The organism is Microbacterium sp. NPDC055665 (genome assembly GCF_053618035.1).
The window spans coordinates 1-56,643 of sequence record NZ_JBSHGY010000014.1; the positions used below are offsets into that span (position 1 = coordinate 1).

Genomic DNA, 56,643 nt, shown 5'->3' on the forward strand with positions numbered 1-56,643 from the left:
GATCCTCACGGATCCGGCCGGCTTTTTCTGTACCCGCAGCTTTCGAATCGCGCGAATGGTCCGATTCGGCGGCGATCTGCGACCATTCGCGCGATTCGAAACGAGGTCTGTGGCGAGGACTCGAAGTGAGGCGGACCTAACCTCCGTGTTAGATTAGGCCAGGCTTACCAAAGGCTGGGCGCACCTCTCGCGCCGCCCCCTCACCCCGAACCCCGAAGGGAACGCCTGTGCGCACCTCTCGAATCCTCGCCATCGGCGCGGCCGCTGCACTCGCCGTCGGCCTGTCCGCCTGCGCGGCCTCCGCCCCGGAATCGACCGAGACCGCCGGCGGCAACCCGGCCTCGGCGGATGCCTTCCCCGTGACGGTGGAGCACGTCTACGGCGAGACCACCATCTCCGAGAAGCCCGAGCGCATCGCGACGGTCGCCTGGGCGAACCACGAGGTGCCGCTGGCCCTCGGCATCGTCCCGGTCGGTATGAGCAAGGTGAGCTGGGGCGACGACGACGGCAACGGCGTGCTGCCCTGGGTCGAGGAGAAGCTCGACGAGCTGGACGCCGAGACGCCGGTGCTCATCGACGAGACCGACGGCATCGACTACGAGGCCGTCGCCGACACCGAACCCGATGTGATCCTCGCCTCGTACTCGGGTCTCACGCAGGAGGAGTACGACACCCTCTCCAAGATCGCACCGGTCATCGCCTACCCCGAGGTCGCCTGGGGCACCTCGGTCGACGACATGGTCGAGATGAACTCGAAGGCACTGGGTCTCGAGGACGAGGGTGAAGCACTGATCGAGGAGCTGCACGCCGACGCGGAGGCCGCTCTCGAGGAGAACAGCATCCTGAAGGACAAGAAGGTCCTGTTCGCCTACCTCGACCCGACCGATCTGAGCCAGATCGGCTACTACACGGCGACGGACACCCGCCCCGGATACCTGCACGACAACCTCGGGCTGCCCTACCCGTCGCTCGTGGAGGACACGGCGGACACCGACAAGTTCGACCTGACGATCAGCGCCGAGGAAGTGGCGAAGTTCGCCGACGTCGACGTGTTCGTCACGTACGGCGACGACTCGCTGATCCCGCAGCTGCAGGCGGACCCGCTGCTGTCGAAGATCCCGGCGATCGCCGAGGGGCGCATCGCGATCCTCCCCAACGCGACGCCGATCGCGGCATCCGCGAACCCGTCGCCGCTGTCGATCCCGTGGGGACTCACCGACTACCTCGCGATGCTGGCCGCGCCGCTGTCGAAGTAATCGTTCGATCCGCATCGGCGGAGTGAATCCCCCGTGACCTCAGCAACCGTCATCGCACCCGCACCGGGCGCCGCAGACCTGCGACGCCCGGTGCTGGTGCGCACCCTCTGGCTGCTCATCGGGGTCGCGGTGCTCGTCATCCTCAGCATCCTGTCGATCTCGTTCGGCGTGCGCGCCGTCTCGTTCGATGACATCGTCGCGGCCCTCGGCGGCCACACCGACACGATCGCCCAGGCCGCGATCGTCAAGCGCATCCCGCGCACCGTGCTCGCCCTCCTCATCGGCGCCGCCCTCGCGCTCTCCGGCGCGACCATGCAGGCCGTGACCCGCAACCCCATCGCCGACCCCGGCATCCTCGGCGTCTCGAACGGGGCTTCGCTCGCCGTCGTGTGCGGCATCGCGTTCTTCGGGCTCAGCAACCCGTATGGACAGATGGGGTTTGCCATCGCCGGAGCCGGGATCGCCGCCGTCTTCGTCTACACGGTCGGCTCGCTCGGACGCGGGGGCGCGACGCCGCTCAAGCTCGCGCTCGCCGGTGCCGCCACGTCGGCCGCCTTCGCGTCGCTCATCAGCGCGGTCATGCTGCCCCGCGTCGACCTGCTCCAGACGTTCCAGTCGTGGCAGATCGGCGGCGTCGGCGGGGCGGAGTGGCCGCGCATCGCCCTCACCGCCCCCGTGCTGGCCATCGGTGCCCTGATCTGCTTCCTCAGCGCGCGCGGCATGAACTCCCTCGCCCTCGGCGACGACATGGCCAAGGGCCTCGGTGAGCACGTGTTCCGCACGCGCATGATCTCGGCGCTCGGCGCGGTGATCCTCGCCGGCGCCGCGACAGCGATCGCCGGACCCATCGGCTTCGTCGGCCTCATCGTCCCGCACATGTGCCGGATGCTGGTGGGCACCGACCACCGCTGGCTGCTGCCGTTCTCGGCCATCGCGGGCGCCGCGCTGCTGACCGCGAGCGACATCATCGGCCGCGTGATCTCGCCGTCGGCGGAGGAGATCCAGGTCGGGATCATCACCGCGATCATCGGCGCCCCCTTCTTCATCTGGATCGTCCGTCGGCAGAAGGTGCGTGAGCTGTGAGCACGACCGAGCACACCGAGCACACCCTCGATCGCGTCGACGAGCCGGCATCCGCCCGCATCGCCCGGATCGTCGCCGGCCGTCGCTCGCGCCACCGCCGACACGCGATCGCGACGATCGTGCTCGGCGTCCTGCTGCTCGTGCTCTTCGCGGTCGCCCTCATGGTGGGCAACACCTTCTACTCGTTGGATGAGGTCATCCGCGTGCTCCTCGGCGAGACCGTCCCCGGAGCCTCCTTCACCGTCGGCGACCTCCGACTGCCGCGCGCGGTGCTCGCGGTCCTCACCGGCATCGGCTTCGGCATGGCGGGCGTGTGCTTCCAGACGATGCTGCGCAACCCGCTCGCCTCGCCCGACATCATCGGCATCTCGAACGGCGCCGGGGCTGCCGCGGTGTTCGGCATCGTCGTGCTGTCGGTGAACGGACCGGTCGTATCGGTGCTCGCCTTCGGCGGTGCCATCGTCACCGCTCTCGCGATCTACCTGCTCTCGATCAAGGGCGGCTTCGCGGGCACGCGCCTGATCCTGATCGGCATCGGCGTCGCCGCGATGCTGCAGAGCGTCATCTCGTACATGCTGTCGCGGGCGGCGAACTGGGACATCCAGACCGCGATGCAGTGGCTGACCGGAAGCCTCAACAACGCGTCGTGGGAGCGGGTGCTGCCGATGGCGATCGCCGCGGCGATCATCGTCCCGCTGATGCTGTCGCAGGGCCGTGCGCTCGGCGCCCTCCAGCTCGGTGACGACTCCGCGGCCGGCCTCGGGATCCGGGTCGATGCCACACGCCTGCTCCTCATCCTCGGCGCCGTCGCGCTGCTCGCGTTCGCCACCGCGGCGACCGGCCCCATCGCGTTCGTCGCGTTCATGGCCGGGCCCATCGCCGCCCGCATCACCGGGCCAGGAGCGAACCTGCTCCTGCCGTCGGCGTTCGTCGGGGCCGTGCTCGTGCTCGGCGGCGACCTGATCGGCCAGTTCGCCTTCGGCACCCGCTATCCGGTCGGCGTCATCACCGGCGTGGTCGGCGCTCCGTACCTGATCTACCTGCTCATCCGCACCAACCGCTCCGGGGGTTCGCTATGACCGTCTCGCACAGCCTGTCCGCCGAAGGCGTGAGCCTGGCGTACGGCGACCGCACCGTCATCGACGGCCTCGACCTGCAGATCGCGCCCGGACGCATCACGACCATCGTGGGCGCGAACGGATGCGGCAAGTCGACGCTGCTGCGCTCGCTCGCCCGCCTGCTCTCGCCGGCCGAGGGGCAGATCGTGCTCGACGGCAAGTCCGTGCACGCCCGCCCCACCAAAGAGGTCGCCCGCATCCTGGGCCTGCTGCCGCAGTCTCCGGTCGCGCCCGAGGGCATCGCGGTGGCGGATCTGGTGGGCCGCGGCCGGCACCCGCACCAGAAGATGCTCGCGCGCTGGAGCACCCACGACTACGAGGTGGTGGCCGACGCCCTCGACGCGACCGGCATCACCGACCTCGCCGACCGCAGCGTCGACGAGCTCTCCGGCGGGCAGCGGCAGCGCGTCTGGATCGCGATGGCCCTCGCGCAGGAGACCGACATCCTGCTGCTCGACGAGCCGACCACGTTCCTCGACGTCGCACACCAGGTCGAGGTGCTCGACCTGCTCACCGACCTGAGCGTCTCGCGCGGCACCACCATCGTCATGGTGCTGCACGACCTCAACCTCGCCGCCCGCTACGCCGACGAGCTGGTGGCCATGAAGGACGGGCGTGTGCACGCGACCGGCGCCCCGCAGGACGTCGTGACCGCCGAGCTCGTCGAAGAGGTCTTCGGCCTCGCCAATCAGATCACCATCGACCCGGTCTCCGGCAAGCCGATGGTCACACCCATCGGGAGGCATCATGTCCGCTGAGACGACCACGACCGAGCGTCCGACCTACATCCTCACCCGCGCCGAGGTGCGGGCCGTCGCTCGGGTCTCGCCCTCGTTCGTGCGGGTGACGTTCGGCGGCGACGATCTGTTCGAGTTCGGCACCCCCGGCGAGGTGTTCGACAGCCGCATCAAGCTGGTCTTCCCGCCGGCATCCGGGGTGCTGCCGGAACTCGACCGGGCCTCGGACAACTGGTGGCAGTCGTTCCTCGCGGTGCCGGAGGAGGAGCGCGGCTCGATGCGCACCTACTCCGTGCGCGAGCTGCGGGTCGACCCCGCCGCGGGCACCGAGGTCGACGTCGACTTCGTGCTGCACCTCGAGCCGGGACTCACCGGGCCGGCGTCGCTGTGGGCGAGCCAGGCCGCGGTCGGGCAGGAGCTGTACCTGGTCGGGCCGCGTCGCGGCGTGGACGTGGATGCGCACGGCGGGGCCGAGTTCGCGCCGGGCACTGCGGCCTCGGTCGTGCTCGCCGGCGACGAGACGGCTGCTCCCGCCATCGCCCGCATCCTGGAGGACGCGCCTCGCGACCTGCGCGGAGTGGCCTTCATCGAGGTGCCGTCGCCCGCCGACATCCTGCGCATCGACGTGCCGGCCGGCGTCGAGGTGCACTGGCTGCCGCGCGACGCGGGCGACCCGCACGGCCTGCGCCTGATCCCCGCGGTGCTCGGCTACCTCGGCGACGCCGACGCGGCGGACGAGATCCGCGTGAAGGACATCGACGGCGAGGATCTGCTCTGGGAGACGCCGGATTACTCCGGTCTCGGCGAGGAGATCGACAGGGCGGATGCGCCGGCCGAGCGCTACTTCTGGATCGCGGGGGAGAGCGGCGTGGTCACCACCCTGCGCCGCCACCTCGTCAAGGACCTCGGCATCGACCGCGGGCAGGTGGCGTTCATGGGCTACTGGCGCCGCGGCGTCGCGATGCGGGGCTGACATGACGACGACAGCGCCCCACGCCCTGCAGGGCGAATCCCTCGTGCTCGGATACGGCCGTGCCCGGGTGGTGCACGACGTCTCGCTCCGCCTCGCGCCCGGACGGGTGACGGCCCTCATCGGCCCCAACGGCAGCGGCAAGTCGACCGTGCTTCGCGCCCTCGCCCGCCTGCACCGCATCGAGGCGGGGAGTGTGCGCATCGGCGGAGACGAGACGCGCGACGCCACCGCCCTCTCGGCGAAGGAGTTCGCCAAGGCCGTCGCGATGCTCTCGCAGTCGCGGCCGCATCCCTCCGGGATCGAGGTGTCCGACGTCGTGGCGTACGGCCGCCACCCGCACCGGGGCCGCTTCTCCGGTGTCAGCGACGCCGACCGCACCGCCGTCGCGCGGGCGCTCGAGCTGACCGGGCTCGCAGCCATGGCCTCCCGCCCCGTCGACCAGCTCTCGGGCGGCGAACTGCAGCGCGTGTGGCTGGCGACCGCGCTGGCGCAGGAGACCAGCGTGCTGCTGCTCGACGAGCCGACGAACCACCTCGACCTGCGGTACCAGGTGGAGACGCTCGACCTGGTGCGCGAGCTCGCCGACGACCACGGCACCGCCCTCGGCGTCGTGCTGCACGACCTCGACCACGCGGCATCCGTCGCCGACGACGTGGTGCTGTTGCACGCCGGTCGGGTGCACGCGGCCGGCACCCCCGCCGAGGTGCTGACGGGCGAGAACCTCTCGCACGTCTACGGCCTGCGCATCGACACCGAGATCGACGACGAGACCGGCCTCGTGCGGGTGCTCCCGCGCGGTCGGCACCACGGTCGGCATCGCACCGCTGCAGCATCCTGAACCCCCTCACCCCTCCCGGAGGAAGAACCGAATGAAGAAGAAGCCCCTCGCCCTGGTCGCCCTCGGCGGCGCACTCGTGATGGCCCTCGCGGGCTGCGGCACCACCCAGGCCCCCGCCGCCTCCGACTCCGATGCCTCGGCCTCGACGAGTGCGGGCTGCGGTGACGACACCACCGCGACCTCGACGGGCGCCGTCTCCGTCACGGACGACCTCGGCCGCACGGTCGAGCTCGACAAGCCCGCCGAGCGGATCGCGGTGCTGGAGTGGCAGCAGATCGAGGATGCGCTGTCGCTGTGCGTCACACCGGTCGCAGTCGCCGACGCCGAGGGCTACAGCACGTGGGTCACCGCGGAAGAGCTCCCCGAGGGCGTGACCGATGTGGGCACCCGCCAGGAGCCGAACCTCGAGACGCTGTTCGGCACCGAGCCCGACCTGGTGATCGTCGAGGTCAGCGCCGCGGACGACCCCATCGTCGCCCAGCTCGAGGCCTACGACGTGCCGGTGCTCGCGACCGTCGGTGCGGATGCCGCCGACCCCATCGCGAAGATGCTCGGCACGCTCGACCTCATCGCCCAGGTGACCGGCCGCGAGGAGCGCGCCGAGGTCGTCGCCGACGAGTTCCAGGCGCACCTCGACTCGGCCTCGGCCGAACTCGCCGATCTCGACCTGCCCACGAAGGAGTTCGTGTTCTTCGACGGCTGGGTCGACGGCGGCAACGTCGCGCTGCGTCCGTTCGGTCAGGGCTCGCTGGTCGGTGAGATCGGCGAGAAGCTCGGTCTCGAGAACGCCTGGACCGGCGAGGTCGACCCCACCTACGGCCTCGGCCAGACCGACGTCGAGGGCATGACGACGGTCGGCGACGCCAGCCTGTTCTACACGGGCACCGAGGACCCCGAGTCGGAGAGCTTCATCGACGCCCTGCAGGACAACCCGGCCTGGACCTCGCTGCCCGCCGTGGCCGATGACCGCCTGACGGCCTTCCCCGCCGGGATCTGGACGTTCGGCGGACCGCGCTCGACCCAGCAGATCATCGACGGCTACGTCGAGGTGCTCTCGAAGTGACGGGTGCCCTTCGCCTCGACGACGCGGCGGCCACGACGGAGTCGGTACGCCCGGCTCCCGCCGTCGCGCCCGGCGAGGCGGAGGGGCGCCGGCCGGGCGCCCTGCTGACGGGCATCGGGGTGCTCGTGGCTCTGGCCGTGGTGCTCTTCGCCGTCGCCTGCTGGCATCTCACGCAGGGCACAAGCGGTGCCGTGTTCGCCGACACCGAGGTGCTGTGGGGGTCGCGGGTTCCGCGCCTCGCGGCAGGCATCGCCGTGGGCGTGGCGCTGGGCGTGGCCGGCATCCTGCTCCAATCGCTCGCCCGCAACGCCCTGGCATCGCCCGACACGCTGGGCGTGACCGCCGGTTCCTACCTCGCGGTCACGGCGCTCGCGGCGTTCGGCATCGCGGTGCCGGTGTGGGCGTCGGGCGCTGTCGCGTTCGCCGGCGGCCTCATCGCCGCGGGGATCGTGCTCGGGCTCGCGGGCGGCGCGGGTTCGTCCACCACGCGGCTGATCCTCGCGGGCACGGCACTGGCCCTCGCGTTCCAGGCCGGCACATCGACCCTGCTGATCCTGTTCGACGAGGAGACGAAGGGCCTGCTCGCCTGGGGAAGCGGCAGCCTGTCGCAGCTCGGCCTGACCGCGTTCCTGCAGGCGGCCCCGGTCGTGGTCGTGGTGACCGCGGCGGCGCTGCTGCTCGCGCGACGGTTCGACATCCTGGCGCTCGGCGACGACACGGCATCGTCCCTGGGCGTGCCGATCCGCTCGACGCGGGCCATCGGCATCCTGCTCGCCGTCACGCTGACCGCGGTATCGGTGACGCTCGCGGGGCCGATGGGCTTCGTCGGACTGTGCGCACCCGTGCTCGCCCGCCTGCTGACGCGGGTGGTGCCGAGCCTGAACCGCCATCTGCTCCTGATCCCGGCCGCCGGGCTGCTCGGCGCGATCGTCGTGATCCTCTCGGATGCTCTGCTGCGGGCGATCATCGGGGCCGAGGCGGCGATCCTCATCCCGACCGGCGTCGCGACGACGCTGCTCGGAGCGATCGTGCTCGTGCTCATGGCGCGGCGCCTGCGTGACGCCGGTCCGACGCGAGAGCCTCCGCGGGTGCGCTTCGGCGTGCGCAGCCGCCTGCGGTTCCGCATCACCATGGTGGTCGTCGTGCTCGGCGTGATCGGGGTGCTGGTCCTCGGCCTGCTCGCCGGGCACACGTGGCTGCTCACCGGCGACATCGCGCTGTGGCTGCAGGGCGAGGCGCCGGCGGCGATCGCCTTCGCGCTGGACGAGCGCGCGCCGCGCATCGTGGCCGCCGTCGTCGCCGGTGGGGCGCTCGCGCTGTCGGGCGCCATCATCCAGGGGGTGAGCCGGAACCCGTTGGCCGACCCGAGCATCCTCGGCGTCACGGGCGGTGGCGGACTCGGTGCGGTGCTCGTGATCACGAGCGCCGTCTCGTCCACCGCGGGCATGATCGCGGGCGCCATCGCCGGGGCGCTGCTGGCCTTCGCGCTCGTGTACCTGCTGTCGTGGCGCGGCGGGTTGAACGCCGACCGGTTCCTGCTGATCGGCATCGGCGTCTCCTACTTCACGGTGTCGCTCACGACGTTCTTCCTGCTGAGGTCGAACCCCTGGGACACCCCGAAGATCTACACCTGGCTGTCGGGCACCACCTACGGCCGCGTGTGGGAGCAGGTGCTGCCGCTGGCGATCGTGCTGGCCATCGCGCTGCCGTTCGTGGTGATGAGCCGTCGCGAGCTCGATGTGCTGTCCCTCGATGAGGACACCCCGCGGCTGGTCGGCATCCGGCTCGAGCCCGTGCGGCTGACGCTGCTGGTTGTGGCGGCGGTGCTCGCGGCGCTCAGCGTGACGGCGATCGGCGTGATCGGCTTCGTGGGGCTCGTCGCTCCGCACGCGGCACGGGCGCTCGTCGGGGCCAGGCACGCCAGGGTGATCCCGGTCGCGGTGCTGCTGGGCGGTCTGCTCGTCGGGGTCGCCGACACGATCGGGCGCACCGTCATCGCCCCGGCGCAGCTTCCGGCCGGACTCGTGGTGGCGCTGATCGGAGCCCCGTACTTCGTCTGGCTGCTCTGGCGCTCGCGCGACGCGTAGCTCGGGCCAGGACGCAGGGACGAGGCCCGGCATCCGTGGGGATGCCGGGCCTCGTCGTCACCGAGGGGTTACTTCGCGAGGAAGTCCTTCAGTGCGGCGTTGACCTCGTCGGCGTGCGTCCAGAGCAGGCCGTGCGGGGCGCCCTCGACCTCGACGTAGTCGGCATCCGGCACTGCCTGGTGGAAGCGGCGGGCGGTCGCGTCGATCGGGAGGATGTTGTCCTTCGTGCCGTGCAGGATCAGGGTGGGCTTCGCCGCGGCACGGACGGCCTCGACGTCGCCACGGAAGTCCTCGATCCAGGCCGAGACGACCGCGTAGGCGGCCACGGGCGCGCTGCCGATCGCGACGTTCCAGCTGCCGGTGACGGCCTGCTCGCTGATGCGCGAGCCGAGGTTCTCGTCGAGGTTGTAGAAGTTCTTGTAGAAGTCGGTGAACCACGCGAAGCGGTCGCCCTTGGCGGCAGCCTCGATGCCGTCGAAGACCTCCTGCGGCACACCCTCCGGGTTGTCGTCGCGCTGCACCAGGAAGGGCTCGAGCGAGGCGAGGAAGGCGAGCTTCGCGACGCGGTCGTGGCCGTACTTGGCGACGTAACGGGCGAGTTCTCCGGTGCCCATCGAGAAGCCGACGAGCACGACGTCGCGCAGGTCGAGGGTCTCGAGCACCGTGTTCAGGTCGGCGGCGAACGTGTCGTAGTCGTAGCCGGCGTTGACCTTGGAGGACCCGCCGAAGCCGCGGCGGTCGTAGGTGATGACGCGGTAGCCCTGGGCGAGGAGTTCGCGGGTCTGACGCTCCCAGCTGTGTCCGTCGAGCGGGTAGCCGTGGATCAGGACGACGGGCTGACCGGAACCCTGGTCTTCGTAGTAAAGCTCGATCGGGGTGCTGTTCTCGTTTCCGACGGTGATGTAGCCCATGATCCTGATCCTTTCGGTTGCGGTGAGAACGACCGTTCTCGCTCGATATGAACAATCTAGAGAACGTTCGTTCTCATGTCAAGTAAACTTCTGGGTATGACCGAAGACGAGGGTCGCGAGCGCATCCTGTCCGCCGCCGAAGAGCTCTACTACCGCAAGGGATACGCGGCCGTGGGCATGGACGAGCTGCGCGCCGCGGCCGGCGTGTCGCTGCGACGCCTCTACGCGCTGTTCCCCGCGAAGACCGACATCGTCACCGCCGTCCTCGCCCGCAAGCACGCCCAGTGGGAGTCCGGACTGTCGGGAGCCGTGACGGATGCCGGCGACGACCCGCGCACACGTCTCCTCACGGTCTACGGGTACCTCGAGAACTGGTTCTGCGCCGACGACTTCCGCGGGTGTGCATTCATCAATGCGTTCGGCGAGCTCGGGGGCACGAACCCCGAGGTCGCGGAGATCGTGCGCACGCACAAGGCGTCGTTCCAGGAGTACATGGCGGGGCTCGTCGCCGACACCGGTGCGCCCGCGGCACTCGCCGCACAGCTGTCGATCCTCGCCGAGGGGGCGCAGAGCACGGCCGCGATCTCGAAGGACCCGTCCGTGGCGGTGCAGGCGCGCGGTGCGGCAGAGGTCTTGATCGACGCGGCCTTCGCCCGGGCCTGAGTCTCGCCCGTCGCTCGGAGCCCGTGCATCCGTCGGGAGAATTCACGGGTGTCGGGGGATCTGACGGGGTTTCTCCCGACAGGTGTGCTTTCTCCCGACGGATGCATGCGTGCGGACGGCGGTCGGGACGTTTTCCTAACTTAGTTAGCGAACCCCTCGGCCGGTGTCAACCCCGATGCGCGGCGGCTCAGCGCGCCGTAGCGTCGCGACCATGGACTCACGTACGAAGGGCATCGGCCGGCAGAGCCTGATCATCGCGGCGGCATCGTTCATGCTGATCGTGGCCGCCGTGGGCGCCGGCGCCTTCGGCGGAGCATCCGTCGACGACCTGCAGGACGGCGCGCTCTCGGCGCAGGGCTCCTACCTCGCGCCCGCCGGCCCCGCATTCTCGATCTGGTCGCTGATCTACCTCGGACTCATCGCCTACACGGTGTGGCAGGCGCTTCCGGCGCAGCGGCAGGATGCTCGGCAGCAGGCAGTGGGCGGATGGATCGCCGCGTCGATGGTGCTGAACGGGCTCTGGCTCGTGACCGCGCGCTATCTGATGCTGTGGCTCACAGTCGTCGTGATCGCCCTGCTGCTGGCCGTGCTCGCACGGGTGATCGTCGTGCTCGGGCGCTTCCCGGCGCGCAACCTCGCCGACCGCATCCTCACAGACGGGGCGAACGGTCTGCACTTCGGCTGGGTGACGATCGCGACGGTCGCGAACACCGCCGCCTGGCTGACGCAGATCGCGCCCGAGAGCTGGGCGCAGGCGGCGGATGCCTGGGCGATCGCCGTGCTGGTGGTCGTGCTCGTGATCGGAGCCGCTGCCGCGTGGGCGACCGGCCGCATCGCCCCCGCACTCGCGACGGCCTGGGGTCTGGCCTGGCTCGCGGTCGGCCGACTCACCGGGGAGCCCGAGAGCACCCCGACGGCGATCACCGCGATCATCGTGGCCGTGCTGCTCGTCGTCGTCGGTGTCGTGGCGGTGCTGCGTCGCGGTGCGCGCACGGCTCAGAGCACGAGCCGGTAGCCCATCCCCGCCTCGGTGAGCAGATGCACCGGAGCCCCCGGCTCCCGCTCGAGCTTCTTGCGCAGCTGCGACATGTACAGCCGCAGGTAGCCCGAGTCGGACACCTGCTCGCTGCCCCAGATCTCCTTCAGCAGATCCTGTCGGGTGACCAGGGCTCCCGGATGCCGTGACAGGTGCTCCAGCATCCGCCACTCGGTCGGCGTCAGGTGCACGCGCGTCCCGGCGCGGGTGACGGTCTTCGTCGCGAGGTCGACCACGACATCGCCGAACGCCACGGTCGACTCCCCGTTCGCCGGCATCGAGCGGCGGGAGAGCGCCCGCAGCCGCGCGAGCAGTTCGTCGACCTGGAAGGGCTTCGTCACGAAGTCGTCCGCTCCGGCATCCAGAGCTTCGACCTTGTCGGCCGACCCGGTGCGGCCGGAGACCACGATGATCGGCACGTTCGTCCACCCGCGCAGGGCCTGGATGACCTCGATGCCGTCGAGACGCGGCATCCCCAGGTCGAGCATGATGAGGTCGGGATGGGTCTGCGCGGCGGCGGCGATCGCGGCGGCGCCGTCTGCCGCCACGACGACCTCGTATCCATGGGCGGCGAGCGTGATCCGCAGCGCCCGCACCATCTGCGGGTCGTCGTCGGCGATGAGGAGCTTCACTCCGTGCCCTCCGTGTCGGGAAGCCCTGCGCCGAGCGGCAGGGAGATGACCATGGTGAGGCCTCCGCCCGGGGTGTCCTCGGGTGTCAGGGTACCGCCCATGCCCTCGGTGAACCCGCGCGACAGGGCGAGTCCGAGACCGAGGCCCGTGGTGTTGTCGGTGTCGCCGAAGCGCTGGAACGGCTGGAAGATACGGTCCCGTCGCTCGGGGGAGATACCGTCGCCGCGGTCGATCACCCGGATCTCGGCGCGATCGCCGAGGGTGCTGGTCGACACGATCACCCGGCTGCCCTCGGGCGCGTGGCGGTGCGCGTTGGCGAGCACGTTCACCAGCACCCGCTGCAGCAGCACCGGGTCGGCGAACACCGGCGGCAGCTCGGGGTCGAGGGCGAGTTCGACGTCGGCCGGGCCCAGCCCGAGCTCGTCGATGGCCGCGAGCACCGTGCCGGCGGCATCCATCCGCGACGAGGAGACCGCGAGCACGCCGGCCTGCACGCGGCTGACGTCGAGCAGGTCGGTGACCAGCGTCGACAGGGTGGCGAGGCTCTCGTCGGCGGTCGCGAGCAGCTCCTGACGATCGGATGCCGACAGCTCGTGCGCACCGCGGAGTCCGCCGATCGCGGCGACCGCCGAGGCCAGCGGGCGCCGCAGATCATGACTCACCGCCGACAGCAGCGCGCTGCGCACCTGGTCGGTCTCGGCCAGCGCTTCCGCTTCGCTCGCGGTCGCCCGCAGGTCGGTGTGCTCGATCGCGGCCGACAGCTGCGCCACGATCGCGTCGAGGAGCCGACGTTCCGGCCCCGCCAGCGGCTCGCCGTTCAGCTCGAGCACCGCGCGCGGGCCGCCCCCGGGGCGGACGCCGACCGGGATGTTCGTGGCGCGGCCGTCGGCGACCGGCTCCCCGTCGCTCGCGAGCACCTCGCCGTCGGGGGAGAGCACGCGCACGCCGCTGAGCCCGAACGCCTCCCTGGTGCGGCTGACCAGGGCCAGCACGGCGTTGTCCCCCCGCAGCACGTTGCCGGCGACCGCGGCGAGCAGCTCGGCCTCGGCGGTGGCGCGCTGCGCGGTGCGGGCGCGTCGGGCGGCCTGGTCGACGATGATGCTCACCAGGATCGCGATGAGCACGTACAGCGCGAGGGCCAGCACATGCAGCGGATGCGCGATCGTGATGGTGAACAGCGGCGCGACGAAGAGGAAGTCGAGCGTGACCCCCGACAGCACCGCCGCGAACACCGCAGGGCGGATGCCGCCGATGAGCGCGACCACGACAACGAGCAGCTGGTACGCGAGCACTTCGGCGGTGATCGACTCGGGGCTGCGGAAGGTGAACATCAGCCACGACAGCAGCGGTCCGAACACGAGGGCGACCGCGAATCCGAGCAGCTGCCGCCGCCACCCCAGTGCCCCGCCGGTCATCCGCGGCAGGGCGAGCCGCCCTCCCGCCGCGGCGTGCGTGACGATGTGCACGTCGATGTCACCCGAGCGGCGGATCACCTCCGACCCGATGCCCGGACCGGTGAGAGCGGCGGCGAGTCGACTGCGACGGCTGACACCGATGACGAGCTGCGTGGCATCCACCCCCTGCGCGAACTCGACCAGGGTGGCAGGGATGTCGTCGCCGACGACCTGGTGGTAGCTGCCGCCGAGCGATTCCACGAGGGTGCGCTGCGCGGCGAGCGCCCCCGGAGTCTCGTTGCGGAGTCCGTCCTGGGCCGAGATGTGCACCGCCAGCAGTTCTCCGCCGGCCGAGCGGGCCGCGATCCGCGCACCGCGACGCAGCAGGGTCTCGCCTTCGGGACCGCCGGTGAGGGCGACGACGACCCGTTCCCTGGCCTGCCAGTTCCCTTCGATCCCCTGCTCGGCTCGGTAGCTGCGCAGGGCGCTGTCGACCTCATCGGCCAGCCAGAGCAGGGCGAGTTCGCGTAGGGCGGTGAGGTTGCCGAGGCGGAAGTAGTTCGACAGTGCGGCGTCGATCCGCTCGGCGGGGTACACCAGCCCCGCGGAGAGCCGGTCCCGCAGCGACTGGGGCGCGAGGTCGACGACCTCGATCTCGTCGGCGGCCCGCACGACGGCATCCGGAATGGTCTCCTGCTGCGCGATGCCGGTGATCTTCTCGACCACGGCGTTGAGCGACTCGATGTGCTGCACGTTGACGGTGGTGACGACGTCGATGCCGGCGGCCAGCAGGTCGTCCACGTCCTGCCAGCGCTTCGGATGCCGCGAGCCCGGGGTGTTCGTGTGTGCGAGTTCGTCGACGAGGGCGATCTCGGGGGCGCGGGCGAGCACCGCGTCGAGGTCGAGTTCGGTCAGGGTGACGCCGCGGTGATCCTCGACGCGGCGGGGCACCTCCGGCAGTCCGACGGTCTGCGCCAGGGTGGCCGCGCGCTCGTGGGTTTCGACGATGGCGATGACGACGTCGTGTCCCTCTTCGCGCAGGCGTCGCCCCTCGGCGAGCATCTCGAACGTCTTGCCGACACCGGGAGCGGCGCCCAGCAGCACGCGCAGGCGGCCGCGTCGGGGGTGTTCCGGTGCCGGGCGCTGCGTCCGATCTGCGCTCATTCGCCCTCCTGGCCGTCCAGCGCGAGGTTGAGTTCGGCGACGTTGATGCGCTCCTCGCCGAGGAATCCCAGATCCCGCCCTTGAATCCTAGACTCCACCAGGTCGCGCACCTCTTGTTCGGGCATGCCGCGTTCCTCGGCCACTCTCGGCACCTGGAGCAGCGCGTAGGCGACGCTGATGTGCGGGTCGAGTCCGGAGCCCGAGGCGGTGACCGCGTCGGCCGGCACCTCGGAGGCATCCACACCCTCGCGCTCCGCGATCGCGGCCTTGCGCTCGGCGATGGACGCGACCAGGTCGGGGTTCTCCGGGCCGAGGTTGCTGCCGCTGGAGCCCGCCCCGTCGTAGCCGTCGCCGGCCGCGGAGGGGCGGGACTGGAAATACTCCGGCAGGGCCTCGCCGTCGGCATCCGTGAAGGACTGACCGATCAGTGCGCTGCCCCTGTCGTCGGGAAGGGGGGAGCCGTTCGCCTGCCCGGCGAGTGCGAGCTGCCCGATGCCCGTGACGAGGAGCGTGTACCCGACGCCGAGGATCAGCGTGAGGACGAGCATCGCGCGGACGGCGACCCCGGTGGTGCGGAGGGCGGTGCGAGTGGAGGACATGAGTGGGTTCCTTTTCCGATCCGGGTCAGAAGCCCGGGATGAGGCTGACGACGAGGTCGATGAGCTTGATGCCGATGAACGGGGCGATCACACCGCCGAGGCCGTAGACCAGCAGGTTGCGCTGCAGGATCTGCGAGGCGCTCGCCGGGCGGTACTTCACTCCGCGCAGGGCCAGCGGGATCAGGAACACGATCACGATCGCGTTGAAGATGATCGCGCTGGTCACGGCGGATGCCGGCGAGTGCAGCTGCATGATGTTGAGCGCGGCGAGCCCGGGGAAGACCCCCATGAACATCGCCGGGATGATGGCGAAGTACTTGGCGACGTCGTTCGCGAGCGAGAACGTGGTGAGCGCGCCACGGGTGATCAGCAGCTGCTTGCCGATGCGCACGATGTCGATCAGCTTGGTCGGGTCGGAGTCGAGGTCGACCATGTTGCCGGCCTCCTTCGCGGCCGAGGTGCCCGTGTTCATCGCGACTCCGACGTCGGCCTGTGCGAGGGCGGGGGCGTCGTTCGTGCCGTCGCCGGTCATCGCGACCAGACGCCCACCCTCCTGCTCGCGCCGGATCAGGGCCAGTTTGTCCTCGGGCGTCGCCTCGGCGAGGAAGTCGTCGACCCCGGCCTCCGCGGCGATGGCCTGGGCGGTCAGCGGGTTGTCGCCCGTGATCATCACCGTGCGGATGCCCATGCTGCGCAGCTCGTCGAACCGCTCGCGCAGCCCGTCCTTGACGATGTCCTTGAGGTGCACGACGCCGAGGATGCGGCCTTCCGTGGCGGGTTCGCCGGACACCTGTCGGGAGTTCGCACGGATGTCGGTCCGTTCCGCGGCGTGTCCGCCGACATCCGTCCGTTCTCCCGACAGGTGGACGGATGCGGCGGGGGCGGATGCGGATGCGGGGGCGGACGCGGCGGGTGTCCGCACGGCTACCACGAGCGGGGTGCCGCCGCTTTCGGCGACGGAGTCCGTGCGGGCGGTGAGCTCCGCATCCTCGGCGTCGAGCCCGAGCCAGGCCCGCACCGCGGAGCCGGCGCCCTTGCGGATCTGCGTGCCGTCGGCGAGGTCGAGCCCCGACATGCGCGTCTGCGCGGTGAAGGGCACGACCACGGCATCCTCCGGAGCGGTCACCCGGATGCCGCGGTCGGCGGCGAGCTCGACGATCGAGGCACCCTCGGGGGTGGGGTCGGCGAGCGAGGACAGCGCCGCGACCCGCAGCAGCTCGTCGGCGTCGACGCCCGGGAGCGGCAGGACCTCGTGTGCGCGGCGGTTGCCGTACGTGATGGTTCCGGTCTTGTCGAGCAACAGGGTCGTGACGTCGCCCGCGGCCTCGACCGCACGCCCCGACATGGCGAGCACGTTGCGCTGCACGAGACGGTCCATGCCGGCGATGCCGATGGCCGAGAGCAGCGCGCCGATGGTGGTCGGGATCAGGCAGACGAGCAGGGCGATGAGCACGGGGATGCTGACGGGCGACGCGGCGTAGGACGCGATCGGGTTGAGGGCCAGCACCACGACCACGAAGATGATCGACAGGCTCGCGAGCAGGATGTTCAGGGCGATCTCGTTCGGGGTGCGCTGGCGGCTGGCACCTTCGACCAGGGCGATCATCCGGTCGACGAAAGTCTCGCCCGGCTTCGAGGTGATGCGCACCACGATCCGGTCCGACAGCACCCGGGTACCGCCGGTGACGGCGCTGCGGTCGCCGCCCGACTCGCGGATCACCGGGGCGCTCTCGCCCGTGATGGCCGACTCGTCGACGGTCGCGATGCCCGCGATGATGTCGCCGTCACCGGGGATCAGCTCACCGGCGGTCACGACCACGACGTCGTCGCGCTGCAGCTCGGCGGAGGAGACCTCGAGCGTCTCGGCGCGCTCGGCGGCGGCATCCGAAGCATGGTCGTACCCGACCACTCGACGGGCCATCGTGCTGGTGCGGGTCTTGCGCAGGCTCGCCGCCTGGGCCTTGCCGCGGCCCTCGGCGACCGACTCGGCGACGTTCGCGAACAGCACGGTGAGCCAGAGCCACACCGCGATGCCCCAGGTGAACGGCGCGGGCACAGGGGTGCCGCCCGAGTCGGCGGGGCCGCCGAGGAACGGTTCGGCGATCGCGAGCACGGTCGCGAACGCGGCGCCGACCCACACCAAGAGCATCACGGGGTTGCGGACGAGGGCTGCGGGGTTCAGCTTGCGCAGGGCGCCGGGCAGGGCCGCCACGAGCTGCGACCAGCCGAAGGAGCGCGACGGCTGCGCGGGGGTGGATGCCCCGGCATCCTGCTGTTCCGACGGTGATTCGGAAGGGGTGGTGATGAGGGTCATGGTCAGACGAGTCCTTCGGCGAGGGGTCCCAGCGCGAGCACGGGGAAGTAGGTGAGGGCGGTCACGACGACCGTCACGGTGAGGAGGAGGCCGACGAACTGCGGCCGGTGGGTGGGCAGGGTGCCCGAGGTGGCGGGGACCCGTTCCTGCGCCGCGAACGATCCGGCGAGGGCCAGGACGAGCACGATGGGCAGGAATCGCCCGAGCAGCATCGCGATGCCGAGCGCGGTGTTGAACCACGGGGTGTTCGCGGTGAGTCCGGCGAAGGCAGAGCCGTTGTTGTTCGCGGCCGAGGTGAACGCGTAGAGCACCTCGCTCATGCCGTGCACGCCCGGGTTCAGGATGCTGGTGGACTCCACGTCCTCCCGGATGCCGGGGATCGCGAAGCTCAGGGCCGTGCCGCCGAGGACGAGCGCCGGGACGACGAGGATGTACAGGCTGGCGAGCTTGATCTCCCGCGGACCGATCCGCTTGCCGAGGTACTCGGGGGTGCGGCCGACCAGGAGTCCGCCGACGAACACGGCGATGATCGCGAGCACGAGCATGCCGTAGAGGCCCGAGCCGACGCCGCCGGGGGCGACCTCGCCGAGCATCATGTTCAGCATCGGCATCATGCCGCCGAGTGCGGTGTACGAGTCGTGCATCGAGTTGACGGCGCCGGTCGAGGTGAGGGTGCTGGCGCTGCCGAACAGCGTGGATCCGAGGATGCCGAACCGCACCTCCTTGCCCTCCATCGCGGCTCCGGCGAGTTCGGGCGCGCTGCCGCGTCCGGCGAGTTCGAGTGCCGAGAGCGCGAACGTCGAGATCAGGAAGATCGTGGCCATGACAGCGGCGATCGCGTAGCCCTGACGGTGGTCGCCGACCATGCGTCCGAAAGTGCGGGGGAGGGAGAACGGGATCACGAGGATCAGCAGCACCTGCAGCAGGTTCGTGAAGCCGGTCGGGTTCTCGAACGGGTGCGCGGAGTTGGCGTTGAAGAAGCCGCCGCCGTTCGTGCCGAGGAGCTTGATCGCCTCCTGTGAAGCGACGGGGCCGCCCGGGATGGTCTGGGTTCCGCCCGACACCGTGGTGACGTCGGTGAAGCCCGCGAAGTTCTGGATCACGCCGCCCGCGAGCAGCGCCACCGCGCCGATCACGGCGATCGGGAGGAGGATGCGGCCGAGGCCGCGGATGAGGTCGACCCAGAAGTTCCCGATGGTCGCCGAGCCCCGGCGCGCGAGGCCGCGGATCAGGGCGATCGCGATGGCGAGGCCGACCGCGGCCGACACGAAGTTCTGCACCGTGAGGCCCGCGAGCTGCACGGTGTAGCCCATGGTCTGCTCGGGCGAGTACGACTGCCAGTTGGTGTTCGCGACGAAGGATGCCGCCGTGTTGAAGGCCAGTCCCTCGGGCACGGCCGGGAGACCGAGCGACTGCGGCAGGAACGCCTGCAGACGCTGCAGCCCGTAGACGAGCAGCAGCCCGACGACGGAGAACGCGAGGACGCTGCGGGCATAGGCGCGCCAGGTCTGCTCGGAGGAGGAGTCGACGCCGATCAGCCGGTAGACGCCGCGCTCGACGCGCAGGTCCTTCGCCGAGGTGTACACCCGGGCGATGTAGTCGCCGAGGGGGCGGTAGAGGAGGACGAGCACGACCACGACGGCCGTGAGCTGCAGGATGCCGAACCAGAGGGCCGCGTCCATCAGAACCGCTCCGGAGCGACGAGGGCGACCACGAGGTAGACGACGGCGGCGACGGCGAGGACGGCCGCGATGATCTCGAAGACGATCATGCGCGGTCCACCGCCTTGGCGACCAGGGAGACGAGGGCGAACAGCGCGAGAGTCAGCGCGATGTAGATGATGTCGAGCACGGATCCGATCCAACCCCCGCGCGCGGGTGGATCCGTCGATCCTCACGCTTCCCCTACGCCCCCGGTGCGGATGCATGCGGGTTGCTCACGGCATCCGGGTCCCTGTTTCCTTCTCGTCGCACTTTCTGTCGCTTTCCCGCGGCGGGCGCGACAGAAAGTGCGACGGGAAGGTGTCGGCAGGGGTCAGACCCGACGCATCTCCGCCGCGAGCGCGCTGTTCGTCTCGGCGAACCGCGCGGTGATGTTCTCGCGCACCTCCGGCGGCTTGTTCTGGCTGAGCTTGGCGCGCGCGTCGAACCGGGTGACGCGCATCCGCAGGCCGACCGTCCCCTTCGCCGCTCGGCGGGTGCCCGGCTCGTCCTCCGACAGATGCCGGCCGTGCTCGCGCCCGTCCTCGAAGTGGTCGGTCAACCGCGTGAGCATGGCGTAGTTCTCCTCCTCGCCGAGGATCTCGGGGGTGCCGTAGAGGTGCGCGGTCACGTGGTTCCACGTCGGCACCAGATCGCCCGGCGCATACAGGCTCGGGGAGACGTAGTCGTGCGGCCCCTGGATGATCACGAGCACTTCGTGCCGACCGAGTTCGTGGAGCTGATCGTCGGGCCGACCGAAGTGGCTGGCGATCACGATGTCGTCCTCGTCCTCGATCAGCAGGGCGGGGTAGTGCGAAGCGACGAGTCCGGTGCTCGCCGGAGAGACGAAGGTCGCCCAGGGGTTGCCGCGGATGAGGCGCTTGACCTCGGCGGGGTCGGTCATCAGGTAGCGGGGGGTGTGGCGCATCAGGACTCCTCTTCTCGGGGCGGTCGGTCGGCTCGGGGGCGGTCTTTCAGGCGGGTGCGCACGGCGAGTGCGGCGCAGAGGATCACGGCGAATCCGCCGACGGCGGTGGCCCAGCCGATCGGCTCGCGGAGCAGGAGGGCGGCCCACGCGATGCTCATCACGGGCTGGACGAGCTGGATCTGGCTCACCTGCGCCATCGGTCCGATCGCGAGCCCGCGGTACCAGGCGAAGAATCCCAGGAACATGCTCACCGCGGCGAGGTAGGCGAAGGCGAGCCACTGCGCGGGGTTCGCCGCTGGTGGCTGCTGGATCGCCGACACCACGGTGAGCACGGCCATGAGGGGAGCGGCGACGACGAGCGCCCACGACACGGTCTGCCAGGAGCCGAGTTCGCGGGCGAGCAGACCCCCCTCCGCGTAGCCGATCGCCGCGGCGAGGACGGCCCCGAACAGCAGCAGGTCGGCAGTGGTGAGGGAGCCGAGTCCGCCGTTCTGCAGAGCCGCGAACACGACGGCGGCGACCGCGCCGAGGATCGCGAAGACCCAGAAGGAGCGGTTCGGGCGCTCGCCGGTTCGGAGCACCACGGCGACGGCGGTCGCGGCGGGGAGCAGTCCGACCACGACGGCGCCGTGACTGGCCGGGGTCGTGGTCATCGCGAACGAGGTGAGCAGCGGGAATCCGGCCACGACACCGCCGGCGACGACGGCCAGTCGCCCCCACTGCGCCCTGGTCGGGATGCGCTGCCGTGTCGCGGTCAGGGCGATGCCCGCGAGGAGGGCCGCGACGACCGCGCGCCCCGCGCCGATGAACAACGGCGAGAGGCCGTCGATGGCGATCCGCGTGAACGGGAGGGTGAACGAGAAGGCGACGACGCCGAGAAGCCCCCACCAGAGGCCGGCGCGCGTCGATAGCACTGTCGATCGCGGAGCGATAACGCTACTCTCTACTTTCATGAGTCAGGATAGCAGTGACCGGATCGTCGCCGGTGTCCGTGCATGGATCACCTCCGCCTCCCCGGGCGCGCGGGTGCCGTCGAACCGTGCGCTGATGGCCGAGTACGGGGCGAGCCCGGTGACCGTGCAGAAGGCGATGCAGCAGCTCGTCCGGCTCGGGCTGGTGGAGTCGCGTCCGGGGGCCGGAACCTTCGTCCGCGCACTCCGCACCGCGCGACCGGCCGACTACGGCTGGCAGACCGCCGCGCTCGGCACGGCCCCGGCGGGACTCGTGGGCCTGTCGTCCACGCAGCGCACGGTCTCCCCCGATGCGATCGGACTCCACTCCGGCTACCCCGCGGTCGAACTGCTGCCGGAGCGGCTGGTGCGACAGTCGCTCGTGCGGGCCGCGCGCACCGATGCGGCGCTGACCCGCTCGCCCGCGGCCGGTCTTCCCGAGCTGCAGGCGTGGTTCGCCGGAGAGCTGGCCTCCACCGCGCCCGCCGGGGTCACGCCCGCGTCGGCGCGCGACGCCCTCATCATCTCGGGCAGTCAGAGCGGGCTGAGCTCGATCTTCCGTGCGGTCGTGGGCCCGGGGCAGCCGCTGCTCGTCGAGTCACCCACCTACTGGGGTGCGCTGCTCGCCGCCGCGCAGGCGGGTGTCGTGCTGGTGCCGATCCCCTCCGGGCCGCAAGGACCCGATCCGGATGACGTGGAGCGGGCGTTCGCGCAGACCGGCGCTCGCGCCTTCTACGCGCAGCCGACGTTCGCCAACCCGACCGGCGCGCAGTGGCCGATCGCGACCGGGGAGGCCGTGCTCGACACCGTCCGCCGACATGGCGCGTTCCTGATCGAGGACGACTGGGCGCACGACCTGGGGATCGATGCCGAGCCGCGCCCGGTCGCCGCATCCGACGACGACGGTCATGTCGTGTACCTGCGCTCACTCACCAAGAGCGCCTCCCCCGCACTGCGCGTCGCGGCCGTGATCGCGCGGGGGCCGGCGCGGGAGCGGATCCTGGCCGACCGCGCGGCCGAGTCCATGTACGTGAGCGGGCTGCTGCAGGCCGCCGTGCTCGACGTGGTCACGCAGCCGGGCTGGCGCACGCACCTGCGCGGGTTCCGCGAGCACCTGCGCGCGCGCCGCGACCTGCTGGTCTCGAGCCTGGCCGAGCACGCTCCGTCTGCGCAGGTCGAGAGCGTTCCGGCGGGTGGCCTGAACCTGTGGGTGCGGCTGCCCGAGGGGACGGATGTCATGCAGGTCGTCCGCGACTGCGAGGTGCGGGGCGTGATCATCTCCCCGGGATCCGAGTGGTTCCCCGCCGAACCCTCCGGCGCGTATGTGCGGCTCAACTACGCGAACGCCGACCCCGCGCGCTTCGCCGAGGCCGCCGGCATCCTCGGTTCGGTGCTCGACGGCTGACGGCTGACGGCTGACGGCTGACGGCTGACTCCGGTCGCACTTTATGTCGGAATTGCGGCGTCAATGCGACATAAAGTGCGACCGGAACGAAGGAGGCGCCGGAACGGAGGAGGCCCGGAACGGAGGAGGACCGGAACGGAGGAGGACCGGAACGGAGGAGGCCCGGAACGGAGGAGGCCCGGAACGGAAGAGGCGGCCGGGTCACTCCTGCGGCGGACCCGCGGGACGATGCGCGCGGCGTCCGCTCACGACCACCGGACGACCTGCACGTTCCTGACCGGGCAGCGGACGGGAGCGGCGACCATAGATGAGCTCAGACGAGTCGAGCAGCCAGGGCACGAGGGTGATCGAGACTCCGTGCACGAGCATCAGCTGATTCGCGAGGCGGCGGGCGCGACGGTTGTGCAGGAACGACTCCCACCAGTGCCCCACGATGTACTGCGGCAGGTACACGGTGACGACGGACGAGCCGTGCTTCTCGCGGTACTGCTTGATGAACTGCGTGACCGGCTGCGCGAACGAGCGGTACGGCGACTCGACGATCACGAGCGGGATGGGCACGAGGTGGTCGGCCCACTCCTGCTGCAACGTCGCGGCATCGTCCGACGCCACGGCCACGTGCACCGCCAGCGTCTTGCCGTGCTTGGCCGCGATCGCATAGTCGATGGCCTTCACGACGGGTTTCTGCAGTCGGTTCACGAGCACGATCGCGAGGTCTCCGGTGGCGCCGAACTTCGTCGTGTCGTCGATCGCGATCTCGTGTTCGACGTCGCGGTAGTACCGCTTCACGCCCAGCATGAGGAACGCGAGGATCGGGATCGCGAAGAACACCAGGTAGGCGCCGTGCGTGAACTTGGTGACGGTCACGATCAGGAGCACGGCCACCGTCATCACCGCGCCGGCGGAGTTGATGATGAGCCCGACTTTCGCCGAGCGGCGGTCGGATGCCGATGCCCCGTCGATGCCGGAGCCGGCTCTGTCCTCGACCGGTCCTCGGAGCACGCGTCGCCAGTGCCGCACCATGCCGATCTGCCCGAGCGAGAACGACACGAACACGCCGATGATGTACAGCTGGATCAGGGTCGTCAGCTTCGCCTGGAACACGACGAGCACCGCGATCGCCGCGATGCCGAGCAGGATCATGCCGTTCGAGAACACGAGGCGGTCGCCGCGGGTGTTGAGCGATTTCGGGGCGTAGCCGTCGCGGGCGAGCACCGCCCCCAGCAGTGGGAAGCCGTTGAAGGCGGTGTTCGCGGCGAGCAGCAGCACGCACGCGGTCGCGGCCTGCACGATGAAGAAGGCGATGCTCCCGCCGCCGAACGTCGCTGAGGCGATCTGCGCCATCAGGCTGGGCTGCGGGTTCGTGCAGTCGAAGCCGATCAGGTCGCACGGGTTCTCGGCGTAGTGCACGCCGGTGATGAGGGCGAGCGCGGTGAGCCCGGCGAACAGACAGGCCGCGATCGACCCCATCAGCACGAGCGTCGACTGGGCGTTGCGCACCTTGGGTGCCCGGAACGCCGGCACCCCGTTCGACACCGCCTCGACGCCGGTGAGGGCGGAGCATCCGCTCGAGAACGCGCGCAGGATCAGCAGGATCACGGCCGCCTGGCTGAGGCTTTCCGCCTGCACGGAGAAGTCGTGGCTCGAGGCGACGGGCGCATCGCCCAGGAACGTGCGGATCAGGCCGGTGACGATCATGATGCCGACCGAGCCGATGAAGACGTACGTCGGAATCGCGAAGACGAGCGAGGCCTCGCGCACCCCGCGCAGGTTCACGACGATGATGAGGATCACGAAGCCGACGGCGAGCTCGACGCGGAACGGGTCGAGGCCGGGCACCGCCGAGATGATGTTGTCGACACCGGATGCGACCGACACGGCCACGGTCAGCACGTAGTCGACCAGGAGCGCTGCGGCGACGATCACCCCGGGGATCTCGCCGAGGTTCTTCGATGCGACCTCGTAGTCGCCACCGCCCGAGGGGTAGGCCTTGATGAGCTGCCGGTAACTGAGCACGACCACGATCAGCAGCACCACGACCGAGATCGCGACGAGCGGGGTGAACGAGAGGAAGGTGAGCCCGCCGATGAGCAGGATCATCACGAGCTCCTGCGGCGCGTAGGCCACCGAGCTCAGCGCATCCGACGCGAAGATCGGCAGCGCCATGCGCTTGGGGAGCAGCTGGTCGTCGACCTGCTGACTCGTCAGGGGTTCCCCGATGATGATGCGCTTCGCGCGCGGCGGCGCGTCCGCGCCTTCCCTGTTTTCGACTGACACGTCCGGCGACACTACGCCCGGCGACGGCATCCTCACGCGATCCTCACGGAATCCCTACGGCCGGATGCGCGACCCTCACGGAATCCTTACGCCCGCGGGAGGAGGACGGTGAGGGGGAGTGGATCACCGTCCCCCGGTCCGAGGGGCACCGCCGCTGCCGAACGGAAGAGCGGTGCACCTCCACACTCTCGGTCCCGGTGTCCCGGGCGCGAGGGGCCGTCGTCCCGAGCACGGGGGAGACCACGCCCGGGCGCCCGACGGCGCCGCCCGTCGAGTCGTGACGCCCGCCCCTGACGCCCGGGATGGCCGGACGCCGAGAGTGGCGGCGTGCCCGCTCGGGGCGCACCGACAGAACAGGAGAGACGGATGTCTCAGACCACCGCCGCGCGAACCCGCGGCTCACGCCCACCGGCCGCACCCCGTGCAGGCCGCCTCTGGCTGCTGTGGGGTGTCGCCGCCGGCCTTCTCGGCTTCGCGGCCACCATCCTCTTCGACGTGCGGCCGTGGACCGAGGCCGACTACGAGCGCGGCGGTGTGCTCATCGCCGCCGCCGAGGACATGCCCAACCTCGATCCGATGGGCAACCAGCTCGGCTTCCTCTTCGGGTTCGCCGCCGTCGCCTGCCTTCTCGTGCTGCACGGCGCCTGGCGTGTCCGCACGGAACGGGTCCGGAATTCGGTGGCCTCCCGCGTCTTCTCCGCGGGACTCGTCACCTCGGCGGCGGGGCTCACGTTCGGGTACGGGTGGAAGGGCTCCCTCGCCCTCTACGGTCACGGCGGCCCTGAGTTTGGGAGCTTCGGCGACGAGGGCCTGCTCGTGTTCTACGCGCTGACCGACTTCGGCGCCTTCATCCCGTGGTTCGGGGTGCTCGTGTCGCTGGGAGCGCTCGCCGCCATGGCCTGGGTCGAGCGCTCGGTGTCGCGCATCCTCGGCACTCTGCTCGCGGGGTTGGTGCTGCTGGTGGTGGCGGGGTACATCGTCACCGGCGTCCCCGGGCTCGCGGGACCCGTGGGCGGTCTCGGCCTCGCTTTCGCGTCGCTGTGGATGCTGGTCGGCCGTCGCGGCGTCGCGATCGGAGACCACGTGGCGACGCGCCAGGACCTGGCGGCCTCCGCGGCATCCGACACCGAGTCCGACGCGGAGCAGCGGCGCTGATCATCTCAGCCGTGGGTCGGCGGCACGCACCAGCACGAGCGTGCCGCCGTCCGCCGGCTGCTCCCAGGCGATGCTGAGCCCCGCCTCCTGCGCCCACTCGCGCATCGACGCGAGACCGACGCCCGCGCCCGAGGCCTCACGCATGCCGCGCCCGTCGTCGCGCACGCACAGGACCACGCCCTCTTGGCCGCCGAGAGTGACCTCGACGGACGCGGCCTCAGCGTGGCGCACCGCGTTCAGAAGGGCCTCGGCCGCGATGCGCAGCAGGATGCCGGAGCGGCCGGGATCGAGGACGAGGGTGCCCGCGACGGAGAGATGCACCGTGCTTGCCGCGCCGGCGAACGACATCACGAGGCTGTGCAGCTCGGCCGCGAGGTCGTGCACCTCAGCCGTGCCTCCGCGTGCCAGTCCGGTCAGCGCCACGGTCTGTGCGTCCAGCAGTGCGTCGACTCCGCGCGCGGCGTCCTCCGCTGCCGCGCGATCGCCGCGTGCCAGGAAGTTGGATGCGGCGGCGAGTGAGAATCCGGCACCGGCGAGTGCGGGCCCCAGGCCGTCGTGCAGCTCGCGGCGGAGCGCCCGACGCTCGGCATGCCGCGCCTCCGCGGCCCTCCCCCGCGCCTCGTCCAGTGCGGTCGATGCGATGGCGAGGCGCACGACGACGCCGATCACGGGGACGAGATCGGCGATGGCTTCACGGGCTCGTCGCCCCACGGGTAGCTCCGGGTCCGGGCCGGTGACGGCGAGCACCGTTATCGCCCCGCTCTGCCCTCCGGGTCGCAGGGTGAAAAGGGAGGGGACACCCTCCGGTGTGCCGACGAGCACCCCCACGGCGTCATCGCCCGCCGACGGCGCCCCCGGCTCGGCGGTGGTGCTGATGCGCACCGAGCCGAGTCGCAACGTGCGGCGCAGCGCCGAGGCCAGCGCGCGCAGTCCATCGGCGCCGGTGGCGATCTCGCCGACCTCGGCTCCGAGAGTGCGCACGAGACGTTCCGGCGCTCCGGATTCGCCGTAGACGAGCCGGTCGACGCGGCGGTGGATGAGGCGCCTGGCGGGGAGCAGGCCGATCGCGATCACCGCGGCCGTCGTGAAGACAGCGATCGGGGTCGGCGGCGCCAGGGTCTCGAGCGTCGTGACGATGAGCAGGTATCCTCCGGCGGCCAGCACCGCGAGGATGCTGGTGGTCAGCACGGCGCTGACGGCCACGTCGATGCCGCGAAGACGATGTTGCAGGCCCATCACCAGCACGGCGGACGGATAGAAGATCTGCCCGACGATCGGGGCGATGGTGCCGAAGACCCAGATCGGCGCTGCGAGCTGCAGCGACGCGGGCAGCACGGTCACCACGTAGGACGCCGTGAGGAACACATGGCCGACGAACAGCCACAGCAGCGGCGACCTCTCGTCGCGCTGCGCCCGCATCGCCTGGCGCGCCAGGATCCCGGCGACCACGAGCGACGAGCACAGTGTCAGCGCCGCCGCGACCGCGTAGGCGCCCGGGAGCAGGCTCTGATACTCGGGCCAGGGTGGCGCGAGTGGGTTCTCGAGAGGGCCGTCGCCCTGCTGCGTCAGGGACGACACGGTCGCCACGGCGGCGGCGGCCACGACCACGCGCACCAGCACGCGGCGGAGCACGGACCGTCGTCTGGGCAGGAGCAGCACCGGCACGATCGCCGTCAGGAAGGTCCCCGGCACGAAGGCCCACCCGCCGGCATACGCGAGCAGTCCCGCTCCGGGGAGCGATGGATGCGCGAGCGACAGCAGACCGTACTGCACCCCGAACGCCGCGAGTCCGGAACCGACCGCGTGCACACCGAGCAGGATCGCCACCGGCTGCGGGCGGCGCAGCAGCAGCACGGCGGCGAGCGGCGCGTAGACGACCGCGACCGTGACGCCGATGTCGTCGAAGCGCGCCTGAGCCTCCGGCGGCGCCGGGGAGAGGAAGGTGCCGGCGACGGGGGCGGCGGGGAGCTGGAAGATCCAGGCGAGGGCGACCGACGCGGCAGCCAGTCCCCACGCCGGGATCAACACGGCGAGTGCGGCGAGGGCCCGTGCCGGTGCGGGGCGGTTCATGCCTTCCCCGTCACGGTCAGAGTGGTGGTCGACGCGTCGCCGTCGTCGTCGGTGCGGTATCCGGCCTCTTCCGCCCGTGCTCGGATCGCACCGAGTATCGGTCGGACGTGCTGTCGGGCGCCGAGCAGCCGCAGCTGCCACCGGTCGTCCGAATCCACGACGACTTCGATGCGCTCGATGCCGCCGCGTCGCCGCGCGCGCAGGACCGCCTCCGCGACGAGGTGGTACACCGCCTCCGGGCGCTCGGGCTCCTGTCGCACATCCGCGAGAAGGGCTGGGTGTTCGAAGCGTGCCGCAAGATCGGCGAGGGCGCCCGGCAGGTCGCCGGCATCCAGCGATCCGGGCAGGAGCGTACGTGCGAGGTCTCTCACGTCGGTCGTGGCCGCCTGCAGCGCCACGGTGGTCCGGGTGAGGAGCGCCCCGGGATCCGCGGCTCCCGGCAGGCCCTGCAGGTCGCGGCGGATGCTCGCGAGCGCCGGAACGATCCCGGCCTCGATCTCGGCGCGGGCGAACCGGCGCTCGCTCGCGGCGATGCGTCGGGCCCGGTCCCGCGCCTCGCGAAGCCCCTCGTTGACCCCGGCGAGGAGCACGGCGACGCTCAACACCCCGCCGATCCGGCGCAGCGCATCGATCGTCCGCGGCTCGGGGCGACGACCTGCGGTTCCGCACACCTCCACCGTTCCGCATGGTCCGTCTGCTGCGACGAGGGTGATGGTCTGCCGGGTCGCCGGATCGATGCGCCCGGCCTCGACCCGGGACCCCTCTCCCGTCGAGGAGGTGATGGCGACCCCGCCGAGCCGCAGGGACTGCCGGAGGGCAGCAGCCAGGGCGCCGAGCGACCCGGTGTCCCCTCCCACGATCTCCTCGCTGACCGTCCGGAGCAGTGCGCGGGGATCGGCAGATCGTCCATAGAGCAGCTGGTCGACCGCACGCTGGATGCCGCGGCGGGCAGGCTCGGCGCCGATGGCCAGGAGCACGACGGCGATCATCCCTCCACTGGTGGGAGTGAGTGGGGCAAGCTGGGCCGCGCTCGCCGCGACCGCGCCGTACGCGACGAGCAGGGCGGACACCAGCAGCACCCCGACGGCGAAGCGCGCACGCGGTGGGTCGACGGCATCGGGAGCACGCGCGATCGCCGTGAGGAGGAAGGATGCCGCGGCGAACAGTACGCCGGCGGGGAGGAACGCTGCGGCGAACGCCGTGCCGATGAGGGAGGGGCCGCTCTCGTCACCGACGATGTAGCCCCCCACGCCCGAGAGCAGGAGTGCGAAGTGCGCGATGGCGAGCCAGAGCGCGGCTTCTCGATCCGGGGACGGACGGCGCGCCGCCGCCCACAGGATCATCAGCCCGGATCCGAGGGCGAGCGCGAGCCACACGATCCACAGTGCGGCGGCGAGCGGGACGGGTCGACCCTGCTGGAGCTCCGCGGCGCTCGTGACACCGATCGCGGTGGAGAGCAGGGCCCCGGCGACCAGCAGCGAGCGTGACCGGAGCATGACGGCCGCGCCGAGAACGCCCGCGACCGTGAGGCCGCCCGGCATCCAGGCGACGCCGAGGATGTCGAGCCAGACGCCGCCGTCGATCCCGATCGCGCGGAGTCCCGAGGCGAGGGTGGACAGTCCCGCACCGACGGCCGTCACCGCCAGGGCGATCGGGAACAACGGACCGCCGCGCCCCCCGTGCCCGCCTCGGGCCGGGAGCAGGGCGGCGGCACCGCCGAATCCGAGCGCGGCGCTGAGGGTGCCGACGGCCTCGATTCCGGAGGCCGAGAGCAGGCACAGCGCCATGCCGGTGAGGGCGGGCAGCCACGAGAACACGAGCAGGAGAGCGACGGGCAGCGTGCGGGTGGCGCGCTGCGGTGCCTCCGTCGTCGTGCGTGCGGCGGCCGTCATGGGCACGGGCGCTCCTCTCTGCGCCTCAGTGTGCCCGAGCGATGGCCGGCGAATCCAGCATCCGACGCGTCCCGGGTCGCATCTCCCGTGACGTCGGGACGCGGCCCCCTCTCGATCGGGACATCGGGACGCCTATCGTCGGCTCTGGTCGACGATGTCACGTCGACGCGAGGAGGGACCATGCGCGGTCGAGCGGGGCGAACCGTGCCAGAGCGGGCGCAGACTGCGGTCGGCGTCCGTCGGCGTGCTGGGGGACGCCGATCCGGGTGGCTCTCGACGGCTTCGAGCCGGTCGGGCGACAACGGGGACTCGGCGGGAGCAGATGGGGCTGCTCCCGCCGAGGATGCTCCGCGCCCGCGCCCGCGCCTGCGCCCGCGCCCGAGCCCGAGCCCGCAGCCCGAGCCCGAGCCCGCCGGAGCGCAGCGGTGATGCGCTCCGGACGGGGGAACGCTAGCGTGAGCGGCATGCCGGAGCAGCCGATCGATGCGGGTGCGTCGGAGCTCGAGGGCTCCGTGCGCATCTTCGTCGTCGACGACCATCCCGTCTTCGCGTTCGGCATGTCGAGCTTCCTCGAATCGATCGAGGGCTTCGAGGTGGTCGGTCGGGCGGGCACGGAAGACGACGCCGTCGAGGGGGTCCTGGCTGCGCAGCCGGACGTCGTGCTCATGGACGTCGATCTCGGAGCGGGGTCGGGTGTCGAGGCCACGCGCCGCATCGTCCGTGCCGCCCCCGGTATCGGGGTGCTCATCGTCACGATGCTCGGCGACGACGACTCCGTGTTCGCCGCGCTGCGCGCCGGAGCCCGCGGCTACCTGCTCAAGAGCGCTCTGCCCGACGAGATCGAGCGCGGGCTGCGGGCGGTGGCTGCGGGCGACGTGTTGCTCACCGCGGAGGTCGGGCGGCGGGCGATCGACCTGCTCTCCGGGGCACGCACGACCGGGCCGGTGGTGTTCCCCGAGCTCACGCACCGGGAGCGCGAGGTGCTCGACCTCATCGCCCGCGGGCTCGACAACCAGGCGGTCGCCCGCCGGCTGGTGCTCTCCTCGAAGACGGTGCGCAACTATCTGTCCGGCATCCTCGCGAAGCTCGCGGTCTCCGATCGCAGCGCGCTCATCGTCCGGGCGCGCGAAGCCGGACTCGGCCAGGACGCCGCCGCGCCGCATCCCGACCCGGGCTGAACGCGCAGCTACACTGGCACGCTGTGGAAGATCAGGTGCTGCTCGGGTTCATCGCGATCGCGATCGGAGTGGCCTTCGGCATCCTCCTGTTCGTGCCGTTCGTGGCGATCAGCTACCGCCGGCGCGGGCGGCTCGGCCTCGGGCGCACGCTGCTCTGGCTGTCGGCCCTGATCTACTTCTGGGCGATCTGGACATACACCCTGCTTCCGCTGCCCGACCCCGACATGATCCGCTGCGTCGGGGCGATCACCGATCCGATGTCGGTCGTGCGCGACGTGCAGAAGGCGTTCGCGGCGTCGGGCAACCCGCTGCGGCAGCCGGCCCTGCTGCAGCTGGTGTTCAACGTGCTGCTGTTCGTGCCGCTCGGATTCTTCGTCCGGGTGCTCGCCGGCCGCGGCATCCTGACGGCGCTCGTGGCCGGGTTCGGACTCTCGCTGCTGGTCGAGACGACGCAGCTGACCGGAGTATGGGGCGTCTACCCCTGCGCGTATCGCTTCTTCGACGTGGGCGATCTGATGACGAACACCCTCGGTGCCGTCGTCGGCTGCACCGTGGCGCTCATCGTTCCGCGGTCGATGCGCGGCGCGGAGGCGCGCCCCGACGCCGACCTGCCCCGTCCGGTCACCCGCGGCCGCCGTGTGCTCGCGATGTTGTGCGACTTCCTCGCCTACGGGTTCGTGAGCATGGGAGCCGGCGTGATCGTGCAGGTGTGGCTGGAGTTCGTCGCGGAGGATCGCGCTGCGGTGCTCGACGGCACCGTCGCGTCGGCGGCGGCCACGATCGTCCCGTCCGCGCTGTTCCTGGTGTTGATCCTGGTGGGCGGGCGTTCGATCGGCGACGTCGCCGTGCAGCTCCGCTACGGCGGGTCGCGTCTGCCGGCACCCGTCGCGCGCCTCCTGCGCTGGGCGGGCGGCATCGGCGGGATCAGCGCTCTTCAGCTGCCGGGCGGGATCTTCGGGTTCGCGGCGGCCGTCCTGTTCCTCGCCGCGGTCATCCTGCCTTTCACCACCCGCGCCGGGCGCGGGCTCCCCGGCATCCTCTCCGGCCAGCACCTGCAGGATGCCCGAACCCCCGCCTCCTAACCCCGCCCCCGCCCCCTCGCCCCACCCCGCCCCATCCCTCGCTTCCGGTCGCAGTTTCTGCCGGAACGGCGGCTCGATACCGACAGCAACTGCGCCCGGAGCGCCCGGTGGCGCACCCGCATGGGAATCGTGAGGACATCGGACTTCCACAGCGGTTTCCGATCACGAACGCGTAACGTCGATGCCATGTCGACCGTTCACGTCACCGAGGACACGATCAACCAGGCCCGCGAGTTGCGTGACGAGCTGCAGCGGTTCCTGCGCGAGTACGAGTTCGGGATGCGCGAGGTCGAGACGAAGATCTCGATCCTCCGTGACGAGTTCACGCACGACCACGCGTACAACCCGATCGAGCACGTGAAGAGCCGACTGAAGTCGCCGGACAGCATCGTCGAGAAGATCGCCCGCAAGGGGATCGACGAGCCCGACTTCGACCGCATCCGCGCCGAGATCACCGACATCGCCGGCGTGCGCGTGACCTGCAGCTTCGTCGCCGACGTGTACCGTCTGTTCGACCTGCTCACCGCGCAGGATGACGTCACCGTGCGCACCGTCAAGGACTACATCGCGCACCCGAAGGACAACGGCTACAAGAGCCTGCACGCGATCATCGAGGTTCCCGTGTTCCTGTCGACGGGCGCGCTGTCCGTCCCGGTCGAGGTGCAGTTCCGCACGATCGCGATGGACTTCTGGGCGAGCCTCGAGCACAAGATCTACTACAAGTTCTCGAACCAGGTGCCCTCTCACCTGGTCGACAGCCTGTCGGATGCCGCGGATGCCGCCGCCGAGCTCGACAGCCGCATGGAGCGCCTGCACCGCGAGGCGCACGGCATCCCTCTGCGCCAGCTCGCCCCGCCGCCGCCCCCTGCGCCGCGCTCTGCTCCGCCCGCCGCGGCCGACCCTCGAGTCGTCGGGGTCTAGTCCGCGGTACGGTCGATCTCGATGACTTCGACGACTTCGACCGCTCCTCCGACATCCTCTCTGCGTGAGGATGTCGGAGAGCTCCCGCTGCTCGACGGGAGCGACCCGCGCTGCGAATGCGACCACGGAGCCGGCGACGATTATGCGGCGTGTGGAGCCAAGGCCCGCTGGCGGGTCACGGTCGAATGCACCTGTGGCGGGGCGCATCCGCGCCGCGTCGAGCTGCTGTGCACGCAGTGCCTGGCCAATCGGCGCCGCGAGCTCGAGCGCGAGTCGATCACGATCCGCGCCATCTGACGCCTGCCGCGGCCGATCGCACTTCCCGCGGACGTTTCGTGGCAGAACGGCCGGCGGAAGTGCGAATCACCGACGGGAGCGCAACCCGCGCTGGCTCGGATGAGGGGGCGAGGTCTCGACCTGGGTGGTCGCGGGGGTGCGACCCGGCGGTGCGCCCGGCTCAGAGGATCGTCGTGAGCGTCCCGCCGTCGGCGCGCAGCGCGGCGCCGTTCGTCGCCGAGGCGCGCGGGCTCGCCAGGTACGCAGCCAGGTGCGCGATCTCCTCGGGCTCGATGAACCGCTCCAGCAGCGAGGTGGTGTTGCGTGCGGCGATGGCCTGCTTGAGGTCGGCCGGATCCATACCCTGGGCGCGGGCGATCTGCTCGACGGCGCGTGCGACGCCCTGCGAGTAGGTCGGTCCGCCGACGATGCTGTTGACGGTCACGCTGGTGCCGCGCGTCGACTTGGCCAGGCCGTTCGCGAGGGCGAGCATGGCTGCCTTGGTCGCGCCGTAGTGCGTCATGTCGGCGGGGACGTCGATCCCCGACTCGCTCGACACGAAGAGGATCCGCCCCCAGCCGCGGGTGAGCATCCCGTCGAGTACATGGCGGGAGAGGCGGACCCCGCTCATGACGTTCACGTCGAAGTACCGCTGCCACTCGTCGTCCGAGATGTCGGTGAACGTCCGCACGTCGAAGATGCCGACGTTGTTGACGAGGATGTCGATGTCCCCGAGCTGGCCCACGAGGTGCCGCACCTGAGCGGCGTCGGCGAAGTCGGCCGCGATGCCCGTGACGTCGACACCGGGTCGGAGGGCGCGCAGTCCCTCGGCCGAGGTGTGCAGGCGCTGCTCATCGCGTCCGTTGATCACCACGTCGGCGCCGGCGCGGACGAGTTCCGCCGCGATCGCGTATCCGATCCCCTCGGTCGATCCGCTGATGAATGCGCGCTTGCCGGTGAGTTCGAGTTCCATCTGGGTCTCCTCTATGGATTGACTTTCCTGAGCAAGTCAAAATGACTTTCCTGGTCAAGTCAAATCGCGAGAACCTATACGCTGAGAAGATGACGACGAACGGTGCGATCCCGCCACTGACGGGCGAGGAACTCGAGACCTGGTCGGCCGTGGCGACGGTGCTTGAGTGGCTGCCCGCGGCGCTCGACGCCCAGCTCCAGCGCGACGCGCAGGTCACGCATTTCGAGTTCGGTGTGCTCTACGCGCTCGCGCATGCCGAGGGCGGGCAGTTGCGGATGAGCGTGCTGTCGTCGTTTGCGAACAGCACGCTGTCACGGCTGTCCCGTGCGGCCACGCGCCTCGAGGCGAAGGGATGGATGCAGCGCACCCCCGACCCGAGCGACGGCCGATTCACCCTCGCGGTCATCACCGAGAGCGGTCGCGCCAAAGTCGACGAGGCGGCTCCCGGTCACGCGGAGCTGGTGCGCGAACTGGTCCTCGATCGGATCACGGCAGCGCAGCGCCGGCAGCTGCGGGAGATCTCGCGGCGGATCGCCGGTGCCCTCCGCGACGAGGGTGGATGGCGCCCGCCGGCCTCTGCCAACTCGGCCTGACGCCCCCTCTCGCGGGGCGCCAGCCGCGGCCGATCGCACTTCCAGCGGCCGTTTCGTGGCAGAACGGCCGACGGGAGCGCGGTTCACCGGCGGGAGTGCGAATCACGCGCACCCGCTCTCGCGTCGCGCCTGCCGCGGCCGATCGCACTTCCCGCGGCCGTTTCGTGGCACAACGGCCGACGGGAGCGCGATTCACCGACGGGAGTGCGAATCACGCGCACCCGCACGAGCGCGCCGCTCCAGCCCTCACTCTCCAGACGCTGCACCGAGCTCGGCCGGGTGGGTGAGCCGCCACCACTCGGTCGGAGGATCGATGCTGCCAGTGATCGCGACCGGGGCCGTCACGGTCTGCGGCCCGGCGGTCCAGGTGATGCTCCCCACGACCGTGCCGTCGCGGTAGGTCGGCGGAGTCTCGATGTCCATCGTCGCGACGATCGGGGTGTCCGACCAGGTGAAGATCGCCGCATCCTCGCCGATCACGAGCTGGGCCGTGGATCCCCAGGGTGTCGTGATCGTGCCGATCTCCTGTCCGGATGTCGCGACGGGCACGTCGTGGAAGCCGGCACGGATGCTGTCCAGCGCGGCGAGCACGCTGCTGTTCACGGACTCGCGCGTCGGTCCTCCGAGGATGACGCCGGTCACCGCGAGCGGGTCGGCGGTGCCCACGACGAGTGTCGCGGTGTAGAGCAGGCTGTACGTGCCCTGGCCGAGGGTGCCGGTCTTCAACCCCGTGATGCCGCTGGTTCCGAGCAGGCCGTTGGTGTTGTACAACTGGCCGGCGCCCGGTAGCGAGATCGACGGGGTCGCGACGATCTGAGCGATCGTCGGATTCGCCGCGGCGAGCTTCCCGATGGCCAGGAGGTCGGCGGTCGTGCTCGTGTTGCGCGGGCTGATGCCGGTGGGCTCGGTGATCGTGGTGCCCGTCAAGCCGTGGGCGGAGAGCCAGTCGCGCGTTGCGCCGAGGAACGCTTCCTGCGATCCGAAGATCCGGGACGACAGCGCCTCGGCGTAGTTGCTCGCCGATGGGATCAGCATCGCGGCGAGGGCATCACGCAGCGACATCGAGGTGCCCGTGGGCATGGGGGCGATGGTCGCGCCGAGCACGTAGTACTCGTCGTAGAGGTCGTGGTCGGACTTGCTGAAGGTGATCGTGGGTCCGGGGTCGTCGGCGGAGGCGAGCGGCACGGCATCGAGGATAACCAGCGCGGTGATGAGCTTGGTGATGCTCGCGATGGGGAGCGGGTCGCCGGTTCCGCTCGACGACCAGATTCCGCTCGCGCCCTCGCCCAGATACGCGTCCGCGCCGGAGATGCTGATCGCCGATGAAGCGGCGGGGACCGCGGCGATGGACGCGGCCGCGCCGGCAGGCACCGGCGGAATCTGCGAGGTCACCTTCGGCGGATTCACCGGAGCGGTGAGAGTCCACGCGATGTAGCCTCCGGTCGCGGCCAGCAGCAGGACGACACAGGCGGCGGTGATGATGAGCCCCCGGCGTCTGCGTCGCCTGTACGCCTCCGGGTCGCGATCACGGGCGGAGACGAACTCCTGCTCGTGGGTCATCAACTCCGCGAAGTCGGACAGCTCGTCCGTCGGTCGGTCCGGCCCCGTCAACGAGGGAGCCCGTCACCGAGCGCGTCCGGCATGAGCACGAGGTACCTCCATGAAAGTCCGCTCCGACCTCGAGGCAGAGCCCTTCCGAGGAACCATGTGTGGTCATCATGGCGGACATCCGCCGCCCGCGCTATCGGCCATTCGGGGGACACGCGCTGCGTGCCTCGCACCGGCTGCGGCCATCCGCACTCCCGTCGGCCGTTTCTCGCCAGAACGGCCGACGGAAGCGCGATTCACCGACGGAAGCGCGGGCCGGGCCGCCGCAGCCACAGCCGGGCCGCAGCCGCGACCAAGCCCGCGGCTCTAACCCAGGAACTCCCGCGCCGCGGCCGACAGCGCCGTGACGCCGACCTCGATGGTGGGGTGGATCTCCGGGGCGAAGAAGGGGGAGTGGTTGGTCGGGATGTCCTTCTCCAGGCGCCCGGCCGCGCTCGCCTCGGCGAAACGGACCGGGTCGATGCCGCCCCAGAACCAGAACACCAGCGGCACCCCGGCATCCCGCGCGAACCACGACACGTCCTCGCTGCCGGTGAACATGCCGGGGTCGATGACGGATGCTTCGCCCAGGGCACGCTGGAGCGCTGCGGTCACGCGTGCCGTGGCATCCTCGTCGTTGATCGTCGCCGGAAGAGTGTGGTCGGTGCGGATCTCGGGCTCCCGCTCGGCGCCGGATGCCGTGGCCTCCGCCCGCACGATGCGCTCGACGCTCGCGAGCACCTTCTCTCGCGCCTCTTCGTTCGGGTAGCGCAGGCTGAGTTCGAGCTTCGCCTCCGCGGGGATGATGTTGTTCTTGAGGCCGGCGTGGATCGAGCCGACCGTCACGACGGCGACGCCCTGCGGGTCGATCTCGCGCGAGGTGATGGTCTGCAGACGCATTACCGTCGCCGCGGCCATGACCACCGGATCGATCGTGGCGTGCGGGCGGGAACCGTGGCCACCGCGTCCGTGCAGAGTCACGGTCAGGCCGTCGGATGCCGCCATCTGGGTTCCGCTGCGCACACCGATGATGCCGGCGGGCAGCGGCGTGACGTGCTGGCCGAGCACGACGTCGGGCTTCGGGTAGCGGTCGAGGACCCCGGCGTCGAGCATCGCGCGCGCGCCGGCGCCGTACTCCTCGGCGGGCTGGATCACCACGACGAGAGTGCCCGACCACTGATCGCGTTCGGCGACGAGCTTCTCGACCGCGCCGATCATGGCGGTGACGTGCATGTCGTGGCCGCAGGCGTGCATGACGGGAACGGTCGTGCCGGCGGGGTCGACGCCGTGGGCGGTGCTCGCGTAGGCGAGACCGGTCTGCTCCTCGACCGGCAGCGCGTCCATGTCGGCGCGCACCCACACGACCGGCCCGTCGCCGTTGCGCAGCACGCCGACGACGCCCGTGACGCCTACGCCCTCTTCGACCTCGAGCCCGAGGTCGCGCAGATGCTGGGCGGCGATGCCGGCGGTGCGCGTCTCCTGGAACGAGAGCTCCGGATGCTGATGCAGGTCGATGTACAGCGCTTCGAGGTCGATCGTCATGGCCCGAGCCTAGCCGTGGCAGCTCGCCTCGCCGAGACCCCTGGTTTCCGCCGACACCCCGTCTCCGCGACAGCGCCAGGGCGGGGTCTCGACGAGAAGCCGGGGTCTCAGCTCGTGGAAGCCGCGTACGTCGACAGCTCCGGTCCGGGGTGCAGCACGCCGTTCACGATCGCGCGGATCGCGAACTCGCTCGCGCGGCCCAGCTCGACCGTTCCGGGGTGCAGGAGCCACTGCAGCTGCAGCCCGTCCATCACGGCGAGGATCGCGGCCGCCGCGTCGGCGATCGTGTCGGGATCGCGCACACCCTCTTGGGTGCACAGCTCGTGGAACGCCGCGGTGACCTCGCGCCGGAGCGTCGTGTACCGGTCCTCAAAGTACTCCCGGCCGGGGTGGTCGTCGGTCACGGATTCCGACGAGAGCACGGTGTACGCCTGCACGATGCCGGGGCGACGCTCGTTGGCGTAGGCCGTGCGCACGAGGTGCAGGAAGAGCTCGGGGCCGCCGGGGATGTGCTTCTCGGCGAGTTCGGCGACGTCGGTCTGATCGCGATAGGAGAGCACCTCGAGCAACAGTTTCTGCTTCGATCCGAAGTGATGGAGCACCCCGGCGTGTGTGATCCCGACCTGGTCGGCGACGTCGGCGAGGGTGCCGTTGGTGGAGCCCTTGTTGCCGAAGATCTCGACCGCAGCCTTGAGGATCTGCTCGCGTTTCGCGAGGGTCGCCGGGCGCACGCGGACGGTCTGGTCGCTGTCTGCCACCGCGGCCTCCTCTCTCTCGCAAGCCGTGCTTGCGATCCAACTTACTCCTCGGTAACCTCACGGAAGCTTACTTTCTCGACAGTAAGCGAATCACGACGGCCGGCGGACCCCCATCCCCGGCGACACAGCACAACGACCGTGCCCAAGGAGAAGCAATGAAGCTCAGAAAGTCTCTGATCGCGGCGACCGCGATCACCGCCCTCGGTATCTCGGCCCTCGCCGGATGCTCCGCAGGAGGGAACGACGACTCCGGCAGTGCCGCCGGCGGTGCCGCCCTCACGATCGCGAAGCCGGACGGCGCGATCACCACCGAATCCAACAACCCGTACGTCGGCGACTCGTCCGCATCGAAGTACGGCTACGGCAAGGTGATCTTCGAGACCCTCGCCCTCGTCAACCAGACCGGCGACCGCGGAGTCACCCCGTGGCTCGCCGAGAGCCTCGAGTGGAACGACGACTACACGCAGCTCACGGTCGTCCCGCGCAAGGACGTCACCTGGAGCGACGGCGAGCCGTTCACGGCCGACGACATCGTCTACTCGTACGAGCTCGCCTCCACGCCCGCGCTCGACACGGCCGGTCTCCAGCTGGACAGCGCCGTGGTCGAGGGTGACAACGTCGTGCTGACCTTCGCCGCGTCGAAGTACGTCAACCTGGGCCGCGCCCTGCACGTGCCGATCGTCCCGAAGCACATCTGGGAGAACCTCGACGACCCGGCCACCGACCCCGTGAAGGGCGACGACCTGGTCGGCACCGGCCCCTACGTCCTGTCGAACTGGTCGACCGAGTCGGTCACCCTCGAGGCCCGCGACGACTACTGGGGCGGCGACCTCTCGGTGCCCGAGCTGCACTACGTCTCGTACGGTGACAACACCGCGCTGACCACCGCTCTCGCCAACGGCGACGCCGACTGGGCGCAGGCCTTCATCCCGCAGATCGAGGAGCAGTTCCTGTCGGTCGATCCCGAGCACAACAAGTTCTGGGCAGCTCCCACCACCGGCTCGGCGACGCTGTTCATGAACCTGCAGCAGAAGCCGTTCGACGACCCGGCCTTCCGTCAGGCACTCGCCTGGGTGATCGACCGCGACGCCTACGTCGACATCGCCCGAGAGGGTGCCAGCGAGGCCGTCTGGTCGGTGACCGGTCTGTCGTCGATCCTCGAAGACGAGATCCAGCCCGAGTTCAAGGACGTGGACTACTCGGTCGACGCCGAGAAGGCGCGCGATCTGCTGGAGACCGCGGGTTACACCTGGAAGGACGACGCGCTGATCGACCCCGACGGTGCACCCGTCTCGTTCACGCTCTCGGTCCCGTCGGGGTGGAGCGACTGGAACACCGCGCAGGAGCTCATCGCCGAAGACGTATCCGATGCCATCGGCGCCGAGGTCAAGATCGACATGCCCGACTGGGGCGGTTGGCAGGTTCCCCGCGATGAGGGCACCTTCTCGGCGATCATCCACTGGCTCGAGGACAGCGGCACGGCCTACGGCCTCTACACCTCGACCATGGACCCGCGCTGGATCTCGGACGGCAAGGCCGGCTTCAACTTCGGCCGGTTCGAAGACCCCGAGGCGACCGCCGCGCTGAACTCGTACGCCAACGCCTCATCGGATGAGGAGCGCACCGCGGCACTCGACACGCTGCAGACGATCTTCTCCGAGCAGGTGCCGGCGATCCCGCTGGGCGCACACCCGCTGCTGGGCGAGTTCAACACCCGCAACTACGTGGGCTGGCCGTCGGAGGAGGACCCGTACGCGTCCGCCGACCCGACGCAGCAGAACATCGTGCAGATCCTCACGAAGCTGAAGCCCGCCGAGTAGGACTTCGACAGGCTCAGCCACCCACGGCCGGACTTCGACAGGCTCAGCCACCCACGGCCGGACTTCGACAGGCTCAGCCACCCACGGCCGGACTTCGACAGGCTCAGCCACCCATCCGGGTCCCTGAGCCTGTCGAAGGGCCCGCCCCCACGAAGGACACCCCATGCCAGACCCCCTGCTCAGCGTGCGCGACTTCTCGGTCGTGTACGACGTCGATCCGCCCGTCGAGGCGGTGAAGAACGTGACCCTCGAACTGCAGCGCGGCGAGATCCTCGGTCTCGCCGGCGAGAGCGGATGCGGCAAGACCACGCTCGCCTACGGGGTGCAGCGCCTGCTGCGCGCCCCGGCCGTCATCACCAGCGGAAGCGTGACGTTCCACGATGCGACCGGCGTCGACATCGACATCAACGCGCTCGATGTGGATGCCATGCAGCGGTTCCGCTGGGACAAGGTGTCGATGGTGTTCCAGGGCGCGATGAACGCCCTCAACCCGGTCGCGACGATCGGCTCGCAGCTGGAGGACGTGTTCGAGATCCACCGCCCCGACATGAACCGCAAGCAGCGCCGGGCCGAGGCCGAGGAGCTGCTCGAGATCGTCAAGGTCGGACGCCAGCGCATCCGCTCCTTCCCGCACGAGCTCTCCGGCGGCATGCGCCAGCGCGTGATGATCGCGATGGCCCTCGCGCTGCGCCCGCAGCTGATGGTGATGGACGAGCCGACCACCGCGCTCGACGTGCTGGTGCAGCGGGAGATCCTCAAGCAGATCTCGCAGCTGCGGCACGAGTTCGGCTTCTCGGTGATCTTCATCACCCACGACCTTCCCCTCCTCCTGGAGATCAGCGACCGGATCGCGATCATGCGCGAGGGCGAGATCATCGAGCTCGAGACCGCCGAGCGCATCTGGACGCAGCCCGCGCACGAATACACGAAGACGCTGCTGTCGTCGTTCCCCCGACTCACCGGTGAGAGAGGAGTGCTGGTGCGATGACCACCCTCGAATTCCGGAACGTCACGAAGGCGTACAACGTCCGCGGCGCCGGGCAGATCAAGGCGCTCGACGAGGTGAGCTTCACCCTCACCTCCGGCCAGACGATCGGCCTGGTCGGCCAGTCCGGCAGCGGCAAGTCCACGATCGCGAAGATCCTCACCCAGCTCGAGACCCCGACCAGCGGCGAGGTGCTGCTCGACGGCACGCCGATCCCCCGTCGTGGCAAGGGGCTGCGGAAGTACCGGCAGCAGCTGCGCATGGTGTTCCAGGACCCGTTCGCCTCGCTCAACCCGTATCACTCGATCCGGTACCACCTGGAGCGCCCGATCCGTCTCGATGACGTCGTGCCGAAGAAGGAGACCGAGAACGAGGTGCGCCGGCTCCTCGACCGTGTGCGCCTGGATGCGGATGCCGTGATCGACCGCCGCCCCCACGAGCTCTCCGGCGGACAGCGACAGCGCGTCGCGATCGCCCGCGCGCTGGCATCCCGTCCGTCGCTTCTCGTCGCCGACGAGCCCGTCTCGATGCTCGACGTCTCGATCCGTCTCGGCGTGCTGAACCTGCTCGCCGACCTGCAGCGCGAAGAGGGACTCGGCGTGCTCTACATCACCCACGACCTGGCCACCGCCCGCCACTTCAGCGACGAGATCATGGTCCTCAACCAGGGGCGCGTCGTGGAGTACGGCACCGCCGACGACGTCATCCTCAACCCGCAGGATGCGTACACGCGAGAGCTGCGATCCGCCTCCCCCGACCCGGACAAGTTCTTCGCACAGGCCGCATCGAACGGAGGCGCACTGTGAGCACCGCGTTCCCCCAGCTGGACGACAACGACCTGGTCGCCCGCGACGCCCTCGAGGTCGGCACCACCGCGACCACGGCGCAGCGCGGGCAGCGGCGCGTGCCGTGGCGCTTCTTCGCCGGACGCGCGGGCTTCTATCTGTTCACCCTGTGGGCGGCCATCACGATCAACTTCTTCCTGCCGCGCCTCATGAAGGGCGACGCGGTCAGCTCCTACCTCGCCCGCAACCCCAACGTCAGCCCCGAGGCGGCCGACGCTCTGCGCATCCTGCTCGGCATCGACACCGACAAGTCGGTGTGGCAGCAGTACATCGAGTACTGGGCGATGCTGCTGCGCGGCGACCTCGGCATCTCCACGCTGCACGGCCTTCGGCCGGTCGCCGAGGTGCTCGCCGCCGCCCTGCCGTGGACCCTCGGCCTGGTGGGGATCGCGACGATCATCTCGTTCACGATCGGCACGGTCGCCGGCGCGATCGTCGGCTGGAAGCGCGGCAGCAGGCTCGACGCGATCATCCCCGTCACCACGTTCTTCAACACCATCCCGTACTTCTCGCTCGGGCTCATCGCGATCGCGATCTTCTCGTCGACGCTGAAGTGGTTCCCCTCCTCGCACGCCTACGACAAGGGCCAGTCGCCCGAGTGGAGCTTCGACTTCATCGTCCAGGTGATCATGCACGGCACGCTGCCGGCGCTGACCATCGTGGTCGCCTCGCTCGGCGGATGGGTGCTCGGCATGCGCAACATGATGCTGACCGTGCTCGACGACGACTACATCACGGTCGCGCAGGCGAAGGGCATGCCCAACAAACGGGTGCTGTGGGGATACGCCGCCCGCAACGCGGTGCTGCCGCAGATCCAGAGCTTCGCCCTGTCGATCGGCTTCATCGTCGGCGGCACGATCGTCATGGAGATGGTGTTCAGCTACCCGGGCGTGGGCAAGCTGCTGCTCGACGCGACCAACGCCAAGGACTTCGCCCTCATGCAGGGCGTGTTCCTCGTGATCACGCTGTCGGTGCTCGTGGCCAACATCCTCGCGGATGTCGTCTACGCCTACCTCGACCCGCGCACGCGCCAGATGGAGTCCTGAGATGACCGTTCCCACCACTGCAGCGAGCACCGCCCCCGACGGGTCGCCCGTCGTCTCGGGCATGCCCGAGACCGCGACCCTGCGCACCCCGCCGACCGGCGAGTCGCCGCGCAAGACCTTCTGGTCGCAACTCGGCCAGGCGTTCGCGATGTTCCGCAATCCCAAGTCGGTCGCGGGTCTCATCATCCTCGGGGTGTTCGTGCTCGTCGCGATCCTCGCCCCCTGGATCGCCCCGTACGGACCGACCCAGAAGGACCGCACCGCGCTGCGTCAGCCGCCCTCCTGGGAGCACTGGCTGGGCACGACCCACATGGGCGAGGACGTGCTGAGCCAGATCATCTACGGCACCCGCGGTGTGATCGTCGTCGGCTTCCTCGCCGCCTTCATCGCCACGATCATCGCGATCACGATCGGCGTGATCGCCGGTTACGTGCGCGGCTGGAAGAGCGAGTCGCTCTCGGCGCTGACCAACGTGTTCCTGGTGATCCCCGGCATCCCGCTGATCATCATCATCGCCTCGCAGTTCGAGAACCCGCCGCTGATCGTGATCGCCGCGGTGCTGGGCTTGACCGGATGGGCGTGGGGTGCGCGGGTGCTGCGCGCCCAGACGATGTCGCTGCGCAACCGCGACTTCATCCAGGCCGCACGCGCCAACGGCGAGCCGCTGCGCCGCATCATCACGGTCGAGATGCTGCCGAACCTGATGGCGCTCATCGCGTCGAGCTTCGTCGGCACGGTGACCGCGGCCATCCTCGGCCTGACGACGCTGGCCTTCATCGGCGTGATCCCGGTGAGCAACCTCAACTGGGGCACCATCCTGTTCTGGGCGCAGCAGAACGGGGCCTTCCCGCGGCTGTGGTGGTGGTACGTGCCCGCCGGGCTCTGCATCGCGATCATCGGCGTCGCCCTCTCGCTCATCAACTTCGGCATCGACGAGTACGTCAACCCGCGCCTGCGCTCGGCCGGCGAGCGTGCCAGGGCCATGAAGAAGAAGGGGCTGGACGTGAACGACGCCGTCACGGCCGTCCGCAGCGTGCCCCTGCCGCGAAAGAGCGCCGATCCCGTAACGTCGGCGACCTCGCCCGACACCTCCGACTCTCCGAAGACCTCGACCCAGAACACGAAGTGATGACCTCTCAGACCCTGACCACGGTTCTTCCCTACCAGGACCCCGCCTTCTCGATCCCGGAGCGCGTGGCCGATCTCCTCAGCCGCATGACGCTGGAGGAGAAGGTCGGGCAGATGCTGCAGCTCGACGCGCGCGACGACCTCGACGACCACATCGCCCGGCGGCACGCGGGATCGATCCTGCACACCTCGCCCGAGCGCATCCTGCAGGCGAACGAGCTGACGGCCGAGACCCGGCTCCGCATCCCGCTGCTCGTCGGCGAGGACTGCATCCACGGGCACTCGTTCTGGCCGGGAGCCACGATCTACCCGACGCAGCTGGGCATGGCCGCGTCGTGGGATGCCGAACTGCTCGAGCGCGTCGCCCGGGCGACCGCCGAAGAGGTCGCGGTGACCGGCATCCACTGGACGTTCTCGCCCGTGCTGTGCATCGCCCGCGACCTGCGCTGGGGCCGCATCAGCGAGACCTTCGGCGAGGACCCCTTCCTGATCGGCGAACTCGCCTCGGCCATGGTTCGCGGCTACCAGGGCGACGGCCTCGACGACCCGACCGCCATCCTCGCGACCGCCAAGCACTTCGCCGGGTACTCCGAGACCCAGGGCGGGCGCGATGCGAGCGAGGCCGACATCTCGCGCCGCAAGCTCATCTCCTGGTTCCTGCCGCCGTTCGAGCGCGTCGCCCGCGAGGGATGCCGCACGTTCATGCTCGGCTACCAGACCACTGACGGCGTGCCGATCACGACCAACGACTGGCTGCTCAGCGACGTGCTGCGCGGCGAGTGGGGGTACACCGGCACCCTCATCACCGACTGGGACAACGTCGGACGCATGGTGTGGGAGCAGCGGATCCAGCCCGACATCACGCACGCGGCCGCAGCGGCCGTGCGGGCGGGGAACGACATGATCATGACGACGCCCGCCTTCTACGAGGGGGCGCTGGATGCCGTGGCCCGCGGGATGCTCGCCGAGGATGCCTTCGACGCCGCAGCCGCCCGCATCCTGACGCTCAAGTTCGAGCTCGGACTCTTCGAGAACCCGCGGTTGCCGGGTGCCCAGCTCGACGCCGTGGTCGGCAGCGCCGCGCACGCGGAGCTGAACCTCGAGACGGCCCGACGCTCGATCGTGCTGCTCGAGAACGACGGGGTGCTGCCGCTCGACCCGACCGCCCCGTTGCGGGTGGCCGTCACCGGACCGCTCGCCGACGACGCGCAGACGCAGCTCGGCGACTGGGCCGGCGGCTCGGGGCAGGCCGGCTGGCTCGACGGACAGCCGCGCGAGATGATCACGACCGTTCTCGACGGCCTGCAGGCAGTCGAGGGGTGGAGTGTCACACACGCCCGTGGTGCCGACATCCTCACGCTGGAGGAAGACCCGAAGGGCGCCTTCTTCCCTGATCACCAGCCGCGTCCCCCGGTGGTGAAGGCCTGCGCGCCGGATGCCGCGCTGATCGCCGAGGCTGTGGCGGCGGCATCCGCCTCCGATGTCGTGGTCGCCGTGGTCGGTGACCGGATCGAGCTCGTCGGAGAGGGCCGCTCGACCGCGACGCTCGAGCTCATCGGCGGGCAGAACGCCCTGATCGACGCGCTCATCGCGACCGGGAAGCCCGTCGTGATCGTGCTGCTCGCCTCGAAGCCGCTCGTGCTCCCGGCATCCGCGTCGAAGGCCGCCGCCGTGATCTGGGCGGCGAACCCGGGGATGCAGGGTGGCCGTGCGCTCGCCGAGATCATCTCGGGCGCGGTCGAGCCCTCCGGTCGGCTGCCGATCTCGTTCGCCCGGCACGTGGGCCAGCAGCCGACGTATTACAACCAGATCCGCGGACAGCACGGCGACCGGTACGCCGACCTCACGCAGTCGCCGGCCTGGGCGTTCGGTGAGGGCCTGTCGTACACGACGGTGGAGTACTCCGACCTGGAGTTGGAAGCGACCTCGCTGGGGGAGTCCGACACGATCGTCGGGCACGTCACGGTGGCGAACACGGGCTCACGGCCGGTGCGCGAGACGGTGCAGGTGTACGTGCGCGATTCGGTGACGAGCGTGAGCTGGACCGACAAGGAGCTCAAGGCCTACCGCCAGGTCGACATCGCTCCCGGGGAGTCCGCGCGCGTGCGCGTGGAGCTGCCGGTCGCCGACTGCACGATCGTGGATGCCGCCGGAAAGCGTCTGGTCGAGGCCGGCGCGTTCGAGCTGCTGGTCGGCCCGAGCTCCCGCGACGACGCGCTCCTCTCCGCTGACTTCGAGGTCGCCTGACCCACGCCGAGACCCCCGGTTCCCGCCGAGACCCCGTGCTGCAGCCGCAGCTGCGAGGGGGTCTCGACGGGAGGGCGGGGTCTCGGCGTCGCGCACCGCGCGTCAGTCCTGCAGGCGCTGCGGGCCGACGCCCTGAGTGCCGAGGGCGTCATCGGGGTTCAGCAGTCCGCACGCCTTCATCGACAGGCAGCCGCAGCCGATGCATCCGGTGAGTTCGCGCTCGAGACGCTCGATCCCTTCGCGCCGCTTCTCGAGCTCGCGCTTCCAGCGTCGTGACGCCTTCTGCCAGTCGGCGTGACTCGGTGTCTCGGTCAGTGGCACGTCGGCGAACGCCGTCTGCACGTCGGACAGCGGGATGCCGAGGCGCTTGGCGACCGTGATGAGCGAAACCCGCCGCAGCATGTGGCGGGCGTAGCGGCGCTGATTGCCGGGCGTGCGGGTGGAGGCGATGAGGCCCAGCGTCTCGTAGAAGTGCAGGGCGGAGGCGGCGACACCGGTGCGACGGGTCATCTCGCCGATCGTCAGCGGCTCGTCGGGTGCGTGCGTGCTCATCCGGTTGCCTCTCCCTCGATTTGACCTCAAGTGTACTTGAGGTCTTACGGTTGTCGAGTGGCCCCGACGTGGGCCGATCGACCCGAACGAGGACAGCGTGACCCGAACGAAGACCCCGCGATGACCTATGTGATCGCCCTGCCGTGCGTCGATGTGAAGGACAAGGCCTGCATCGACGAGTGCCCCGTCGACTGCATCTACGAGGGTGAACGGTCGCTGTACATCCACCCCGACGAGTGCGTGGACTGCGGTGCCTGCGAACCGGTGTGCCCGGTCGAGGCCATCTACTACGAAGACGATCTGCCCGACGAGTGGCAGGACTACTACAAGGCCAACGTCGAATTCTTCGATGAGCTCGGCTCGCCCGGCGGCGCCGCCAAGACGGGGATGCTGCCCTTCGATCACCCGATCATCGCCGCGCTCGCACCCCAGGGGGAACACGCATGACCGTCTCCGAACCGCGCATCGCCATCGTCGGAGCAGGGCCGGCCGGAATCTACGCCGCCGACATCCTCCTCGGGCTCGCCCCGACCGCGTCGATCGATCTGTTCGAGAAGCTTCCGGCTCCCTACGGGCTGGTCCGTTACGGCGTCGCCCCGGACCATCCGCGCATCCGCAAGATCACCGATGCCCTGCACGACGTGCTCGTGAACCCGCGCATCCGGCTGCTGTGCAACGTCGAGATCGGCGTCGACGTCGGGATCGACGCACTGCGTGCGGCTTATGACGGTGTGATCGTGGCGACCGGCGCCGACCTCGACGTCGCACTCGACATCCCGGGCATCGATCTGCCGGGCTCGTTCGGCGCGGCCGCGTTCGTCGCCTGGTACGACGGGCATCCCGATGTCGCGCGCACCTGGCCGCTCGAGGCCGAGTCGGTCGCGGTGCTCGGTGCGGGCAACGTCGCCCTCGACGTCACGCGGATCCTCGCGAAGCACGCCTCCGCACTGACGCACACCGACACCCCGGATGCCGTGCTCGACCAGCTCACCGCCAGCCCGTTGCGCGACGTGCACCTGTTCGCCCGGCGCGGCCCCGCTGATGTGCGCTTCTCGGCGATGGAGCTGCGTGAGCTCGCCGAACAGGACGACGTCGACGTGATCGTCGACCCGGAGGAGCTCGCCCTGGATGAGCACGCCGAGCGGATGGTGGCGCAGTTCTCGCAGCGCCGCATCATCGTGCGCACCATGACCGAGTGGGCCGCGCGCGACCCCGCCACGCGCACGGCCTCGCGGCGCATCCACCTGCACCTGCGGCAGCGCCCCGTGCGCCTGCTGGGCACGGACCGCGTGACCGGCATCGAGATGGAGCGCACCGCATCCGACGAACTGGGCCGGATGGTCGGCACCGGCGAGCTGCTGCGCTACGACGTCGGAGCGGTCTACCGGGCGGTGGGCTACCGCTCGACCCCGGTTCCCGGCATGCCGTTCGACGCAGAGCTCGGAGTGGTCCCGCACGCCGAAGGACGGGTCGTGGATGCGGCGGGCACACCGATCCCGCGACTGTACGCGACCGGATGGATCAAGCGCGGTCCGGTCGGGCTCATCGGCTCGACCAAGTCGGATGCCGCGCAGACCGTTCGGCACCTCGTCGACGATCTCGCCGACGCCGAGCCGGCCGCACCCGGCGAGGACCCGCTCGCCCACGTGGACCACGCCGTCGACCTCGCCGGCTGGCTTCGCATCGACGCCGCCGAACGTGGGGCCGGAGCGGAACGCGGACGGGAGCGCACCAAGATCGTCGAACGCGCGGAGATGCTCGTGCACGCGAAACAGGAACAGATGACGGAGGCCGGCCGATGACCGCGATACCAGTACCCACCCCGGTCGGCGAAGGACTCAAGACCGCCTTCCGCACGCACCCCGCCGGTGTCGCGATCATCACGGCATCCACCCCCGCGGGCCCGGTCGGGCTCACCGCTTCGAGCGTCGCCTCCGTCGCAGTCGACCCGGCGGCGATCGTGTTCTCGGTCACTCGGGCGACCGGCTCCGCGGGCGCGATCCTCGGCGCCGACACCTTCGTCGTCCACCTCATCGACGACGAGCATTCCGATCTCGCGCAGAGCTTCGCGGTCAGCGGCTCCGAGCGGTTCACCCCCGAGCAGGGATGGTCGGCCCTGGAGACGGGCGAGCCGCACCTCGCTTCGGCGCGGGCAGCCCTGCGCTGCCGCACCCTGCAGACCGTGGCCGTCGGGTCGTCGACGGTCGTGATCGCCGAGGTCCTCGAGGTGCTGGAGGGGCCGCAGGGGCGTCCGCTCGTGTACCTCGACCGCCGCTTCCACGCCCTCCCGCACGACACCCACCACTGACCCTCATCGAAAGGAAGACGCAATGTCCACTCTCTACACACTCCCCGAGCTGCCCTACGACTACTCGGCCCTCGAGCCGCACATCTCCGGCAAGATCATGGAGCTGCACCACTCCAAGCACCACCAGGCGTACGTGACGGGTGCGAACACGGCACTCGAGCAGCTGGCGACCGCCCGCAGCGCGGGTGACCTCGCCAACGTGAACAAGCTCGAGAAGGACCTCGCCTTCAACCTCGGCGGCCACATCAACCACTCGGTGTTCTGGCAGAACCTCTCGCCCGAGGGTGGCGGCGCTCCCGAGGGTGAGCTCGAGGCCGCGCTCGTCGACGCGTTCGGATCGATCGAAGCCTTCCGCGCGCACTTCACCGCGACCGCACTCGGTGTGCAGGGGTCAGGCTGGGCCGTGCTCGCCTGGGACAGCGTGGGCGCTCGTCCCGTGATCTTCCAGCTGTTCGACCAGCAGGGCAACGCGCCGCTCGGTGTCACCCCGCTGCTGCAGCTCGACGTCTGGGAGCACGCCTACTACCTCGACTACCTCAACGTGCGCGCCGACTACGTCAAGGCGTTCTGGAACCTCGTGAACTGGCCCGACGTGCAGCGCCGCTTCGAGGCCGCCCGCACCGCGACCGCGGGTCTGATCGTCGCGGGCTGAGCCTCCCGTACTCTGCTCGACCCGGCCTCATTGGTGCGACCCGGCCCGTTCCGGACGTCCGCAGGGGGCCGGGTCGCACATAACGGGCCGGGTCGAGTTCGGTGGGTCGAGTTCGATGGGTCGAGCTAGATCAGGCGCGCGGTCGTCCCGCGCACGTTCAGCTCGTACGGCAGCGCCGACGGGATGTGCACCTCGTCGGGCGTGGTGAGCTTCGCCAGCACGGCATCCGCCGCGCGCTCGCCCTGTCCGAGCGGGAACTGGTCGACCGTGGTCAGGCGGAAGAACTCCCCGAGCTCGTGCCCGTCGATGCCGACGATCGACAGCTCCTCGGGCACGCTGAAGCCCAGGTCGCGCGCGGCGAGCAGGGCTCCGATCGCCATCTCGTCCGATGCCGCGAACACCGCGGTCGGTCGTGGACCCGGTCGTCCGAGCAGCTGTTTCGCCGCGCGATAACCGCCTTCGACCGTGAAGTCGGCCGGCTCGAGGAAGGCGTGGTTGAGGGGGATCCCGGCCTCCGCCAGGGCCTTCTCGAACCCGAGGCGGCGGTTGGTGGGGATGTGGAAGTCGATGTCGAACTCGGGGTTCGCGCCGATGTGGGCGATGTCGGTGTGGCCGAGGCCGATCAGGTGCTCGGTGGCGAGCTGGGCGACCGCGACGTCGTCGACCGTGAGGGTGTCGAGCTTCGGGTTCGGGCCGCCGATCGCGATCACCGGCAGGCCGAGGTCGAGCAGGTGCTGCGTCTCGTCGGCGTCGAGTTCGATCGACACGGCGATGACGGCATCCACGCGCTGCCGCCGCAGGAACGTGTCGAACACGTGCCGGCGCACGTCCTTGTCGGCGGTGATGTTGTAGAGCGTGATGTCGTAGCCGGCGCGCATCAGCGCGGCCGAGACACCGGAGAGCACCGTGCTGAAGAACCACCGGTCCAAGAACGGGACGACGACCCCGATGTTGCGGGTGCGCCCCGACGCGAGGCTCGACGCGCGGGAGGAGACGACGTAGCCGAGCGACTGCGCCGCGGCCTGCACCCGCTCCCTGGCGGACTCGGACACGTGGCCGCGACCGCTGAGGGCGCGCGAGACGGTCGCGGTGGAGACCCCGGCGAGGCGGGCGACCTCATCGATGCTGGCCATGTGTTCCTCTTCGAAAAGTGTTCCGGTCGCGATTTCTGTCGCTTCACGCGGGTGTGAGCGGCAGAAATCGCGACCGGAAGGGGCTTGTCAGACCTGGGCGGCGGTGGTGTACCAGACGGCGGTGTCGACCGGGATGGCCGCTCCGTCGAAGGGCTGGCTCTGCAGGATGACCGTCGCGTCGGCGGGCAGCTCGATCGGCTCGGTGCCGAGGTTCGCGACCACGTGCACATCACCGCGACGGAAGGCCACCGTCTCGGCCCCGGCGTCTTCCCAGATCAGCGAGCCGCTGCCGAAGCCGTGCTCACGGCGGGCGGCGAGCAGTCGCTTGTACAGCGCGAGCGTCGAGCCGGGGTCGACCTCTTCGACGTCGCGGGCGTACGTCGCCCACTCGGTCGGCTGCGGGAGCCAGGACTTTCCGGTCTCGTTGAAGCCGAAGGCCGGAGCCTCGGCCTCCCAGGGCAGCGGCACGCGGCATCCGTCGCGACCGTAGCGCTTGCCCTCGGTGCGGAACCAGGTCGGGTCCTGACGGAACTCGTCGGGGATCTCCATCGCCTCGGGGAGCCCGAGCTCCTCGCCCTGGTACAGGTAGGCCGATCCCGGCAGCGCGAGCATGAGGGTGGTCGCCGCGCGGGCACGGGCCAGTCCGATGACGATGTCGGGCTTGTTCGGGGTGTTCGGTCCGATGCCCTCGCCCTGGGGGTTGTCGGCCGTGAGCGCGAGGCGCGAGGCGTGCCGCACCACGTCGTGGTTCGAGAGCACCCAGGTGCTGGGCGCTCCGACGCCGCCGAACTCGTCGAGCGACTCGCGGATGACGTCACCCAGTCGCTGTGCGTCCCACGGCGTCATCAGGTACGGGAAGTTGAAGGTCTGGTGCATCTCGTCCGGACGCACCCACAGAGCCGTCTGCTTGAGGGTCGGCATCCAGGCCTCGCCGCACAGGGCGCGGTCGCCGTCGTACTCGGCGAGCACCTTGTGCCAGTCGCGGTAGATCTCGTGCACGCCGTCCTGGCCCCAGTACGGCACGTTCGATTCGCCGCCGCCCATGGAGTCGGCGTCGGTCGGCGGGGTGTAGTCGGGGAGGCCCTCGGTCTTGATCATGCCGTGGGCGACGTCCACCCGGAAGCCGTCGACACCGCGATCGAGCCAGAAGCGCAGGATCGAGCGGAACTCCTCCTGCACCTCTTCGTTGTTCCAGTCGAAGTCGGGCTGCGTGGCATCGAAGATGTGCAGGTACCACTGGCCGGGGGTGCCGTCGGCCTCGGTCACGCGCTGCCACATGCCGCCGCCGAACACCGACTCCCAGTTGTTCGGGGGGAGCTCGCCGTTCTCGCCGCGGCCGTCGCGGAAGATGTACCGCGCGCGCTCCGGGCTGCCCGGTGCTGCCTTGAGGGCTTCCTGGAACCACACGTGCTGGTCGGACGAGTGGTTCGGGACCAGGTCGACGATCACGCGGATGTCCCGCTCGTGTGCCTGAGCGAGCATCTCGTCGAAGTCGGCGAGCGTGCCGAACAGCGGGTCGACGTCGCGGTAGTCCGCCACGTCGTAGCCGGCGTCGCGCTGCGGGCTGGTCATGAAGGGGCTGAGCCAGATCGCGTCGACGCCGAGTTCCTGCAGCGCGTCGAGTCGGCTGGTGATGCCCGGGAGGTCGCCGATGCCGTCGCCGGAGGCGTCCGCGAAGGATCGGGGGTAGATCTGGTAGATGACGGCGCTGCGCCACCACTCGGAACCGGGGGCTGCGATCTGCTCAAGCTGTGCCATGCGAACAGGCTACTGCAAACGCTTACAGTCTTGCCAGAGCGGGCATCGAATCGGTTCGATCCCGGGAGGGCGTCCATCGGGGGAGTAGCCTGACGGCATCCGATGAGTGGAGGAATCATGGTTCCCGAGATCAACTACTGGGCGGTGCTGCTGGCCACCGCGTCGAGCATGCTCGTCGGCTCGATCTGGTACGCCCCGAAGGTGTTCGGCACGCGGTGGTCGAAGCTCGCGAACGTCGACATGGATCGTCCGGCGGCCACGGCGATGTGGCCGATCATCACCACCGTCATCGTGAGCTTCATCACGGCATGGGTGCTCGCCGGGGCATCCGCCATCGCCTGGCACTTCTACGGCGGCCCGTTCTTCTGGGGCACGATCGTCACGGCGGTCACGCTGTGGGCGGGGTTCACCGCCGCGCGCTTCATCACGCATGACGCTTTCGAGGGCCGCTCGACGAGGCTGACCACGCTGAACATCGCGCACGAACTGGTCACGGTCGTGGTGATGGCCGTGCTGATCGGCGTCTGGCCGCCGGCGCTGGGCTAGGGCCCGTACGGGGTCGTCGGCGGGGAGCCCGTCGACGACCCCGTCTGCTCACGGCGTGGGCATGCCGCCGTTGACGTTCAGCGTCTCACCGGCCACGTAGCTCGACTCGGCCGACGCCAGGAAGACGTAGGCGGGGGCGAGTTCGGCGGGCTGTCCCATCCGGCCGAGCGGGGTGTCTTCGCCGAAGCTCTCGAGCTTCTCCTGCGGCTGTCCGTCGCTGGGCTGCAGGGGCGTCCAGATCGGACCGGGCGCCACGGCGTTCACGCGGATGCCCTTCGGGGCGAGCTGCTCGGCCAGTCCCTTCGTGAAGGCGTTGATGGTCGCTTTGGTCGAGGCGTAGTCGACGAGGATGCCGGAGGGCGAGTACGCCTGGATCGACGTGGTGTTGATGATCGTCGAGCCGGCGGGCAGGTGCGGCAGCGCCGCCTTCGTGATCCAGAACATCGCGTACACGTTGGTCTTGAACGTGTCGTCGAACTGCTCGTCCGTGATATCGATCAGGGACTCCTGATACACCTGCTTCCCGCCGTTGTTGACGAGGATGTCGAGCCCGCCGAGCGAGGCCACCGCGTCGGCGACGAGGGTCCGGCAGTACTCGGGGTCGCGGAGGTCTCCCGGCAGAGCGGCGACCTTCACGCCGGCGTCGCGCAGGATGCCGGCGATGCGGCTCGCATCCTTCTCCTCCTCGGGCAGGTACGAGATCGCGACGTCGGCACCCTCTCGGGCGAACGCGATCGCGGTGGCCGCGCCGATGCCGGAGTCGCCGCCGGTGATCAGAGCCTTGCGTCCGGTCAGGCGTCCGGTGCCGCGGTAGCTCTCCTCGCCGAGGTCGGCTTTCGGCGCCAGGTCGGCGTCGAGACCGGGCTCCGGCATGTGCTGCTTCTCGGGTTCGATGTCCGCATAGAGCTCGGCGGGGTTGGTGAAGGTGTACTGGTCGCGGGGCATGAGGCGTCCTTTCGACAGTGGCTGCGGATGGGGCCATCGTGCGCGCGGTCAGGGGGCGCAGGCAAAACCCTTGTCAGCCTCCGCCCCCTTTGATACGGGTGAGCAGCTCGGCGTCGCTCGACGTCAGCCGATGTTCGCCGTGATGGCCGCGAGGTGGGCGGCGGACTCCTCGACCGACGACGGGCGCCCCTCGACGCCGGGTCGCTGCTGCCACGGGCGCGGGCCGTCCGGATGCCGGTACTCCACGCCCGCCGCATCCAGTCGGGCGAGATGCTCGATGAGCCGCGGCTCGAATTCATCGAAGTCGCGTTCGCCGTCGGTCCACAGCGCCTCGGCGACAGCGCAGAGCCGCGGGAAGGCCCGATAGTCGAGACCGCGTGCCGAGTCGATGTGCTCGGTCCACAGGTTCGCCTGGCCGCCGAGCACGTGACGGGCTTCTGCGGCATCGAGCTCTGCGGGCACCGGATCGAACGAGTAGACGGTCTCGAGCGTGGTCACCGTGCCCACCGGGATCGGCTCCGTCGGCAGCGCCGATTCGCGGTAATCCAGGTACACCGTGTCTTCGGGGCATGCCACGACATCGTGCCCGGCGCGCGCAGCCGCCAGTGCGCCGACCCGCCCCCGCCACGACAGCACGCTCGCTCCGGGAACGAGGCCGCCCTCGAGGATCTCGTCCCATCCCAGCGGTTTCTTCCCCCGAAAGCGCAGGTGCTCTGCGATCCGGCCGATGAACCAGCTCTGCAGCTGCTCCTCGTCGTGCAGGCCGAGCTCCCGCATCCGCTCCTGCGTGCGCGGGTCTTCGCGCCACTGCACCTTCGGGCACTCGTCGCCTCCGATGCAGACGTACTCCGAGGGGAACAGATCGATGACCTCGTCGAGCACGTTCGTGAGGAAGTCGATCGTCGTCTCCTCCGCGTTGAAGATGGCGGGGTTGATGCCCCACTTCGTCCACGGCGCGGCCGGCGCGTTCTGCCCGACGCCCAGGTGCGGATAGGCGGCGACCGCGGCCTGCGCGTGCCCCGGCAGCTCGATCTCCGGAATCACGGTCACCCCGCGATCCGCCGCGTAGGAGACGATCTCGCGGATGTCGTCCTGCGTGTAGAACCCGCCGTGCGGCCGACCGTCGCCGGGAGAGCCGTGGGTGGCGCCGACCTGGCTCTCCGGGCGCCAGCCGCCGATCTCGGTCAGCAGGGGGTAGCGGTCGATCGCGATGCGCCAGCCCTGGTCGTCGGTCAGGTGCAGGTGCAGCGTGTTGAGACGGTGCATGGCGAGCAGGTCGATGAAGCGCCGCACCTCGCGGGCCGGAGTGAAGTGGCGGACGACATCGAGCATGGCCCCACGCCAACCGAATCTCGGTGCGTCGCGCACGTGCGTCGCCGGCGCCGCCCAGCGCATGCCGCGTGCGGGGGAGTGTCGATGGATCGCCGGCGGGAAAAGTTGCAGCAGGGTCTGCATGGCCCAGTGACCCCCGCGTGCCTCGGATGCGGAGACGCGCACGGTCGCCGGGGTGACCTGCAGATCGA

49 protein-coding genes (1 of these 49 only partly in view) are annotated in these 56,643 nt (G+C 70.2%); 28 read left to right on the forward strand and 21 right to left on the reverse strand.

The features are described from left to right. Positions 1-227 precede the first annotated feature (227 nt). The 8 genes from ACWGO6_RS17970 to ACWGO6_RS18005 are packed head-to-tail and all read left to right on the forward strand — an operon-like array spanning position 228 to position 9,155. Entirely contained in the window at positions 228-1,256 is a 1,029-nt protein-coding gene (locus tag ACWGO6_RS17970; RefSeq protein WP_452327528.1) for an iron-siderophore ABC transporter substrate-binding protein, read from the forward strand. 33 nt (positions 1,257-1,289) lie between these two features. Then, positions 1,290-2,339, forward strand: a complete 1,050-nt coding sequence (locus ACWGO6_RS17975; protein WP_452327529.1) for a FecCD family ABC transporter permease — start codon at positions 1,290-1,292, stop codon at positions 2,337-2,339. Beyond that, positions 2,336-3,418, forward strand: coding sequence for a FecCD family ABC transporter permease (locus ACWGO6_RS17980; protein ID WP_452327530.1), 1,083 nt, complete (start codon positions 2,336-2,338; stop codon positions 3,416-3,418). Before ACWGO6_RS17975 ends, ACWGO6_RS17980 begins: the two co-directional genes overlap by 4 nt. Then, positions 3,415-4,215, forward strand: coding sequence for an ABC transporter ATP-binding protein (locus tag ACWGO6_RS17985; RefSeq protein ID WP_452327531.1), 801 nt, complete (start codon positions 3,415-3,417; stop codon positions 4,213-4,215). Before ACWGO6_RS17980 ends, ACWGO6_RS17985 begins: the two co-directional genes overlap by 4 nt. Next, a complete protein-coding gene (locus tag ACWGO6_RS17990) occupies positions 4,205-5,167 on the forward strand; it encodes a siderophore-interacting protein (protein WP_452327532.1) in 963 nt (320 codons plus the stop codon). The genes ACWGO6_RS17985 and ACWGO6_RS17990 overlap by 11 nt, the downstream gene beginning before the upstream one ends. A gap of 1 nt (position 5,168) precedes the next feature. Further along, positions 5,169-6,005 (forward strand): ABC transporter ATP-binding protein, encoded by an 837-nt coding sequence (locus ACWGO6_RS17995; protein WP_452327533.1) that lies wholly within the window; start codon positions 5,169-5,171, stop codon positions 6,003-6,005. Positions 6,006-6,036: 31 nt separating this feature from the next. After that, complete coding sequence (locus tag ACWGO6_RS18000) at positions 6,037-7,068, forward strand: ABC transporter substrate-binding protein (protein WP_136041393.1); 1,032 nt, start codon at positions 6,037-6,039, stop codon at positions 7,066-7,068. Then, positions 7,065-9,155 (forward strand): iron ABC transporter permease, encoded by a 2,091-nt coding sequence (locus ACWGO6_RS18005; protein ID WP_452327534.1) that lies wholly within the window; start codon positions 7,065-7,067, stop codon positions 9,153-9,155. Before ACWGO6_RS18000 ends, ACWGO6_RS18005 begins: the two co-directional genes overlap by 4 nt. A 68-nt stretch (positions 9,156-9,223) precedes the next feature. On the opposite strand, the gene ACWGO6_RS18010 is transcribed toward ACWGO6_RS18005, so the two are convergent. Continuing rightward, the gene (locus tag ACWGO6_RS18010) at positions 9,224-10,066 is read right to left on the reverse strand and encodes an alpha/beta fold hydrolase (RefSeq protein WP_167632805.1); all 843 of its coding nucleotides are present in this window, start codon (positions 10,064-10,066) and stop codon (positions 9,224-9,226) included. Positions 10,067-10,162: 96 nt separating this feature from the next. Here ACWGO6_RS18010 and ACWGO6_RS18015 point away from each other — a divergent pair, with 96 nt between their 5' ends. Next, positions 10,163-10,729 carry a TetR/AcrR family transcriptional regulator gene (locus tag ACWGO6_RS18015; protein ID WP_452327535.1) on the forward strand — a complete coding sequence of 189 codons (567 nt, stop codon included), beginning with the start codon at positions 10,163-10,165 and terminating at the stop codon, positions 10,727-10,729. A 211-nt stretch (positions 10,730-10,940) separates the two neighbouring features. After that, entirely contained in the window at positions 10,941-11,744 is an 804-nt protein-coding gene (locus ACWGO6_RS18020; RefSeq protein WP_452327536.1) for a tryptophan-rich sensory protein, read from the forward strand. Here ACWGO6_RS18020 and ACWGO6_RS18025 read toward each other — a convergent pair. The 8 genes from ACWGO6_RS18025 to ACWGO6_RS18060 form a co-directional block, all read right to left on the reverse strand. Beyond that, positions 11,726-12,397 carry a response regulator gene (locus tag ACWGO6_RS18025; RefSeq protein WP_452327537.1) on the reverse strand — a complete coding sequence of 224 codons (672 nt, stop codon included), beginning with the start codon at positions 12,395-12,397 and terminating at the stop codon, positions 11,726-11,728. The genes ACWGO6_RS18020 and ACWGO6_RS18025 overlap by 19 nt on opposite strands. After that, positions 12,394-14,955 carry an ATP-binding protein gene (locus ACWGO6_RS18030; RefSeq protein ID WP_136041387.1) on the reverse strand — a complete coding sequence of 854 codons (2,562 nt, stop codon included), beginning with the start codon at positions 14,953-14,955 and terminating at the stop codon, positions 12,394-12,396. Before ACWGO6_RS18030 ends, ACWGO6_RS18025 begins: the two co-directional genes overlap by 4 nt. Next, positions 14,952-15,554, reverse strand: coding sequence for a potassium-transporting ATPase subunit KdpC (gene kdpC, locus ACWGO6_RS18035; protein WP_452327538.1), 603 nt, complete (start codon positions 15,552-15,554; stop codon positions 14,952-14,954). The genes ACWGO6_RS18030 and kdpC overlap by 4 nt, the downstream gene beginning before the upstream one ends. 25 nt (positions 15,555-15,579) lie before the next feature. Beyond that, entirely contained in the window at positions 15,580-17,868 is a 2,289-nt protein-coding gene (gene kdpB, locus ACWGO6_RS18040) for a potassium-transporting ATPase subunit KdpB (RefSeq protein ID WP_452327539.1), read from the reverse strand. A 2-nt stretch (positions 17,869-17,870) separates the two neighbouring features. After that, positions 17,871-19,550, reverse strand: coding sequence for a potassium-transporting ATPase subunit KdpA (kdpA, locus tag ACWGO6_RS18045; RefSeq protein WP_452327540.1), 1,680 nt, complete (start codon positions 19,548-19,550; stop codon positions 17,871-17,873). Then, positions 19,550-19,639 (reverse strand): potassium-transporting ATPase subunit F, encoded by a 90-nt coding sequence (locus ACWGO6_RS18050; RefSeq protein WP_036303189.1) that lies wholly within the window; start codon positions 19,637-19,639, stop codon positions 19,550-19,552. The genes kdpA and ACWGO6_RS18050 overlap by 1 nt, the downstream gene beginning before the upstream one ends. 263 nt (positions 19,640-19,902) lie before the next feature. Continuing rightward, positions 19,903-20,496: an FMN-binding negative transcriptional regulator gene (locus tag ACWGO6_RS18055; RefSeq protein WP_452327541.1), complete on the reverse strand. Its 594-nt coding sequence runs from the start codon at positions 20,494-20,496 to the stop codon at positions 19,903-19,905. Further along, positions 20,496-21,449 (reverse strand): DMT family transporter, encoded by a 954-nt coding sequence (locus ACWGO6_RS18060; RefSeq protein ID WP_452327542.1) that lies wholly within the window; start codon positions 21,447-21,449, stop codon positions 20,496-20,498. Before ACWGO6_RS18060 ends, ACWGO6_RS18055 begins: the two co-directional genes overlap by 1 nt. Here ACWGO6_RS18060 and ACWGO6_RS18065 point away from each other — a divergent pair. Further along, positions 21,448-22,851, forward strand: a complete 1,404-nt coding sequence (locus tag ACWGO6_RS18065) for an aminotransferase-like domain-containing protein (RefSeq protein WP_452327543.1) — start codon at positions 21,448-21,450, stop codon at positions 22,849-22,851. The genes ACWGO6_RS18060 and ACWGO6_RS18065 overlap by 2 nt on opposite strands. A 201-nt stretch (positions 22,852-23,052) precedes the next feature. On the opposite strand, the gene ACWGO6_RS18070 is transcribed toward ACWGO6_RS18065, so the two are convergent. Continuing rightward, complete coding sequence (locus ACWGO6_RS18070) at positions 23,053-25,158, reverse strand: APC family permease (RefSeq protein WP_452327544.1); 2,106 nt, start codon at positions 25,156-25,158, stop codon at positions 23,053-23,055. Between the two features lie 336 nt (positions 25,159-25,494). On the opposite strand from ACWGO6_RS18070, the gene ACWGO6_RS18075 reads away from it, so the two are divergent. Then, on the forward strand, positions 25,495-26,283 hold the full coding sequence (locus tag ACWGO6_RS18075; protein ID WP_452327545.1) for a hypothetical protein: 789 nt from the start codon (positions 25,495-25,497) through the stop codon (positions 26,281-26,283). On the opposite strand, the gene ACWGO6_RS18080 is transcribed toward ACWGO6_RS18075, so the two are convergent. Next, complete coding sequence (locus ACWGO6_RS18080) at positions 26,284-28,353, reverse strand: sensor histidine kinase (protein ID WP_452327546.1); 2,070 nt, start codon at positions 28,351-28,353, stop codon at positions 26,284-26,286. Continuing rightward, positions 28,350-30,245 carry a hypothetical protein gene (locus ACWGO6_RS18085; protein WP_452327547.1) on the reverse strand — a complete coding sequence of 632 codons (1,896 nt, stop codon included), beginning with the start codon at positions 30,243-30,245 and terminating at the stop codon, positions 28,350-28,352. Before ACWGO6_RS18085 ends, ACWGO6_RS18080 begins: the two co-directional genes overlap by 4 nt. 464 nt (positions 30,246-30,709) lie before the next feature. On the opposite strand from ACWGO6_RS18085, the gene ACWGO6_RS18090 reads away from it, so the two are divergent. The 4 genes from ACWGO6_RS18090 (at position 30,710) to ACWGO6_RS18105 (ending at position 33,723) form a co-directional block, all read left to right on the forward strand. Continuing rightward, positions 30,710-31,423 carry a response regulator gene (locus ACWGO6_RS18090; protein WP_452327548.1) on the forward strand — a complete coding sequence of 238 codons (714 nt, stop codon included), beginning with the start codon at positions 30,710-30,712 and terminating at the stop codon, positions 31,421-31,423. Between the two features lie 23 nt (positions 31,424-31,446). Beyond that, positions 31,447-32,505, forward strand: coding sequence for a VanZ family protein (locus ACWGO6_RS18095; protein ID WP_452327549.1), 1,059 nt, complete (start codon positions 31,447-31,449; stop codon positions 32,503-32,505). A gap of 186 nt (positions 32,506-32,691) precedes the next feature. Continuing rightward, the gene (locus ACWGO6_RS18100) at positions 32,692-33,426 is read left to right on the forward strand and encodes a GTP pyrophosphokinase (protein ID WP_452327550.1); all 735 of its coding nucleotides are present in this window, start codon (positions 32,692-32,694) and stop codon (positions 33,424-33,426) included. Positions 33,427-33,447: 21 nt separating this feature from the next. Beyond that, positions 33,448-33,723, forward strand: coding sequence for a hypothetical protein (locus ACWGO6_RS18105; RefSeq protein WP_452327551.1), 276 nt, complete (start codon positions 33,448-33,450; stop codon positions 33,721-33,723). A 160-nt stretch (positions 33,724-33,883) separates the two neighbouring features. Here ACWGO6_RS18105 and ACWGO6_RS18110 read toward each other — a convergent pair whose 3' ends face one another. Beyond that, the gene (locus ACWGO6_RS18110) at positions 33,884-34,675 is read right to left on the reverse strand and encodes an SDR family NAD(P)-dependent oxidoreductase (RefSeq protein WP_452327552.1); all 792 of its coding nucleotides are present in this window, start codon (positions 34,673-34,675) and stop codon (positions 33,884-33,886) included. Between the two features lie 89 nt (positions 34,676-34,764). Between ACWGO6_RS18110 and ACWGO6_RS18115 the strand changes: the two genes are divergently transcribed. After that, positions 34,765-35,268: a MarR family winged helix-turn-helix transcriptional regulator gene (locus tag ACWGO6_RS18115; RefSeq protein WP_452327553.1), complete on the forward strand. Its 504-nt coding sequence runs from the start codon at positions 34,765-34,767 to the stop codon at positions 35,266-35,268. Positions 35,269-35,514: 246 nt separating this feature from the next. Here the strand turns inward: ACWGO6_RS18115 and ACWGO6_RS18120 are convergent, their stop codons facing one another. The 3 genes from ACWGO6_RS18120 to ACWGO6_RS18130 all read right to left on the reverse strand — a co-directional run bounded on the left by ACWGO6_RS18120 (position 35,515) and on the right by ACWGO6_RS18130 (position 39,155). Beyond that, positions 35,515-36,879: a D-alanyl-D-alanine carboxypeptidase family protein gene (locus tag ACWGO6_RS18120; protein ID WP_452327554.1), complete on the reverse strand. Its 1,365-nt coding sequence runs from the start codon at positions 36,877-36,879 to the stop codon at positions 35,515-35,517. 303 nt (positions 36,880-37,182) lie between these two features. Further along, positions 37,183-38,397 (reverse strand): amidohydrolase, encoded by a 1,215-nt coding sequence (locus tag ACWGO6_RS18125; RefSeq protein WP_136040533.1) that lies wholly within the window; start codon positions 38,395-38,397, stop codon positions 37,183-37,185. Positions 38,398-38,504: 107 nt separating this feature from the next. Further along, positions 38,505-39,155, reverse strand: coding sequence for a TetR/AcrR family transcriptional regulator (locus ACWGO6_RS18130; protein WP_452327555.1), 651 nt, complete (start codon positions 39,153-39,155; stop codon positions 38,505-38,507). Positions 39,156-39,310: 155 nt separating this feature from the next. Here ACWGO6_RS18130 and ACWGO6_RS18135 point away from each other — a divergent pair, with 155 nt between their 5' ends. The 6 genes from ACWGO6_RS18135 to ACWGO6_RS18160 all read left to right on the forward strand — a co-directional run bounded on the left by ACWGO6_RS18135 (position 39,311) and on the right by ACWGO6_RS18160 (position 47,226). Beyond that, complete coding sequence (locus ACWGO6_RS18135) at positions 39,311-40,975, forward strand: ABC transporter substrate-binding protein (RefSeq protein WP_136040535.1); 1,665 nt, start codon at positions 39,311-39,313, stop codon at positions 40,973-40,975. A 163-nt stretch (positions 40,976-41,138) separates the two neighbouring features. Then, positions 41,139-41,963 (forward strand): ABC transporter ATP-binding protein, encoded by an 825-nt coding sequence (locus ACWGO6_RS18140; RefSeq protein WP_136042089.1) that lies wholly within the window; start codon positions 41,139-41,141, stop codon positions 41,961-41,963. After that, positions 41,960-42,766, forward strand: coding sequence for an ABC transporter ATP-binding protein (locus ACWGO6_RS18145; protein WP_452327556.1), 807 nt, complete (start codon positions 41,960-41,962; stop codon positions 42,764-42,766). Before ACWGO6_RS18140 ends, ACWGO6_RS18145 begins: the two co-directional genes overlap by 4 nt. After that, positions 42,763-43,851, forward strand: coding sequence for an ABC transporter permease (locus ACWGO6_RS18150; protein WP_452327557.1), 1,089 nt, complete (start codon positions 42,763-42,765; stop codon positions 43,849-43,851). Before ACWGO6_RS18145 ends, ACWGO6_RS18150 begins: the two co-directional genes overlap by 4 nt. 1 nt (position 43,852) lies before the next feature. Continuing rightward, entirely contained in the window at positions 43,853-44,980 is a 1,128-nt protein-coding gene (locus tag ACWGO6_RS18155; RefSeq protein ID WP_452327558.1) for an ABC transporter permease, read from the forward strand. Further along, positions 44,980-47,226, forward strand: coding sequence for an exo-beta-d-1,3/1,6-glucosidase (locus tag ACWGO6_RS18160; protein ID WP_452327559.1), 2,247 nt, complete (start codon positions 44,980-44,982; stop codon positions 47,224-47,226). The genes ACWGO6_RS18155 and ACWGO6_RS18160 overlap by 1 nt, the downstream gene beginning before the upstream one ends. Before the next feature lie 102 nt (positions 47,227-47,328). Here ACWGO6_RS18160 and soxR read toward each other — a convergent pair whose 3' ends face one another. Next, entirely contained in the window at positions 47,329-47,778 is a 450-nt protein-coding gene (gene soxR, locus ACWGO6_RS18165) for a redox-sensitive transcriptional activator SoxR (RefSeq protein ID WP_136042094.1), read from the reverse strand. Positions 47,779-47,898: 120 nt separating this feature from the next. Between soxR and fdxA the strand changes: the two genes are divergently transcribed. Genes fdxA through ACWGO6_RS18185 form a run of 4 tightly spaced genes read left to right on the forward strand, consistent with a single transcriptional unit; the run spans position 47,899 to position 50,738 of the window. Next, positions 47,899-48,225, forward strand: a complete 327-nt coding sequence (gene fdxA / locus ACWGO6_RS18170) for a ferredoxin (RefSeq protein ID WP_452327571.1) — start codon at positions 47,899-47,901, stop codon at positions 48,223-48,225. Further along, positions 48,222-49,580: an FAD-dependent oxidoreductase gene (locus ACWGO6_RS18175; protein WP_452327560.1), complete on the forward strand. Its 1,359-nt coding sequence runs from the start codon at positions 48,222-48,224 to the stop codon at positions 49,578-49,580. The genes fdxA and ACWGO6_RS18175 overlap by 4 nt, the downstream gene beginning before the upstream one ends. After that, positions 49,577-50,086 (forward strand): flavin reductase family protein, encoded by a 510-nt coding sequence (locus ACWGO6_RS18180; protein ID WP_452327561.1) that lies wholly within the window; start codon positions 49,577-49,579, stop codon positions 50,084-50,086. The genes ACWGO6_RS18175 and ACWGO6_RS18180 overlap by 4 nt, the downstream gene beginning before the upstream one ends. A 22-nt stretch (positions 50,087-50,108) precedes the next feature. Further along, positions 50,109-50,738: a superoxide dismutase gene (locus ACWGO6_RS18185; protein WP_136040786.1), complete on the forward strand. Its 630-nt coding sequence runs from the start codon at positions 50,109-50,111 to the stop codon at positions 50,736-50,738. Between the two features lie 125 nt (positions 50,739-50,863). Here ACWGO6_RS18185 and ACWGO6_RS18190 read toward each other — a convergent pair whose 3' ends face one another. Both ACWGO6_RS18190 and ACWGO6_RS18195 read right to left on the reverse strand, forming a co-directional pair. Then, a complete protein-coding gene (locus tag ACWGO6_RS18190; RefSeq protein ID WP_136040787.1) occupies positions 50,864-51,871 on the reverse strand; it encodes a LacI family DNA-binding transcriptional regulator in 1,008 nt (335 codons plus the stop codon). An 87-nt stretch (positions 51,872-51,958) separates the two neighbouring features. Further along, positions 51,959-53,629 carry a glycoside hydrolase family 13 protein gene (locus ACWGO6_RS18195; protein WP_452327562.1) on the reverse strand — a complete coding sequence of 557 codons (1,671 nt, stop codon included), beginning with the start codon at positions 53,627-53,629 and terminating at the stop codon, positions 51,959-51,961. A 117-nt stretch (positions 53,630-53,746) separates the two neighbouring features. Between ACWGO6_RS18195 and ACWGO6_RS18200 the strand changes: the two genes are divergently transcribed. Further along, entirely contained in the window at positions 53,747-54,175 is a 429-nt protein-coding gene (locus tag ACWGO6_RS18200; protein ID WP_136040789.1) for a DUF1761 domain-containing protein, read from the forward strand. 48 nt (positions 54,176-54,223) lie between these two features. Here ACWGO6_RS18200 and ACWGO6_RS18205 read toward each other — a convergent pair whose 3' ends face one another. Both ACWGO6_RS18205 and ACWGO6_RS18210 read right to left on the reverse strand, forming a co-directional pair. Then, positions 54,224-55,120, reverse strand: coding sequence for an SDR family oxidoreductase (locus ACWGO6_RS18205; RefSeq protein WP_452327563.1), 897 nt, complete (start codon positions 55,118-55,120; stop codon positions 54,224-54,226). Positions 55,121-55,243: 123 nt separating this feature from the next. Next, positions 55,244-56,643, reverse strand: partial view of a beta-N-acetylhexosaminidase gene (locus tag ACWGO6_RS18210; RefSeq protein ID WP_452327564.1) — the 3' portion only. The gene runs 259 nt beyond the window's last position; only the last 1,400 of its 1,659 coding nucleotides appear in the window; its start codon lies off the right edge, out of view — the gene reads right to left on this strand; its stop codon occupies positions 55,244-55,246.

Bases quoted from the DNA above. Each gene is read 5' to 3' on its own strand.
- ACWGO6_RS17985 (WP_452327531.1), top strand. From the start codon at position 3,415: ATGACCGTCTCGCACAGCCTGTCCGCCGAAGGCGTGAGCCTGGCGTAC.
- ACWGO6_RS17990 (WP_452327532.1), top strand. From the start codon at position 4,205: ATGTCCGCTGAGACGACCACGACCGAGCGTCCGACCTACATCCTCACC.
- ACWGO6_RS17995 (WP_452327533.1), top strand. From the start codon at position 5,169: ATGACGACGACAGCGCCCCACGCCCTGCAGGGCGAATCCCTCGTGCTC.
- ACWGO6_RS18000 (WP_136041393.1), top strand. From the start codon at position 6,037: ATGAAGAAGAAGCCCCTCGCCCTGGTCGCCCTCGGCGGCGCACTCGTG.
- ACWGO6_RS18010 (WP_167632805.1), bottom strand. From the start codon at position 10,066: ATGGGCTACATCACCGTCGGAAACGAGAACAGCACCCCGATCGAGCTT.
- ACWGO6_RS18015 (WP_452327535.1), top strand. From the start codon at position 10,163: ATGACCGAAGACGAGGGTCGCGAGCGCATCCTGTCCGCCGCCGAAGAG.
- ACWGO6_RS18020 (WP_452327536.1), top strand. From the start codon at position 10,941: ATGGACTCACGTACGAAGGGCATCGGCCGGCAGAGCCTGATCATCGCG.
- ACWGO6_RS18030 (WP_136041387.1), bottom strand. From the start codon at position 14,955: ATGAGCGCAGATCGGACGCAGCGCCCGGCACCGGAACACCCCCGACGC.
- kdpC (WP_452327538.1), bottom strand. From the start codon at position 15,554: ATGTCCTCCACTCGCACCGCCCTCCGCACCACCGGGGTCGCCGTCCGC.
- kdpB (WP_452327539.1), bottom strand. From the start codon at position 17,868: ATGACCCTCATCACCACCCCTTCCGAATCACCGTCGGAACAGCAGGAT.
- kdpA (WP_452327540.1), bottom strand. From the start codon at position 19,550: ATGGACGCGGCCCTCTGGTTCGGCATCCTGCAGCTCACGGCCGTCGTG.
- ACWGO6_RS18050 (WP_036303189.1), bottom strand. From the start codon at position 19,639: ATGATCGTCTTCGAGATCATCGCGGCCGTCCTCGCCGTCGCCGCCGTC.
- ACWGO6_RS18055 (WP_452327541.1), bottom strand. From the start codon at position 20,496: ATGCGCCACACCCCCCGCTACCTGATGACCGACCCCGCCGAGGTCAAG.
- ACWGO6_RS18065 (WP_452327543.1), top strand. From the start codon at position 21,448: ATGAGTCAGGATAGCAGTGACCGGATCGTCGCCGGTGTCCGTGCATGG.
- ACWGO6_RS18060 (WP_452327542.1), bottom strand. From the start codon at position 21,449: ATGAAAGTAGAGAGTAGCGTTATCGCTCCGCGATCGACAGTGCTATCG.
- ACWGO6_RS18070 (WP_452327544.1), bottom strand. From the start codon at position 25,158: ATGCCGTCGCCGGGCGTAGTGTCGCCGGACGTGTCAGTCGAAAACAGG.
- ACWGO6_RS18075 (WP_452327545.1), top strand. From the start codon at position 25,495: ATGTCTCAGACCACCGCCGCGCGAACCCGCGGCTCACGCCCACCGGCC.
- ACWGO6_RS18080 (WP_452327546.1), bottom strand. From the start codon at position 28,353: ATGAACCGCCCCGCACCGGCACGGGCCCTCGCCGCACTCGCCGTGTTG.
- ACWGO6_RS18085 (WP_452327547.1), bottom strand. From the start codon at position 30,245: ATGACGGCCGCCGCACGCACGACGACGGAGGCACCGCAGCGCGCCACC.
- ACWGO6_RS18090 (WP_452327548.1), top strand. From the start codon at position 30,710: ATGCCGGAGCAGCCGATCGATGCGGGTGCGTCGGAGCTCGAGGGCTCC.
- ACWGO6_RS18100 (WP_452327550.1), top strand. From the start codon at position 32,692: ATGTCGACCGTTCACGTCACCGAGGACACGATCAACCAGGCCCGCGAG.
- ACWGO6_RS18105 (WP_452327551.1), top strand. From the start codon at position 33,448: ATGACTTCGACGACTTCGACCGCTCCTCCGACATCCTCTCTGCGTGAG.
- ACWGO6_RS18110 (WP_452327552.1), bottom strand. From the start codon at position 34,675: ATGGAACTCGAACTCACCGGCAAGCGCGCATTCATCAGCGGATCGACC.
- ACWGO6_RS18115 (WP_452327553.1), top strand. From the start codon at position 34,765: ATGACGACGAACGGTGCGATCCCGCCACTGACGGGCGAGGAACTCGAG.
- ACWGO6_RS18125 (WP_136040533.1), bottom strand. From the start codon at position 38,397: ATGACGATCGACCTCGAAGCGCTGTACATCGACCTGCATCAGCATCCG.
- ACWGO6_RS18135 (WP_136040535.1), top strand. From the start codon at position 39,311: ATGAAGCTCAGAAAGTCTCTGATCGCGGCGACCGCGATCACCGCCCTC.
- ACWGO6_RS18140 (WP_136042089.1), top strand. From the start codon at position 41,139: ATGCCAGACCCCCTGCTCAGCGTGCGCGACTTCTCGGTCGTGTACGAC.
- ACWGO6_RS18145 (WP_452327556.1), top strand. From the start codon at position 41,960: ATGACCACCCTCGAATTCCGGAACGTCACGAAGGCGTACAACGTCCGC.
- ACWGO6_RS18155 (WP_452327558.1), top strand. From the start codon at position 43,853: ATGACCGTTCCCACCACTGCAGCGAGCACCGCCCCCGACGGGTCGCCC.
- ACWGO6_RS18160 (WP_452327559.1), top strand. From the start codon at position 44,980: ATGACCTCTCAGACCCTGACCACGGTTCTTCCCTACCAGGACCCCGCC.
- soxR (WP_136042094.1), bottom strand. From the start codon at position 47,778: ATGAGCACGCACGCACCCGACGAGCCGCTGACGATCGGCGAGATGACC.
- fdxA (WP_452327571.1), top strand. From the start codon at position 47,899: ATGACCTATGTGATCGCCCTGCCGTGCGTCGATGTGAAGGACAAGGCC.
- ACWGO6_RS18175 (WP_452327560.1), top strand. From the start codon at position 48,222: ATGACCGTCTCCGAACCGCGCATCGCCATCGTCGGAGCAGGGCCGGCC.
- ACWGO6_RS18180 (WP_452327561.1), top strand. From the start codon at position 49,577: ATGACCGCGATACCAGTACCCACCCCGGTCGGCGAAGGACTCAAGACC.
- ACWGO6_RS18185 (WP_136040786.1), top strand. From the start codon at position 50,109: ATGTCCACTCTCTACACACTCCCCGAGCTGCCCTACGACTACTCGGCC.
- ACWGO6_RS18190 (WP_136040787.1), bottom strand. From the start codon at position 51,871: ATGGCCAGCATCGATGAGGTCGCCCGCCTCGCCGGGGTCTCCACCGCG.
- ACWGO6_RS18195 (WP_452327562.1), bottom strand. From the start codon at position 53,629: ATGGCACAGCTTGAGCAGATCGCAGCCCCCGGTTCCGAGTGGTGGCGC.
- ACWGO6_RS18200 (WP_136040789.1), top strand. From the start codon at position 53,747: ATGGTTCCCGAGATCAACTACTGGGCGGTGCTGCTGGCCACCGCGTCG.
- ACWGO6_RS18205 (WP_452327563.1), bottom strand. From the start codon at position 55,120: ATGCCCCGCGACCAGTACACCTTCACCAACCCCGCCGAGCTCTATGCG.